This window comes from Mesorhizobium sp. M0768, assembly GCF_040320195.1.
Classification (GTDB): domain Bacteria; phylum Pseudomonadota; class Alphaproteobacteria; order Rhizobiales; family Rhizobiaceae; genus Mesorhizobium.
Genome location: NZ_JAMYPD010000024.1, coordinates 1 through 54,612, shown reverse-complemented (window position 1 = coordinate 54,612; position 54,612 = coordinate 1). Strand labels below are relative to the sequence as shown.

The 54,612-nt window shown below is 62.6% G+C and carries 59 protein-coding genes and 3 pseudogenes (1 of these 62 only partly in view); 50 read left to right on the top strand and 12 right to left on the bottom strand.

From position 1 onward, the window contains the following. The 16 genes and pseudogenes from NKI08_RS25425 to NKI08_RS25355 form a co-directional block, all read left to right on the top strand. Nucleotides 1-741 carry the 3' portion of a hypothetical protein gene (locus NKI08_RS25425; protein ID WP_352472070.1) on the top strand. Its footprint begins 168 nt before the window's first position, so only the last 741 of its 909 coding nucleotides appear in the window; its start codon lies off the left edge, out of view; it ends in the stop codon at nt 739-741. Nucleotides 742-764: 23 nt separating this feature from the next. After that, nucleotides 765-1,754, top strand: a complete 990-nt coding sequence (locus tag NKI08_RS25420) for a Coat protein (protein ID WP_352472068.1) — start codon at nt 765-767, stop codon at nt 1,752-1,754. A gap of 209 nt (nt 1,755-1,963) precedes the next feature. Beyond that, nucleotides 1,964-2,209 (top strand): hypothetical protein, encoded by a 246-nt coding sequence (locus tag NKI08_RS25415; RefSeq protein WP_352472067.1) that lies wholly within the window; start codon nt 1,964-1,966, stop codon nt 2,207-2,209. A gap of 288 nt (nt 2,210-2,497) precedes the next feature. Continuing rightward, nucleotides 2,498-3,100: a phage connector family protein gene (locus NKI08_RS25410; RefSeq protein WP_352773055.1), complete on the top strand. Its 603-nt coding sequence runs from the start codon at nt 2,498-2,500 to the stop codon at nt 3,098-3,100. 157 nt (nt 3,101-3,257) lie between these two features. Then, nucleotides 3,258-5,540, top strand: coding sequence for a phage tail protein (locus tag NKI08_RS25405; protein ID WP_352773053.1), 2,283 nt, complete (start codon nt 3,258-3,260; stop codon nt 5,538-5,540). Between the two features lie 284 nt (nt 5,541-5,824). Next, nucleotides 5,825-6,421 (top strand): hypothetical protein, encoded by a 597-nt coding sequence (locus NKI08_RS25400; protein WP_352773051.1) that lies wholly within the window; start codon nt 5,825-5,827, stop codon nt 6,419-6,421. Nucleotides 6,422-6,423: 2 nt separating this feature from the next. Further along, a complete protein-coding gene (locus tag NKI08_RS25395) occupies nt 6,424-6,915 on the top strand; it encodes a hypothetical protein (RefSeq protein WP_352773049.1) in 492 nt (163 codons plus the stop codon). Next, nucleotides 6,915-9,137, top strand: a complete 2,223-nt coding sequence (locus NKI08_RS25390) for a hypothetical protein (RefSeq protein WP_352773046.1) — start codon at nt 6,915-6,917, stop codon at nt 9,135-9,137. Before NKI08_RS25395 ends, NKI08_RS25390 begins: the two co-directional genes overlap by 1 nt. Further along, nucleotides 9,124-9,534 (top strand): hypothetical protein, encoded by a 411-nt coding sequence (locus tag NKI08_RS25385; protein WP_352773043.1) that lies wholly within the window; start codon nt 9,124-9,126, stop codon nt 9,532-9,534. The genes NKI08_RS25390 and NKI08_RS25385 overlap by 14 nt, the downstream gene beginning before the upstream one ends. Before the next feature lie 7 nt (nt 9,535-9,541). Next, entirely contained in the window at nt 9,542-9,838 is a 297-nt protein-coding gene (locus tag NKI08_RS25380; RefSeq protein WP_352472061.1) for a hypothetical protein, read from the top strand. A gap of 299 nt (nt 9,839-10,137) precedes the next feature. After that, complete coding sequence (locus tag NKI08_RS25375) at nt 10,138-10,365, top strand: hypothetical protein (protein ID WP_352708486.1); 228 nt, start codon at nt 10,138-10,140, stop codon at nt 10,363-10,365. 1,090 nt (nt 10,366-11,455) lie between these two features. Next, a complete protein-coding gene (locus NKI08_RS25370) occupies nt 11,456-11,830 on the top strand; it encodes a hypothetical protein (protein WP_352638321.1) in 375 nt (124 codons plus the stop codon). Between the two features lie 142 nt (nt 11,831-11,972). Beyond that, nucleotides 11,973-13,367: pseudogene (locus tag NKI08_RS25365) on the top strand (phage head spike fiber domain-containing protein); the annotation flags it as partial. Nucleotides 13,368-13,582: 215 nt separating this feature from the next. Continuing rightward, nucleotides 13,583-13,855 (top strand): annotated as a pseudogene (locus NKI08_RS34740) (phage head spike fiber domain-containing protein); the annotation flags it as partial. 39 nt (nt 13,856-13,894) lie between these two features. Continuing rightward, nucleotides 13,895-14,728: an SGNH/GDSL hydrolase family protein gene (locus tag NKI08_RS25360; RefSeq protein ID WP_352773037.1), complete on the top strand. Its 834-nt coding sequence runs from the start codon at nt 13,895-13,897 to the stop codon at nt 14,726-14,728. A gap of 33 nt (nt 14,729-14,761) precedes the next feature. Then, nucleotides 14,762-15,346: an acyltransferase gene (locus NKI08_RS25355; RefSeq protein WP_352773034.1), complete on the top strand. Its 585-nt coding sequence runs from the start codon at nt 14,762-14,764 to the stop codon at nt 15,344-15,346. A gap of 28 nt (nt 15,347-15,374) precedes the next feature. On the opposite strand, the gene NKI08_RS25350 is transcribed toward NKI08_RS25355, so the two are convergent. From NKI08_RS25350 to NKI08_RS25330, 5 genes are all read right to left on the bottom strand, one after another. After that, nucleotides 15,375-16,223: a hypothetical protein gene (locus NKI08_RS25350; protein ID WP_352773031.1), complete on the bottom strand. Its 849-nt coding sequence runs from the start codon at nt 16,221-16,223 to the stop codon at nt 15,375-15,377. Between the two features lie 167 nt (nt 16,224-16,390). Next, on the bottom strand, nt 16,391-16,564 hold the full coding sequence (locus tag NKI08_RS25345) for a hypothetical protein (RefSeq protein WP_352452704.1): 174 nt from the start codon (nt 16,562-16,564) through the stop codon (nt 16,391-16,393). A gap of 167 nt (nt 16,565-16,731) precedes the next feature. Further along, nucleotides 16,732-16,899: a hypothetical protein gene (locus NKI08_RS25340; RefSeq protein ID WP_352458144.1), complete on the bottom strand. Its 168-nt coding sequence runs from the start codon at nt 16,897-16,899 to the stop codon at nt 16,732-16,734. Nucleotides 16,900-17,071: 172 nt separating this feature from the next. Next, nucleotides 17,072-17,254 (bottom strand): hypothetical protein, encoded by a 183-nt coding sequence (locus NKI08_RS25335; protein WP_352491000.1) that lies wholly within the window; start codon nt 17,252-17,254, stop codon nt 17,072-17,074. A 133-nt stretch (nt 17,255-17,387) separates the two neighbouring features. Beyond that, nucleotides 17,388-17,573, bottom strand: coding sequence for a hypothetical protein (locus NKI08_RS25330; RefSeq protein WP_352474196.1), 186 nt, complete (start codon nt 17,571-17,573; stop codon nt 17,388-17,390). Nucleotides 17,574-17,725: 152 nt separating this feature from the next. Between NKI08_RS25330 and NKI08_RS25325 the strand changes: the two genes are divergently transcribed. The 6 genes from NKI08_RS25325 (at nt 17,726) to NKI08_RS25300 (ending at nt 19,988) form a co-directional block, all read left to right on the top strand. Continuing rightward, the gene (locus NKI08_RS25325) at nt 17,726-18,523 is read left to right on the top strand and encodes an N-acetylmuramidase family protein (protein ID WP_352773026.1); all 798 of its coding nucleotides are present in this window, start codon (nt 17,726-17,728) and stop codon (nt 18,521-18,523) included. Nucleotide 18,524: 1 nt separating this feature from the next. After that, nucleotides 18,525-18,737, top strand: a complete 213-nt coding sequence (locus tag NKI08_RS25320; protein ID WP_352474200.1) for a hypothetical protein — start codon at nt 18,525-18,527, stop codon at nt 18,735-18,737. Beyond that, the gene (locus NKI08_RS25315) at nt 18,737-19,006 is read left to right on the top strand and encodes a hypothetical protein (RefSeq protein WP_352773023.1); all 270 of its coding nucleotides are present in this window, start codon (nt 18,737-18,739) and stop codon (nt 19,004-19,006) included. Before NKI08_RS25320 ends, NKI08_RS25315 begins: the two co-directional genes overlap by 1 nt. Next, complete coding sequence (locus tag NKI08_RS25310) at nt 18,991-19,194, top strand: hypothetical protein (RefSeq protein WP_352491004.1); 204 nt, start codon at nt 18,991-18,993, stop codon at nt 19,192-19,194. The genes NKI08_RS25315 and NKI08_RS25310 overlap by 16 nt, the downstream gene beginning before the upstream one ends. Beyond that, a complete protein-coding gene (locus NKI08_RS25305; protein ID WP_036245970.1) occupies nt 19,194-19,517 on the top strand; it encodes a hypothetical protein in 324 nt (107 codons plus the stop codon). Before NKI08_RS25310 ends, NKI08_RS25305 begins: the two co-directional genes overlap by 1 nt. A 171-nt stretch (nt 19,518-19,688) precedes the next feature. Further along, complete coding sequence (locus tag NKI08_RS25300) at nt 19,689-19,988, top strand: hypothetical protein (protein ID WP_352474206.1); 300 nt, start codon at nt 19,689-19,691, stop codon at nt 19,986-19,988. A 14-nt stretch (nt 19,989-20,002) separates the two neighbouring features. On the opposite strand, the gene NKI08_RS25295 is transcribed toward NKI08_RS25300, so the two are convergent. Then, complete coding sequence (locus NKI08_RS25295) at nt 20,003-20,278, bottom strand: hypothetical protein (RefSeq protein WP_352773019.1); 276 nt, start codon at nt 20,276-20,278, stop codon at nt 20,003-20,005. Nucleotides 20,279-20,447: 169 nt separating this feature from the next. Here NKI08_RS25295 and NKI08_RS25290 point away from each other — a divergent pair, with 169 nt between their 5' ends. The 4 genes from NKI08_RS25290 to NKI08_RS25275 all read left to right on the top strand — a co-directional run bounded on the left by NKI08_RS25290 (nt 20,448) and on the right by NKI08_RS25275 (nt 22,046). Next, nucleotides 20,448-20,744 (top strand): hypothetical protein, encoded by a 297-nt coding sequence (locus NKI08_RS25290; RefSeq protein ID WP_352474209.1) that lies wholly within the window; start codon nt 20,448-20,450, stop codon nt 20,742-20,744. Nucleotides 20,745-21,088: 344 nt separating this feature from the next. Continuing rightward, on the top strand, nt 21,089-21,394 hold the full coding sequence (locus NKI08_RS25285; protein ID WP_352474210.1) for a DUF1236 domain-containing protein: 306 nt from the start codon (nt 21,089-21,091) through the stop codon (nt 21,392-21,394). A 124-nt stretch (nt 21,395-21,518) separates the two neighbouring features. Then, on the top strand, nt 21,519-21,731 hold the full coding sequence (locus tag NKI08_RS25280) for a hypothetical protein (RefSeq protein ID WP_352452715.1): 213 nt from the start codon (nt 21,519-21,521) through the stop codon (nt 21,729-21,731). Between the two features lie 87 nt (nt 21,732-21,818). Then, complete coding sequence (locus tag NKI08_RS25275) at nt 21,819-22,046, top strand: DUF2934 domain-containing protein (RefSeq protein ID WP_352474214.1); 228 nt, start codon at nt 21,819-21,821, stop codon at nt 22,044-22,046. A 137-nt stretch (nt 22,047-22,183) separates the two neighbouring features. Here the strand turns inward: NKI08_RS25275 and NKI08_RS25270 are convergent, their stop codons facing one another. Beyond that, nucleotides 22,184-22,498, bottom strand: coding sequence for a hypothetical protein (locus NKI08_RS25270; RefSeq protein WP_352773014.1), 315 nt, complete (start codon nt 22,496-22,498; stop codon nt 22,184-22,186). Between the two features lie 434 nt (nt 22,499-22,932). Between NKI08_RS25270 and NKI08_RS25265 the strand changes: the two genes are divergently transcribed. Further along, nucleotides 22,933-23,583 (top strand): hypothetical protein, encoded by a 651-nt coding sequence (locus NKI08_RS25265; RefSeq protein WP_352773011.1) that lies wholly within the window; start codon nt 22,933-22,935, stop codon nt 23,581-23,583. Between the two features lie 135 nt (nt 23,584-23,718). On the opposite strand, the gene NKI08_RS25260 is transcribed toward NKI08_RS25265, so the two are convergent. After that, nucleotides 23,719-24,051, bottom strand: a complete 333-nt coding sequence (locus tag NKI08_RS25260; RefSeq protein WP_352491006.1) for a hypothetical protein — start codon at nt 24,049-24,051, stop codon at nt 23,719-23,721. Between the two features lie 275 nt (nt 24,052-24,326). On the opposite strand from NKI08_RS25260, the gene NKI08_RS25255 reads away from it, so the two are divergent. From NKI08_RS25255 to NKI08_RS25245, 3 genes are all read left to right on the top strand, one after another. Continuing rightward, the gene (locus NKI08_RS25255; RefSeq protein WP_352474222.1) at nt 24,327-24,581 is read left to right on the top strand and encodes a hypothetical protein; all 255 of its coding nucleotides are present in this window, start codon (nt 24,327-24,329) and stop codon (nt 24,579-24,581) included. A gap of 200 nt (nt 24,582-24,781) precedes the next feature. Then, nucleotides 24,782-26,032: an aconitase X gene (locus NKI08_RS25250; protein WP_352773007.1), complete on the top strand. Its 1,251-nt coding sequence runs from the start codon at nt 24,782-24,784 to the stop codon at nt 26,030-26,032. Continuing rightward, the gene (locus NKI08_RS25245) at nt 26,029-26,451 is read left to right on the top strand and encodes an aconitase X swivel domain-containing protein (RefSeq protein ID WP_352773004.1); all 423 of its coding nucleotides are present in this window, start codon (nt 26,029-26,031) and stop codon (nt 26,449-26,451) included. The genes NKI08_RS25250 and NKI08_RS25245 overlap by 4 nt, the downstream gene beginning before the upstream one ends. On the opposite strand, the gene NKI08_RS25240 is transcribed toward NKI08_RS25245, so the two are convergent. From NKI08_RS25240 to NKI08_RS25225, 4 genes and pseudogenes are all read right to left on the bottom strand, one after another. After that, entirely contained in the window at nt 26,448-27,530 is a 1,083-nt protein-coding gene (locus tag NKI08_RS25240) for an SIP domain-containing protein (protein ID WP_352541118.1), read from the bottom strand. The two genes, NKI08_RS25245 and NKI08_RS25240, sit on opposite strands and share 4 nt — an antisense overlap. A 2-nt stretch (nt 27,531-27,532) precedes the next feature. Continuing rightward, on the bottom strand, nt 27,533-28,684 hold the full coding sequence (locus NKI08_RS25235) for a TonB-dependent receptor domain-containing protein (RefSeq protein ID WP_352773001.1): 1,152 nt from the start codon (nt 28,682-28,684) through the stop codon (nt 27,533-27,535). A gap of 496 nt (nt 28,685-29,180) precedes the next feature. Continuing rightward, nucleotides 29,181-29,432 (bottom strand): annotated as a pseudogene (locus tag NKI08_RS25230) (TonB-dependent receptor plug domain-containing protein); the annotation flags it as partial. Between the two features lie 473 nt (nt 29,433-29,905). Further along, a complete protein-coding gene (locus tag NKI08_RS25225; protein ID WP_352772999.1) occupies nt 29,906-30,937 on the bottom strand; it encodes a LacI family DNA-binding transcriptional regulator in 1,032 nt (343 codons plus the stop codon). A 373-nt stretch (nt 30,938-31,310) separates the two neighbouring features. On the opposite strand from NKI08_RS25225, the gene NKI08_RS25220 reads away from it, so the two are divergent. From NKI08_RS25220 to NKI08_RS25125, 20 genes are all read left to right on the top strand, one after another. Further along, complete coding sequence (locus NKI08_RS25220; protein ID WP_352772996.1) at nt 31,311-32,924, top strand: extracellular solute-binding protein; 1,614 nt, start codon at nt 31,311-31,313, stop codon at nt 32,922-32,924. A 78-nt stretch (nt 32,925-33,002) separates the two neighbouring features. Next, nucleotides 33,003-33,863 (top strand): carbohydrate ABC transporter permease, encoded by an 861-nt coding sequence (locus NKI08_RS25215; RefSeq protein ID WP_352772994.1) that lies wholly within the window; start codon nt 33,003-33,005, stop codon nt 33,861-33,863. Further along, on the top strand, nt 33,860-34,819 hold the full coding sequence (locus tag NKI08_RS25210) for a carbohydrate ABC transporter permease (protein ID WP_352616465.1): 960 nt from the start codon (nt 33,860-33,862) through the stop codon (nt 34,817-34,819). The genes NKI08_RS25215 and NKI08_RS25210 overlap by 4 nt, the downstream gene beginning before the upstream one ends. Next, entirely contained in the window at nt 34,816-35,907 is a 1,092-nt protein-coding gene (locus NKI08_RS25205) for an ABC transporter ATP-binding protein (RefSeq protein WP_352503651.1), read from the top strand. The genes NKI08_RS25210 and NKI08_RS25205 overlap by 4 nt, the downstream gene beginning before the upstream one ends. Before the next feature lie 4 nt (nt 35,908-35,911). Further along, nucleotides 35,912-36,973, top strand: a complete 1,062-nt coding sequence (locus tag NKI08_RS25200) for an ABC transporter ATP-binding protein (RefSeq protein WP_352772990.1) — start codon at nt 35,912-35,914, stop codon at nt 36,971-36,973. 50 nt (nt 36,974-37,023) lie between these two features. Continuing rightward, nucleotides 37,024-38,112, top strand: a complete 1,089-nt coding sequence (locus NKI08_RS25195; RefSeq protein WP_352773126.1) for a Gfo/Idh/MocA family protein — start codon at nt 37,024-37,026, stop codon at nt 38,110-38,112. Between the two features lie 26 nt (nt 38,113-38,138). After that, the gene (locus tag NKI08_RS25190) at nt 38,139-39,053 is read left to right on the top strand and encodes a sugar phosphate isomerase/epimerase family protein (protein ID WP_352772987.1); all 915 of its coding nucleotides are present in this window, start codon (nt 38,139-38,141) and stop codon (nt 39,051-39,053) included. Nucleotides 39,054-39,090: 37 nt separating this feature from the next. Next, nucleotides 39,091-40,032 carry a sugar ABC transporter substrate-binding protein gene (locus NKI08_RS25185; RefSeq protein WP_352772984.1) on the top strand — a complete coding sequence of 314 codons (942 nt, stop codon included), beginning with the start codon at nt 39,091-39,093 and terminating at the stop codon, nt 40,030-40,032. Nucleotides 40,033-40,093: 61 nt separating this feature from the next. After that, complete coding sequence (locus tag NKI08_RS25180) at nt 40,094-41,098, top strand: ABC transporter permease (protein ID WP_352772981.1); 1,005 nt, start codon at nt 40,094-40,096, stop codon at nt 41,096-41,098. After that, the gene (locus NKI08_RS25175) at nt 41,095-41,877 is read left to right on the top strand and encodes an ATP-binding cassette domain-containing protein (protein WP_352579121.1); all 783 of its coding nucleotides are present in this window, start codon (nt 41,095-41,097) and stop codon (nt 41,875-41,877) included. The genes NKI08_RS25180 and NKI08_RS25175 overlap by 4 nt, the downstream gene beginning before the upstream one ends. 34 nt (nt 41,878-41,911) lie before the next feature. Continuing rightward, the gene (locus NKI08_RS25170; RefSeq protein ID WP_352772979.1) at nt 41,912-43,093 is read left to right on the top strand and encodes an aldose 1-epimerase family protein; all 1,182 of its coding nucleotides are present in this window, start codon (nt 41,912-41,914) and stop codon (nt 43,091-43,093) included. Nucleotides 43,094-43,184: 91 nt separating this feature from the next. After that, a complete protein-coding gene (locus NKI08_RS25165; RefSeq protein WP_352772976.1) occupies nt 43,185-44,273 on the top strand; it encodes a fatty acid desaturase family protein in 1,089 nt (362 codons plus the stop codon). Nucleotides 44,274-44,317: 44 nt separating this feature from the next. Further along, the gene (locus NKI08_RS25160) at nt 44,318-44,632 is read left to right on the top strand and encodes a MocE family 2Fe-2S type ferredoxin (RefSeq protein ID WP_023675786.1); all 315 of its coding nucleotides are present in this window, start codon (nt 44,318-44,320) and stop codon (nt 44,630-44,632) included. 37 nt (nt 44,633-44,669) lie between these two features. Continuing rightward, nucleotides 44,670-45,470, top strand: coding sequence for a 3-methyl-2-oxobutanoate hydroxymethyltransferase (locus tag NKI08_RS25155; protein ID WP_023675787.1), 801 nt, complete (start codon nt 44,670-44,672; stop codon nt 45,468-45,470). A 226-nt stretch (nt 45,471-45,696) separates the two neighbouring features. Then, nucleotides 45,697-47,139: a DHA2 family efflux MFS transporter permease subunit gene (locus NKI08_RS25150; protein ID WP_352772973.1), complete on the top strand. Its 1,443-nt coding sequence runs from the start codon at nt 45,697-45,699 to the stop codon at nt 47,137-47,139. 280 nt (nt 47,140-47,419) lie between these two features. Next, a complete protein-coding gene (locus tag NKI08_RS25145) occupies nt 47,420-48,406 on the top strand; it encodes an ABC transporter permease (RefSeq protein WP_352452739.1) in 987 nt (328 codons plus the stop codon). A gap of 57 nt (nt 48,407-48,463) precedes the next feature. Continuing rightward, on the top strand, nt 48,464-49,489 hold the full coding sequence (locus tag NKI08_RS25140; protein WP_352452740.1) for a sugar ABC transporter substrate-binding protein: 1,026 nt from the start codon (nt 48,464-48,466) through the stop codon (nt 49,487-49,489). 217 nt (nt 49,490-49,706) lie between these two features. Continuing rightward, entirely contained in the window at nt 49,707-51,830 is a 2,124-nt protein-coding gene (locus NKI08_RS25135) for an ABC transporter permease (RefSeq protein ID WP_352772969.1), read from the top strand. After that, on the top strand, nt 51,827-52,885 hold the full coding sequence (locus NKI08_RS25130) for an SMP-30/gluconolactonase/LRE family protein (protein WP_352772966.1): 1,059 nt from the start codon (nt 51,827-51,829) through the stop codon (nt 52,883-52,885). The genes NKI08_RS25135 and NKI08_RS25130 overlap by 4 nt, the downstream gene beginning before the upstream one ends. After that, nucleotides 52,885-54,381 carry a sugar ABC transporter ATP-binding protein gene (locus NKI08_RS25125; protein ID WP_352772963.1) on the top strand — a complete coding sequence of 499 codons (1,497 nt, stop codon included), beginning with the start codon at nt 52,885-52,887 and terminating at the stop codon, nt 54,379-54,381. The genes NKI08_RS25130 and NKI08_RS25125 overlap by 1 nt, the downstream gene beginning before the upstream one ends. The last annotated feature ends 231 nt before the right edge of the window (nt 54,382-54,612 follow it).

Here is a 54,612-nt window from a genome sequence, read left to right as displayed (position 1 = left end):
AAGCCTGAAAGCCTCGATCGGGTCTTCGCCTCCTATGCGGAGCTGGAGCGGCAGCAGGGCGAGAGCCTGCGCGTTCCGGCAGCCGATGCAGCCGCGGAAGACTGGGACAGGTTCCACGCCCGGCTGCCCGAGGCGATGCGTCCGCTGACCTCACCCGAGAAGGTCGAGTACCGGCGCCCCGACGGGCTCCCCGAAAACTTCGCCTATTCGGACGAGCTCGCCAATGCGTCCAAGGCCTGGGCGGTCGAGGCAGGTGCTACCCCGAAGGTCGCACAGGCCTATCACGACCGCTTCGTCGGCTACATGGCCGAGCAGGCCAAGGCACAGCAGATCGCCCTTGCCCGTTCGGTCGAGACGACCCACGACGACCTCGTCAGGGATTGGGGACCGACCGGCAGCGATGGCTTTCGCCAGAAGCTCGAGGTCGCCAACCGGGCGATGAAAAAGCTCGGACTGGTCAATGCCTACAAGGCGAAGGGCATCCTTCTGCCGGACGGCGCCTTGACCGACCCGCAGATCGCCAAGGCGTTCCACGCTATCGGCGAGGCGATGTTCCGCGAAGACACGATCGACGGCAATGCTGCCTTGAGCGGAGGCAATCCCTTCAAGCGCAATGCCGCCGGCGAGCGCAACCTGACTGGCATCTCAGCCCTGGTCAAAAGCGACCCCGCCCGCGCCCGGCGGCTGGCACGCGAGGCCGGCGAAAATCCCGACCTGTGGATGCCCAACAATCCTCTTTAACCCGAACCTGAAGGAAGACAAAAATGGCAGACGCCTATACCCGTATCGCGGACGCGATCGTTCCGTCCGTCTATGCGCAATACTCGTTCGAGGAGCACGTCCAGTCGCTGGAGATTTACCAGGCCGGGATCCTGTTTTCCGACCCGTCGATCGCCTCGAAGCTCAGCCTGGGCGGACGTTCCGTCGACATGCCCGGCTGGAAGGACCTCGGCAACGATCCGTCCGAGCCGGTCAATGACGACCCGGCCGACTCGATCGAGATGAAGAAGATCGGTGCGCGCCGCGAAGTCGCGGCCCGCAATGTGCGTGCGCAGGCCTGGGGCATCCCGGATCTGACCTCGATCCTTGCCGGCGACGATCCGCAGAAGCTTATCGTGCGCCGCCAGACCGACTACTGGCAGCGCGCCAACAAGCTGACGCTGCTGGGCATACTGAAAGGCGTGCTGGCCGACAACATCGCCAATGACGGCAGTGACCTGGTGCGCGTCACCGGCGCCTCCATCGTCGACACCGACATCATCGAGGCCGCCTATCTGATGGGCGACCGCGCCGACAAGTTCAAGACGATCTGGATGCATTCGAAACAGATGAAGGCGCTGAAGCTCGCCGACCTCATCGACTATGTGCCGTCGTCCGAGCAGGGCGGGCCGCTGATCCCCTATTACATGGGGCTCAGGGCCGTCGTCGACGACGACATTCCGGTTGCCGGCGGCGTCTACACGGCGTTCATGTTCAAGGACCAGGCGATCCTTTGGAACGAGCTGCCGGTCAACACCGAAGGCGGGCCGCTCGAGTTCGACCGCAAGCCGCGGCAGGGCCATGGCGGTGGTGTCACCGAAATGGTCGGCCGCCGGCATTTCGTGCCGCATGTGCCGGGCACCCGCTTTCTCGACGCGTCCTCGGCCGGCGAATTCGCCACCGACGCCGAGCTGGCACTCGCGGCAAACTGGGACCGCACGGCGTCGAGCGTCAAGCACATGACGTTCATCGCGCTGAAGACGACCGAGGCCTGATCGGGCGAAGGGGCGGGCATCAGACGTCCCGCCCCTTCTGGACGCCAGGTCGGCCACCGTGGCGAACCGCAAGTTCAACCGCTGCGCTGCGTCGGAGTGATCTGAATTTGGCGTTCGCTACAACATTCATGTTGCCTTTCGCTCAATCGACGGCACCAAACAGTTACAAGAAAGGGCGATGCTGCCTTGTCTTGGTAAGGGAGGTCACCATGAACATGAAGTACAAAACAGTTCAGGAAGTGCTCCGAAAAGCGGGCATTGTCATGAGTAAGAAGGGGGAAGTTCATCGCATAAACTTCTTCAGCGGCCTGGAAGACACCGCCTACTACACGCCAAGTCTTCAGGATGCCCTGGACAGGGGCTTGGCTTTGGCGGGAGGTGCCGGAAGGGTGAAAGCAAGCGTCTTTGCCACGTCAGCTGAAACAGGGATCTCGACCGGCGCACGCATCGGCTGACACAATTCATGCAAGACATCGCCGCGTTGCGCGGCGGTGTCGTGAAACTGCAATAGCCGAAGCATTGCCGCCTTCCTTGCTCGAATGGGAAAAAGACGGCTGACGAAGCGTCTGCCACGCCGTTTCATGACGGGCGGGTGGCGTCGTGACGGCCCCGTGCACGAGACGTGCAACGTTCCGCCCAAGCCAAAATCACAAATAATCCCCAGCCGCTTCGAAGCGGCTTTTTGCCGTGGAGGCACCATGCCCCGTTTTCTCCGACCAACCATACAGACAGAGGCCTGAGCCATGGCCATCACCCCGCTCGACATCGCCAACATGGCGCTCGCCGTGCTCGACGAGGCGCCGATCGACAGCCTCGACCAGGACGCCAAGGCGGCGCGCCTGCTCAATCTGCATTTTGACCTGACCCGCGAGGCCGAATTGACCAAGCACGCCTTTGTCTTCGCCATCCTGGCGGCCTCGGTCGCCGGCTTCGACACCGGCAGCGGCGCTGGCACGCTGAACTTCGCCTATGAGCTTCCCGCCGATTGCCTGCGGCCCTTGCCGCTGACCCATAGCGGCGAGCCGGACGGCGTGCCGCTCTCATGGCGGCAGGAGGCCGGGCTGATCTATTCCGATCAGGCCGGGCCGCGCATCATCCGCTATGTCGCCAACCTGACCGACCTCAACGACTGGGACGCGCTGTTCACCGAAGTGCTGGTGGCGGCGCTCGCCATCAAGATCGCGCATCCGTTGACCCACAAGGCCAGCATGATCGACGTCGCACGCAGCGCCTATGACAGGGCGCTGGACGCCGCCTACTCGGCCAATGCCATCCAGCGCGGCGGCAGATTTTCGACGACGTCCTGGGCTTTCCAGCGCGGCGACAGCCGGGGCGTCGACCGATGACCACGCTCTATCCGATCCAGGATGCCTTCATCCGCGGCGAGATTTCTCCCCGCTTGCATGCTCGCGCCTCGCTCGAGCTTTACCGAAATGCACGAACTTCGTCACGCTGCCGCATGGCGGCATCAGGAAGCGCGGCGGCACGTATTTTTGCGCGCAGGTGAAGGCTCCGTCAAAGGCGACACGGCTGATCCCGTTCATCTTCTCGGCCGATCAGGCCTATGCGCTCGAATTCGGCGATCTCTACATCCGCGTCTATGCCTATGGCGCGCGTGTCGGCACGGTCGAAGTCGTTTCGCCTTATCCCGAGGCCGATCTGTTCGACCTGCAATTCGTCCAGTCGGCAGACCAGATGTGGATCACCCACAAGGATCATCCGGTCAAAGTGCTGACGCGCACTGCGCACACGACCTGGACGCTCGCCGATTTCGTCTTTCTCGACGGCCCATACGACAAGATCAACACCACGGCCACGACGCTAACGCCGGCCGCAACCGGCAACGCCATGCCGGTCATGGTCGCGAATACGCTGCCAAGCGGCACGGTCAGCAACAGCAACGGCTCATCCGACGTGTGGCAGGTGTTCGATGGCGACAAGCAGAAGGGGGAGAACATAGCGGGCTTTCCGAGCGGGTATCTGCGCTACCAGTTCGGCGGCGGCGGGGCCAAGACGGTCGACGCCTACTGGATTACCGCCACGAATGATCACTCAGACACTGCATCGCCGACCCAGTGGCAATTCCAGGCCTCGCACAACGGCACCGACTGGACGACGCTCGACAGCCGGGACGGAGAGACCGGCTGGTCCAAGTCGGAAACCCGTTTCTTCGACGGCTTCAACAACACGGTTGCCTACGAATATTATCAGCTACTGTTTTCAGGTGGCGGCAGCGATGGAACCGCTATCGCCGAACTGGCCCTGCACGAATACGCGCCGTCGCAAACGCCGTTCGATCTCTCGGCCTCCTCGATCGTCGGCATCAACGACGGCATCGGCTTCCAGACCAGCGATATCGGCCGCGCCATTCGTCTGCTTGGCGCGGATGGCTTCTGGCGCTGGGCCAAGGTCGTTGCCCGGACCAGCACGACGGTGGTCACGGTCCAGTTGTACGGGCATGCTCTGCCCGATCTCAGCCCGATCATTCGCTGGCGTCTCGGCACGTTCGTGCCCGGCAAGTATGTCCAGAGCGGTTCGCTTTACGAGGAGCGTCTGGCGTTCAGCCGAAAATTCTCGGTCTATGCCTCGCAAACCGGCGATTTCGACAACTTTGCCACCGGTGAGAAAGACACCGACGCGCTGGAATTCGTGCAGGCAGGTGGCGGCCAGGCCAATGACATTACGTGGGTGGCGGAATCGGACGGTGCGCTGATCATCGGAACGCTTGGCGGGGTGAGGGCGCTGTCGGGTTCCGGCATCGACGAGGCGCTGACGCCGTCCTCGTTCAAGAACCGCCGGTCCCGGACTTTCGGTTGTGCCCCGCTGCGTCCCGTCGATGCGGGGCAGTCGTTCTTCTATGTCACCCGCTCCCGCAAATCGATCGCCGAGCTGACGCAAAACGCCACCGGCCGCTTCACCTCCGACGATGTCGGTCAGATATCGGAGCACATTCCCAAGAAAGGCGTCGTCGAACTCGCCTTCCAGACCGACCCCGATCCGCTGCTCTGGTTCCCGCTCGGGGATGGCGAACTCGGCGGCTACACGCACCAGCCGTCGCAGGACGTTCGCGGCATGCACATCCACCAGATCGCCGGAAGCTTCGCAGGATCGAACTGGGCCGTTGTCGAAAGCGCCGTGGTGATGCCCGGCCGGGACGGCAACGACGATCTCTGGCTGATCGTCAAGCGCACGATCGGCGGCGTGACCAGGCGCTATATCGAAATCAAGACCGCGCCGTTTGAGTATGGCGGGATCGGTGATGCATTCGAAGTCGACTGCGGCCTGACCTATGGCGGCGTCGCTGTGGGCACGGTCTCAGGGCTTGATCATCTCAACGGCGAAACACTCGACGTCTTGGTCGATGGCAAGGTCTACAAGGGCCTTGCTGTGGCTGCTGGCGCGGTTTCGCTGCCCGGTGGGGCTACGGCAGCCAAATGGCAGGTCGGGCTCGGCTACCAGTCCGAAGCCAACACGCTGGAGCTCGACGTCGGCGGTCGCGACGGATCGATCGTCGGGCGGCGCAAGAAGGTGGCCAAGCTCATTCTTTCGCTGCTGGAAACCGACACAACCGGGCTTCAGGTCCAGTCGTTCATCCGCGGCCGCTGGGAGCCGGTTCGCATCCCGTCCGTGGTTGCACCCGACGGCATGGCGAAATTGTTCACCGGCAATGTCGAGGTGCCGATCGACGATAGCTGGGAAGGGCAGGGGCGGGTGAAGATCCGCCACGTCAATCCAACGCCCTGCACGATCAGGGCGATGACACCGGTGTTCGACGCCGAGCCTTAGAAACTGCTGATCTCCCCCCTCGAGGGGGAGATGTCGCCGAAGGCGACAGAGGGGGTCGGTTCGTCCTGACGCGGCCTCCTATCGCCTCCATCGCGGGGGAAGAACGCCGGCGCTCCACGCGAGACGACCCCCTCTGCCCTACCGGCCATCTCCCCCTCGAGGGGGGAGATCACCCGCTCCGTCCTCCATCGCTTCCCCAACCAAGGAACCCACCAGTGACCCCAACCCATGCCGAGCAACTCGGCAGGGCGCGGACGGCTGCCGATTTCGCTGCCATCCGCGCCTTGCTCGACACCGACCTCAACGATGCGATCGCCCGCAAGGGCGAGCTGGAAGCGGAAAAGTTTGACGCGATCTTCGGCGCCGGCAATTTGACGGCGGCGCGTGCCGCATTGGACGACTGCAACGCTGAAATCGCGCTGATCGAGAAAACCATCGAGGACGCGGACGAGCGCCGCATTGGCGCCCCCCTGGACGAACCCCCCGCCGAAGCCGTCGCCGCCACGCCCGCGCCGGGCGACGAGGTCAGGACAAACGCCGAGGCGCTCGGCGAGCGCTGGCGCACGATCCACTGGCTGATCGAACAGCTGCGCCAGGAGCTGTTCGCGGCCGATGCCTTGAGCCGCGCCATCATCGCCAACGGCATGTTCGATGCCGACGGCGCTGCCGGGGTCAGAGTCAACCTGACCACCATCCGGCGCACTGCCATGGCCGGCCCGCGGGCCGCCGCGCCATCGCGTCTCAGCCGCCCGGCGATCCAGGCCGACCGGCTGCTTTTATCCTTCCTCAGCCCCGGCGGCGTGCTCGACCGGCGGCCTTCGATCGGCGCGCCGGTCGACGGCATCAAAAGCAAATTCATTCCCGCCGGCGAACGAGGCTGACCATGTGCACACTAGCTCTTATCGGTACGGCGCTTTCCGTCGGCGGCGCGCTGGCGGAAGGCCAGCAGTCCAGGCAGATGGCCGAGTACCAGGCCAAGGCCTATGAACAGCAGGCGCGGGCCGACGCCCAAAGCTCGGCCTTCGAGCAGGGCCAGGAGCGCCATAAGCAGGATCTGCTGCAGGCGCAGGCGCGTGCCCAGGCCGGCGCTTCGGGCGTCGCTATTTCTGGTTCGCCGACCGAGGTGATGGCGGCCAATGCGAGGCAGGGCCAGCTCGACCTCAAGGCGATCCAGTACGGCTCGCAGCTGCGCCAGAACGGTCTCGCCACGCAGGCGGCGATTGCGCGCTTTTCCGGCAGGCAGGCGGTCGGCGCCTCGATCTTCAAGGCCGGCGGCAGTCTCGTATCCGGCATCTCCGGCCTCTACGACCCGGCCAAGGCGGTGACGTTCGGCAGAAGCGCCTTCCCGCCGGCGCCGGGTGGAGGCCTCTACTGATGGCCACCATCCCGCTCCAGCTTGCCCAGCGCCGCCTCGATACCGGCACTGTGGCCTCCTATCCCAACGGCTCGCCGGTGGGCGCCGCCATGCAAGGCTTTGGCGACGAGCTGTCGGCGATTGCCGAACGCTTCAAGCAGCAGAAGCAGCAGCAGGATGCGTTCGACGCCGATATTATCGGCCGCGAGCTCAACGCACGCATCGCCCACGCCGAGGCCGTGGCGGTGCAGACCGCGCCGGCCGACGGCAGCGGCCTGCACGACTTCATGTATGGCCAGCTCGATCCGCGCAGCGACGGCGTCGTCAGGCCCGGCCTGTTCGACCAGATCTTCGACGACACCGTAGCGAAAGTGCCGGAGGGCGAACGCGCCAATTTCCTCGCCCAAAAGCAGGCGCTGCGGCTCGCCGGCTCGGCCCGCATGGCCGCGCAGCAGCACGCGCGGCGCCAGAACTACGAGCAGGCCGAGTGGAGCAAGGTCGAGGACGGCACAAGCGCCATCGCGCAGGGCGACCCGGACGACACAGGAACATTCGAGGCGATCCGGCAGAGCGGGCTCGAGCTGATCGGCAAGATGGGCAACCCGGTGGCCCGCCAGGCCGCCGAGGCCGCCTGGCGCAGCAACACGGCAAAGGCGCTCGCCCAGGCGATGATCGCCAAGGACCCGAAGCGCGCTGCGGAGGTGCTGGGGACTGGGCCGGTCTCAACGGACGGCAGGACTAAGGACGATACCATCGAAGCTGTGGGCGGACCTCGGGCGAGTGGGTCCAGCGTGCTGGCGACGCGCGAAGCGCCCGTAGGTGGCCTTCCGTCCGACGAAACACCTATCCGCACGGGTTCCGTGGGGCCCGTCGGAAATACGGCTTGGGCTGCCGCAGGACCCTGGATTGCCGACTTGTCGCCGGACACGGTTCAGGATCTCGGCCAGAAGGCGCAGGTAGCGACTGTGGCAAGCCTGGTCGATGCGCGCACGAACATCGACATCGCCTTGCAGAACGCGCCGGCTGCCATTGCCAATACCGGCAGCTATTCTGGCAAGACACCGGGTGCCGAAGACTTCACTGCCGTGTACGGCGCCGAAGATGGCGGCAAGCGTCTCCAAGCCTTCGACATAACGGCTGATATCGGCCGCGCGGTTTTCGACATGCGACCCGTCCCGAACCAGGCGATACACGCCCAGATTCGGGATTTTGAACCCGGCCCCTACGGCTCGCCGGAAGAGCGGGAGCAATATGAGATAAGGGCCGGCGCCGCGCAATTGGTGCTGGGTGCCAGGCGCGCCGATCCCGCCGGTTACGTCGGCCAACTGTTCCCGAACCATGCTCCGGACTGGGATAAGATCACAGCTCCTGAGGATTATAAGGCTGCCGTCACCTGGGCCGTCGCTGCTCAGCAGGAGTTGGGCTTCGACCGAATACTGCCAATGCCCTGGGCTGTAGCTGGCCAGCAGGCGGCGAAATACATCGACCAAGGCGTGCCGTTCGAAAAGCGCCTTGCCAAGTTGAGTTCGATCGTCCTGGCGGTTCGCGATCCTGATGCCCGCAAGGCGACAACCCAACAGATTTCTGTGGCGGCGGAAGCCCAGTGGCGAGCCAAGGCCGCCCAAGATCCGAACGTCGCGCCAGAGTCGTTGGAAGCCCAGGTTGCAGTGCTCAAGAACGGGCTGGCGTGGATCGGGGAACATCCGGCCCAAGCCCAGTACAGCACCATGCCGTGGCTACAGCAATTCGGCTTGGCGTTCTCGGATGTCGGCCGCCTCACGGCTAAGGGCGCGGCCGCCGGCGGTGCGGATGCGATCTCCGCCGGGCTGGACTCCGCTTGGTCCGGAGGAAACTACCAGAACCTCCTCGAAGATGAACAGGCCAAGACCGAGGACGCCGAGGACCGGGCCGGTTCGGCCGGTTGGGCGGCGGAAGCCCTCGGCACCGGCTTAAGCGGATATGGCCTGGCGGAGAGTTTGTTCGGTTTGCTGGGCCGGGCAAGCGTTGGCGCGGCGGCAGAGAACGGCTTGATCGGTCTTGCTGCCCGAACTGGCGTCGGGGGTGTGGCGGGTGGCACTTATGGCGGGGCATACGCCTTCAACACAGGACAGAGCGTCCCCCGGGGAATTGCCAACGGCGCGCTTTGGGGGGCGGGCGGCAATGTCCTTGCCGAAGGGCTCAGTGCAGTTGGCAGCCAGGTGTTGGCAAGGCTTGCCGGGCGTTCTGCGAATGCTAAACCTTGATATCGTACTGGATAGTGGGGCTCCCCCGGTTTCTGTCAATGCAGAAGAGATTCCGATCTCGACCGGCAAGGCCCGAGAAATAAGGAGGCCCTATACGCATTTGGAAGATCCTCCCAACGTTGCGTCCGGCAAGGATCCAACAAAGAAGCAGAGGATAGCTATTTTCGAGGAAAATAAAAGGGTGAATGATGGAATTTTGAGATCGGATGAGAGTGGTATAGAAATAATTCCAGCAAAGAAAAGCAAAAGAGGCGTAACTCCTCCAAAAAACGAAGCTCATATCGATCACATAGATCCGGTTAATCCCGCTGGCAAGACAAAATCGTCAGGATCAAATAGCCATAAAAATCTTCGTCTTACGGCTAGGTTTGAGAATATAGAAAAATCGAACAAATAGGTGACATATGACCGAATGGAAGTTCGAAAACCCAAAAAACACAGCCGTTATTTCGACTCGGAAGATATTTAGGGGGGGCGGCTGGATTGCGTATGTGTCACATGATGATGACGGCGACGATAATGAGTCGTGGCAATTCTACGGAAATGAAGCTGAAGTTGATCAAGATGACCTAATTTTAGTGGCCTTGGTCGAGGTGGTCGAGCTTGATGGAACTGTTGCACAGTTGGCGGATTTGCCGTTAGGCTGGCGTGCGTGGCGCGATACAAAGTCTTCGCCATGGAAGCGCGACAAAATCACCTAAACACATTCTGAATGGTAGCGGAGTTTACTCTGCTTTGATCCGGTGAAAGTAAAAAAAGGCGTTACTCCTCCGCCAACGAATCACAGTTTGATCACATCGATCCGCTTATTCCAGTTGATCCGACAAAGACTCCCGGATCGAATAGTTACACCAATGCAAGGATGGTTGCAAGAATTCGAAACAGAGAAAGTGGAACAAATAGGCGCTGTGATGACTAAATGGAAGTTTGAAGACCCCAGAACGTAGCTGTTTTTGTAAACAGGAAAGCTATACGCAATGGTAGGTGGGTTGCTCGCGTCGTGCATGATGATGATGACGGATCATGGCAGTTTCACGCGGATGAATCCGAAGATTTCGATGAAAGCGATATTATGATCATAAGCCTGAAAAATATGGTTGAAAAAGACAAGACTATTATGCAGTTGGCTGATTTACCTTACGGCTGGTATGCTTGGCGCGAGACAAAAACCTCGCCATGGAGGCGAGGCAAAACCCTCGACGAACACCCAGAATCGGAGCGGAGTTAGTTTCGACTTCCAATTGTAACGGTTGACATGGGTGATTGCGACGCTGAGCGGCGGAGCCGACAGCGGTGCAAGAAACCGGGGCGTCACTTCGCACGGAGCGTTCTGGCAAGGACCAATCAGCCCACGGGCCGGAATATGGATGTGTCTCACGAGAAAGCGCTGGCCGACGGGGGGGCAGATCACCTCTCAAACATCACGCATCGTGCGAGAGCAGATCATATTAAACACCATGGCGATGCAGGAGACTATGCTCGCTGGGCAAGAAGAAGATGGCTCAAGCAAGAAATGAAAGGGAACACAAGTGGTCGAGAGAAATTATAGCGACGTCAAACCCGACTTGACCAGCGTCACCCGCTTGCCGTCGACTGACAAAAGCACAGGCGATGAAGAGCTTGATGCTGCACGTCTGGAAGCCCTGAAAATATCTTGATTTCTATGATTGGGTTTCAGACATCAAGGGGGAATACCTTGGATACGGGGCCGACGGCATAACCTATATTTTTCTCTTCGAGATTGTTCCGGGCAGGCCGGAAGTTGACCCATGGATATGGGTAATCGTCGGCGATGTGCCCCCGACATATTTGCCGGCGGTAGACGCCAAGACTCCATACGAGGCGCTGGATGGATATATCGGCGCCATGGAAGAGTGGGTCGAAGCTGCGCGACGGGGGACTCGGTGGCAGATCTAATCCCGGTCAACGTGCCGCCTAGCCCAGCCAACGCCGAAATGTTGGATAGCCGTCTCAAATTTCTCGACGAAAGGGTGTTGCCGGAACTTCGGGAGTGATCGGCTGCCGCTTGTCGGCAAGCGCCGTCAGTTCCTTGACGAGAACGTGCTTTCGTTGCTCCCGAAGTGATGTACTGGCGTGCTCCGTGGCTCGTCGCGGATGCAAGCCCGGCACTCGGTTCGACCGGATCAGCACTGGCGCAATCACTGGTGAGTGCGCACGCCGGAAATGGCGACCAGGCACGCAACGTGCCGGCGGTCTGATTGTGGTCACGATGCTGGCTTATGGCCTGCTAACCGCCGGGCGGTCAGGTTGGCGGTGCCTTCTGGATCGCCTCCTGTTTCAGATGAAGGATTGACCTGTTGCGCACAGACTCTTTTCCGACCATGGCAAGGATCGTTTTTCTGCTCACCTTGGCCGGCGTCCTCCTGCTCGCGCTTTCGCCGGTGCGGTTCCTGCAGGAGTTGGACATGGGCTTCACCTTCCAGCACGACAAGCTCAACCACGCCGCGGCGTTCGCCGTGCTGGCGGCGCTTGGAAGCCTCGGCTGGCCGGAGCACAAGACGAGGCTGGTCGTACTCCTCGCTCTTACCGGCGCGGCGATCGAGCTGCTTCAGGGCGCCCAGCTGATCGCGCGCGATATGGATATCCTCGACTGGGTCGCCGACTGCGCCGGCATGGCCTGTGGGCTGGCGGCCATGGGCGGCACAAGAAGGCTGATTGGCGGATTGCTGTAGCCCTTGACCGCGTTGCCGCTCTCCGTCCGGAAAATGTAAATCGCCGGCTGCGCCGGATAGCGCGGTGTCCGGCCGCGTAGCTTAAGTCTCCCACCGACAGCACCGAACCCCCTTCCAGCCTCGCTTATGCGGGGCTTTTTTTATGGAGCAAGCCCTCATGTCCCGACCTGCAACTGCCGCCGTTCGTCTCCTGACCGGCGAACGCGAACCCGTGCGCCTCGCAACCACGGCCGACATCCTCCTGCACGGCCTGCAGGCCATCGACGGCGTGCCGACCGAAATCGGCGACCGCGTGCTGGTCAAGGACCAGGCCGACCCGACGCAGAACGGCATCTACACGGCGAGCGAAGGCGACTGGTTCCGCGCCGCCGACGCCCGTTCTACGCGCACCCTGCAGAAGGGCACGACCGTTCACACCCAGGTCGGGTCGGTCAACGCCGACCGCGTGTTCGAGTTCACGGCCGACGAGCCGGCCATCGGCGCCGATGCCATCACCATCGCCGCATCCGTTCCGCCCGACATCGCCGATGTGGTCGAAGAGGTCGAAGCGCTGCGCGATGAAACCCAGGCCTTGAAGGATGCTGCCGCTGCCAGCGCCGGCCAGGCAACCGCCAGTGCTGCCGCTTCCGCCGCGAATGCCGGACAAACCACAGCCGACCGGGCTGCCACCAATTCCGATGCCGTCGCGGCCGCGGCCGCCGTCATCAGCGCTCAGGCTGCACGCGACGCTTCGCTCTACGGCAAGGGCATTTTCCCGACGACTGCGGCGGCAATCGGCTTCGGCGTCGCCGGCAACGGTGCGATCACGCCAGGCTCCGGCGGCGCCAACGGCACGTTCGACCTGGCGTTTACCGGCGGGACCGGTTCGGGCGCTGCCGGCCGCTTCGTCGTGGCGGGCGGCGCGCTGACGCAGATACTGATCACGGCGCCGGGCTCCTACACAGTGGCGCCGACGTTCAGTTTTGCGGCGTCGGCAGGGCTCGCCGGCGCCGCCGCAGCGGCGGTGCTGGGCAGGAATGTCGATGTCGGCGAGTATTTCTGGACGGAAGTTTCGACTGGTGTGCTTGGGCTGTACAATGTCACGGCCGGGCCTGTGGCGGCCGATACGGGCGTTCGCGCGGCAACGGCTGCTCTCCTTTCGAGCGTCGATAGCCTTGCAATGATCGAAGGCCTTAGCGTTCCGACCGCCAGGCTAACTGAGGCGGCCGGATCAGTCAGCCCATCTGTATATCGATCCTACTCTTTTGTGTCGGGCGACACGATCGAGCACATTGCCATTGCCAAAGCTGGAGAGCGAAGCATTCTGCAGCTTATTCACGCGGGGGCTGGTGCGGCCTATACAGCCAACTTCAATCTTGAGGAGGGTATCGTCTCAAGCAGTTCTGGCGCGAACCTCGTCAGCGCTGCCATCACGGATATTGGCTCCGGCTGGTACGAGTGCAAGGCTGTCGTCCTGGCTGCGGCAAATATTACGAACAATGTGCAGGCACGCATGTCGGCTGCTGGCGTTTTTCCGTTCACCGGCGATGGAACCAGCGGTATGTACATTCGCAGTATCGTGCTGCGCAAGCAGGGCCTGCCGGCTAACCTGTTCCCGAGCAGCGACCCCGCCAACGCCGCCTTCACGAAGCAGAACGTGACGGTTACCACCACGGTCAGCCCTTATGAACCGGTGCTGATCTCCCTGCCTCCGCTTGTCGATGGCCTCGACGTGACCGTCAGAGGCCGAATGACGGCGTCGAAGCTTGTCGAATGGTCGGCTCTGGCAATCCTTCCGTTTATCAGGGCAGGTCCGTGGTCAATGGCGACAATATCGTCTGGAAAGTCACCGCCAAAAAGGCCGAACGCAATCGTCTCAATCTCTACTCCAACAACGCCGTCATCTTCGACTGCACCTTCAATCTCGACACCGGGACTGCGACCGGCACGGGCGCGAGCATCGTCGCTCTTGGCAACGGCTGGTACGAATGCACGGTCACGAAGACGGCAACGGCCACGGCCGCGACGAACTGGCAACAGCGTATTTTCCCGTCTGCTGGCGGTCACCCGTATGTCGGCGATGGTGTGTCTGGATTCTATGTCCAAAGGTCGGCTCTAAGCATCAATGGTGGGCCGAATGTCTTCTCGTCTTCGGAAAACCTCTCCAACTCGGCCTGGACCAAAAGCGCCGGCGTGACGGCAGTCGCCAATGGCGCTCTGTATCTTGGCCTACTGTCGGATCCGGCCAACATCGGCGGCGATCCATATGACGACGGCTCGGCCGCCCTGGTTGGTAAGAAATTGACGCTGATCGGCTCTAGTATTTCGGCCGGAGCCTACTACGTTCCCGTCCTCGCCGGTCTGACCGGTATGGTCCCTACCAATCTAGCCGTCAGTGGCTCGGCCTTGGGGCTGAGCACCACCGCCTATCCGAGCTACGGAATGTCCAATGCGATCACCAACATTCCGGTCGACGCGGAGTTGGTAATCCTGGAGCCGGGCCCGAACGCCTTTGGCGCGCAGGAGACGCCCCTGGGCGCTCTCGGCGACACGACCTACGCCACTCACTATGGTTCGCTGTGGGCGGCGTGCGCCGCCATCCGAGCGCGTGCGCCGAACGCCAAGATCGTCATGATTGGCACCTACAGCGGCGGCCCTGGACACGCGACGCACCGGATAGGTCGGGTGAATGGCCAGGGCAACACCATGGACCAGTTCTTCAACGCCGAGCGCGAAGTGGCGAAGCTGCTGTCCATACCGTTAATCGACGTAGGTGGTGAGAGTGGCATCGGCTACCTGACCTCGTTGCTTTACATGGGCGATGAGCTCCATCCGAATGCTGCGGGCAGTCTGCGTCACGGAACTTTCGACGCTGAGGAACTCCGTTGTCTGTCGCGCCGGGGCTTCTTCGGAGCCTAGACTGGAATGGTCCTGTGTGGCAGATGTTCGCGAATGCGCGTCTTCTCCACCGTTCTCACTCTTCGCCGCCGCTTTTGGTCGTGGATCGCCACGGGCGCCGCTAGGGAGAATGCCGTCATCGGGCGGCGCACGAAGTTCGGCGCCGGGGCAGAGATCTTTAATATCCACGGCGACCGGTCTCGCGTCTCAATCGGCGCGGACAGCCATTTGGATGGGCATTTGCAGGTCTTTGCCCACGAGGGTCGGATCAAGATTGATGATTGGTTCTATCTTGGCCCAAGCTCGACGATTTGGTCGTCAGACCCGGTGGGGATCAAGATCGGAAAGCGGGTACACGTCTCATGGGGTGTGGCGATCCACGACACCAACTCGCATCCTATGGACCCGAAGAAGCGCTTCGCGCAGATGCAAGCCATCTTCAAGCGGGGCCATCCTAGAGTCGACCCTGGCATCCGCTCCGCTCCGATCGTGATTGGAGACGATGTCTGGATTGGGAACAGTGCCATGATCATGAAGGGTGTCACGATCGGCGATCGGGCGATTATCTCCGCCGGTTCCATAGTGCGAACAGACGTCCCTGCTGACGCCCTGGTGCGGCCTGACCGGGTCGTGAAATGATGCCTTTGGGTTAATGCTCATCACACGGTTAGCTCACTGTCACGAAGGGCATGTGCTTGATCCGCTCCCATTGCTCCTTCGCCGTGGTTCCTGACCAGCCGTTGCGAAGTGCACTCTCGCGGTACGCCTCCACAGGCTCTAGTCCGGGCAAGGCCACAGTCTGCGGCAAGAAGAACAGGTTGCCGCCAGCCGCCGAGACAGCGACGAGTTTGTAGCCGTGACTATTGCAGAGCTGCGTCAGAGCGGTGATCGAGGCGCCGTGATACCAACCGCTTTCGTGCTTTGCGGCCCTATCGAACGACGGATCGTATGGCACGGTGACGGGGTTGAGCCCGAAGCTGGCATTGTACTCCGCGACAATGACGGCCGGGCGCACTGGCAGCAAGGCTTGCAGAAACCAGTAGTCGTTTCCATCGACATCGACGGAAAGCACTCCAAGTTGCGGAAAATGCGTGGCGAGACTTTCGATGTTGTTGAGATCAATGAAGCTCTGGCGCACTTCAATCCGCTTTGGAAGCAGCGAGCGCGCCAACCGCACGGTCGTTGCGTCGCCGTCGACGAGCAGACCCCTGAATTCACTAAGCCCAATGCAGTTGTACTCCGTCGGATGGAAACCAAATTCCAAGAACGTTTTCGGGCTTTGGCCAACGATCTGCGACAGGATTACACTTTCGTCTGATTGCGGAGACCCGGCAAGGCGAGCCTTTGCGAGGTGAAAATAATATCGGAGGGGGCTTGAGCGAAGGAAAGCATGCATGCGCGATTGGACATTCATCAATGGATGAATCCTGATCGCCCGCCCGCGGACAATTATTTGCGACAAGCGGCGGTGGTTTGCAAGCTTGCAAACGCGCGTGTCCGCCAGTCTGGAGGCCATTTGAAAATCGCCGAAAAGTTCGTCAGAAGAATTGCTCTGCGAGGGCCGCTCGGGATGCTGTGCGCACCAACAATGGCACAGCAGGCCGACCAGAAATCCTATAGCTGGGAAGTATTTCGGAATTGTCAGGGTTCATCGCCGACGCGGACCTGCCGCGGGCGGAGCAGCTACCGTCTGCTGTCCTGCGGCTTCTGGTGCGGGTCCTGGCTTTTCGACCACCAGACAAAATACAGCGAGCCCATCTTCATCACAGGCACGCGGCGGTCGCGTTCCCGGGCCCGCAACTCACGATAGGTCTTCATCTTCAGAGTGCCGCCAGGCAACCTGATACGCACTGCCATCGGTCCAACTCCCGTTGTGCAACGCAGCAATTTTCGTGCAATGCGGTAAGTAGAGACCTTCCGTTACGGGAGAGTCAACAGCAGCCTCATCAACTTATTTTGCAAACTGGCCGGCGGAGGTCGGGGCGGGCTTTCCCAGGCGCATGGCAGCCGAAAAAATTCATGCGTCACCCTGGCGACTGATCGTCAACCAGGCGCTGGCGGTTCGACCACCAGGTGAAATAAATCCGGCCAATCTTGACGACGGGTATGCGGCGGGCGCGTTCGCGGTCGCGCAATTCGCGGTACACCTTCACCTTCAGCGTGCCGCCCGGCATTCTGATACGCACTGCCATCGCTTCCGCCGCCCCAAATTGTGCAATGCAGCATCGCCTTCCGCTGCGGAAGAGTCAATGCCTGCCCGCTGACTATTTCTGGGACTAGTCGAGCGGCTTTGAGGTTTTGGCGCGCACGGCGGTTCCTGATCACCGAGGCGGCATGCCCAGTCGGGATCGTCGGGTGCGCGGGCTATTTCCTGGGCGAGGATTTTCTGGGCGAGGATGGGCGATCGGACACGCCGCTCGGCCACCAGATGACGAAGTAATTGCCGACCTGCCAAACCGGCACCTCGCGGTTCTGCTCGCGGCGCCGCAGCTCGCTCCTTTTCTTGATCTTCAAGGTGCCGCCCGGAAGCCTGATTCTTATCGTCACGTGTCCTCCCGCTAAAGCTACGAACGATAGACGGGAACAGTTTCATCCCGGCTAGGCAATTTCATCCAGGCCAAGCAATTTCGGGGCCGAAAACGCAGCGCGCCTGACCGCAGCGATATCGCCGGAACCGGCTTCATTTGAAGAAATCCGCAATGCCGTTGATGGCCAGCACCGCATAGACGATCGGTCCGGCGATAAACGCACAATAGAGACAGAGGATCGCCGCCAGCACCGCGAGCAACGGCTTGTCGCGAGCAACGGCGCGGAGCTCGGACTTCACCGACCAGCGCGCCGCAGCGGTTTGTTCATCATCAGACATGTGCACCATCCCGCGGCCATTTCACACGGCGGGTCGAAAACATCAACCTTCCTTGCCACATCGGCGCGGGCTGCCGCCCAATTCTGCTTTGCCGCCGCGCATCTGCTTTTTCAACCTCAAAACCTTGCCCGCGAGGGCGGAAAGGACTGCCCATGGACATGACGTTCAGGGGCGCCGCCAGGCGCCTCGATGATATAGACTTGCCGAAACTCGGTGCCCGGATCGGCGTCGGCGAGGACGAGATGCACGCGTTCCTCGATGTCGAGACCAGCGGGCATGGCTTCGACGCCGTTGGCCGGCCGGTCATCCTGTTCGAACCGCACGTCTTCTACCGCAACCTGTCGGGTGCCAAGCGGGCACAAGCGGTAGCCGCCGGCCTCGCCTATCCGAAGTGGGGCGCAAAGCCCTATCCCAGGGATAGCTACCCACGGCTCAGGGCAGCTTGTGCGATCGACGAAACCGCGGCGCTCAAATCCGCTTCGTGGGGCTTGGGCCAGGTTCTCGGCGAGAATTTCAAGGCGGCAGGCTTCCTTACCGTGCAGGCGATGGCCGAGGCAATGATGGCGGACGAGGCGCTGCAGCTCGGCGCGGCGATCGATTTCATCGTCGAGAAGCGGCTCGACGACAATCTGCGCAATCATGACTGGTCGGGATTCGCCAAGGGCTACAACGGCGCCGGCTATCGCAAGAACGCCTACGATACCAGGCTTGCCGAGGCCTATCGCAAATGGTCGCGCATCAAGGACACGCCCTGGCCGTCTGCCGGTCCGGTGTCGTCCGCGGTCGTCCCCGCAGTCCCGCCAGAGCCCGCCAAGCCAATTGCCGTTCCACAAGCGACCGCTACGCCCTCTGGGCCTCCCGTGGCTGTCGCCAGGCCCGGCTTCTGGGCAGCGCTGATCGCCGCCATCCTCAAATTATCAGCCATCCTCAAGCTATTCGGAAGGAAATGACATGTGGACCCGGATCAAGAGCTTTTTCCGCGACAGCGAGACAATATTCTGGGCGCGGCTTCAGGCGGCCATCGGCGTCATCGCGACTATCGTCACCTATGTCGACCCGCAGGTTCTTTCGCCGGTCGTTCCGGGGGAATGGTTCCCCTGGTTTCTTGTGATCAACGGCGTTTTGACCGAGTTCCTGCGCCGCCGCCGCGCGGAGGACTTGTGATGGCAGCGCTTCTCAGCATTCTCAGCGCCATCATCGGCAACAGGGTCGTCATGACGGCATTCGCTGCTGTGGCGGGCGGCATCGGCCTTTACGTTGCCGGCGGCATCAACCGGGCGAGGAAGGAGGCGGTCAAACAGGCAGAGGCAAAAGTCGCGGCCGCCGAGGATCGTCTGGAAATGAGGCGCGAGGCCGCCGCCGAAGAGCGCAAGGCCGCCGGCATGGCCGATGCGGCAGCAAGGGCGGAGGCTGAGAAATGGGCAAGGCGCTGATCCTCTGCGTGGTGCTCGCCGGCTGCACGACAACCGCGCCGGCCGGCAATCCGCGCCAGGTCTGGTGCGACCACAACCAGCCGCGCCGGCCATCCTCCCCGGTCGTTGCCGCCATGAGCCGGCCCGAGCTCGACGAGATGAACGCCTTCAACGGGCAGGGCGCCAGATGGTGCGGGTGGACGCCATGATGCACGAATTGCTCGACGTCCTGGGCATCAAGGCGCCGGTGTTGGTCGCCGGCCTGTCCGGCGGCATTTTGCGGGCCTTGTCGCGCCATCGCTACAAGGTCCGCGAAATGGTGGCCTCGCCGATCTGCGGCGCGCTGGCGGCGGCCTATCTGACGCTGCCGGTCGTGCATTATTTCCGCGCCGCCGGCCTGCCCATTCCTTCTCCGGACGACGACACCACGACGCTGGCCGCGGCGTTCCTCATCGGCGTCTCGGCGATGTGGATCTCGGACATCGTCTTCGAGGTTATCGTGCGCCGGTTCGGGCCGGTGAAGGAGGAATAAGCCGCCCAAGCCCGCCGAAATAGTGACGTTCAGTTGGAGCCCGCCGCGCCGAAAGGTGCGGCGGGCTTTTTGCATTTTTGCTCGCATTCTGTACGATCTTTCTTTCGCGACAGGGCGGCTCGATCCGGCGCTGCCCGACCAAGATGCGCGTTAGGCATGGGAGATGGTGTCATGCTTGCCAAGGTCCAGACACAAGCGGCAGTCCTGACAGCCGGGGCGCTTCTGTTTGCCGCAACGGCCGACGCGCGGCCGGACAGCCGCGCGATGACATGCGAACAGACGCAGCTTCTGATCCAGAGGCATCGCTCTGTCGTGCTCACCACCGGCCAGAACACCTACGACCGTTACGTCCGCCAATTCGGCAATGAATGCGACTGGCCGCAGGTGCCGCGCGCCGCGTATATCAAGACGCGTGACGGTCAATGTCTGGTCTATCGCTGCCAGGAGCCGCTCTTCGACCTCCCGAATTGAAAGCAGGCGGCGGCTCATTCCTCGTCGAAAGGGCCACCTTCGCGTGCGAGATCGCGCGAAATGACACGTTCATCCGTATCGTCCGGCAAGGCCTCGTCGCTGTCCTGGTAAGCGTTATCGTCGTCCTCCTCCGGCAGTTCGCTGCTCTTCTCGACGTCATAGCGAATATCGCCGTTTTGCGGCACGCCGTCAGGGAGGATTCTCCCGCTCCGGATGGCATCCCAGTCCTGCTGCTCGATCGTCGGGCTCTCCGTCTCGTCGTCGGTTCGTTCTTTGCTGCGCGGTTCCATCGCCGGTTCTCCATAATGTCAGCGGCCCTGAATTGGCTCAGTGGTTGAACTCATAAGTCTGGCGGCCGGTTCCGGGCCGCCGCGGTCCGCGCGCATTGCCGCACGACGGAACCAATCGCGCCCTGCCCGCCTTCACATTCAGAAGATACTGGCGCGAAAGGAGCTCGACATGAGACCGCTCATTTTCTTGCCGTACATGCTAGGTGCGCTGCTGCTGGCGGTGCCGGCGGCCGCGCAGCCGGGCGAACAGGCGCAATCCGACCGCTGCAAAGTCGAGCCGCCGGACCAGAACAGCCAGCAGCAGAAGCCGGCCGGCAACAATTTGTCCGATACGCTCGAGCCATGCGGTGGGGTCCTGAAGCCCCCGCCAACGGGCGATCAGGGCATGGCGGCGCCACCGCCGGATGAGGGCAAGACCCCGGTGATCAAGCCCGGCGAGGTGCCGCCACAGCCGCCAAAGCAGTAGCAGCGACGAGCGGCAACTTCGCGCCGCTCGCGCCGGCAGGTTTGTTGCACTCGCTGAGGGAACATTAGCTTGTCCTAAATGTTATTTCAGACGCAGTAGATATCACCCCCCTCCGGTATCGCTGCTGATCGGGAAACCGATCGGCCCGCGTCTTGCGACGCGGGCCACCGCAAGCTCATTCGCAGTCCATTCGCCGCATCGCGCGGGCACTTCACCGCTGTTCGATTAGCCGCCACTTACGGAACAACAAGGTGGCGTGGGCGTTTGCCTAGAGGGTTCGCCGCTTCGACCGGAATGCCGCGTCGCAATTGTAAGGGCGAGGCCCGTAACAACAGGAGTAGACGATGAAAATCCACCTTGTTCCTGCTGCGGCGGGATTGGCGTTGCTTGCCGGCGTCGGCGTGGCCACCGCGGACCAGGTGATTGTCACGCCCAAACAGCAGACGGTCATCCGCGAATACGTCCACAAGCACCCGCTGGCGTCGATCAGTCTTCTGGGGGTGGAGCTCAATATCGGTTCCACGTTGCCCGATACGGTCGAGCTGCAACCGATCGATGTTCCAGACGTGCGGTACAGATACGTCGTCGTCGGCAATCGCACCGTGCTCGTCGACCCAGACACCCGCAAGATCGTGCAGGTCATCGAGTGATCGGCGTTGCCAAACCGCGAACCGGATTTGGAAGGTCATGGCCTAAATTATCAAATGAGAGCTCCATCCCGAGGGATCGGGATGGAGCCGCTGTCGTCTCGAAACAAGGAAAGGAGCCATTCCCATGCTGCCGCATGTCGAGCCGGTCAACGTGGCCGCAGCCGTCGACAAACTGCTTGCTGAACGAGGCGATGGCCTGCTGTCGATGAAGGCGGCGATAGCACTGTTGCGCGAACGCACCGGAACCGAGCGCTCGGACGCGGACCTTGAAGGGCTGATCATCAAGAAGGCGGCGCTCCTCGGGGTCGCCGTCCTGTGTGACAGAGAGGTTCAATGACGGTGTCGCCTGCCGCTCAAGACGCCGGTCGAAATTTCAGCTAGAACAAGGTTGCTTTACGCATGAACCGAGCCGACGGAGGCAACAATGACGGACAGGCAGGAACGGATTCGCCAGCGGGCACACGCGATCTGGGAACAGGCAGGCAGGCCCGACGGAGCGCATCAGCAGCATTGGGATCAGGCTACCGCCGAAATCGACGCAGAAACCGCCGCGCCGGAGACCGCCAGCCGACCGAAGCCGAAAGCACGCCAGCCTAAGCCGGCCGCCAGCAAGGACGGAAGCAAATCCAAGGCGCGACCACGTAAAGCGTGAACGCAAGCGGATTTGATTCCAACGCTGGATCTCGCGGGTGGTCGGCCCATACATCGTTCCATGATCGGCAGCAAAACCAGTCCTGACCGGTCCTGCTGCCGCAAGCCCGCGATGGCAAGCCCGATTGGCGCGGCTAACTACTTACCGCAACTGTTGTCGTTGACAGTCGGTGAAACCGTCCCGGCAGGCTTGTTGGATGCATCGGGTTGAGCTCCTTGCGGGGTTGCAGGGCAGTTTTCATCCGCATTGGAGTTCATGGTACCCGTCGTGCCCATCGTGCTGCGGGTCGTGCCAGGGTCAATACCGTTCGGCTTGGGCTGGACGACGATGCTCTTCTCGCTGCCAGGCGCATTGTTGTCCGACCCGGCGTTCTGGGCCATCGCCGCGGTCGCCAGACCGGCTGCAAGTATGGAAGCTGTCACGATTTTCGTAAGCATGTTGATCTCCATCATTGGGTTATCATCATGTGGCGACTACAGAAAAAACAACCCGGGTGATGGAAAGGTTCCGGCAAAAATGACGCAGCACAGTGAAGCAAACCCGCGCAGCGCGGATCTTCTCGGCCCCCCTTGTTCTATTACCGTAGGTAGGTTTGATGTTGTGGTTTGCTGATTAGGAATTCGCCTTCTTTGGCCGCCGACCGTCGCAACGTTCGTCTGTTGCGGCGCCATCAGCTGAGTCTCGCATCGCTTCAATCGGTAGAGGCCATCCCAAAGTAAAACTTTCGGAAAATTTCACTACAAATTTCACGCGGCTGTTATTTGAAAATATACTATGGGGCCAGCGAGCTGACCGGCAACGAAACCGATCATCTTCTTGCAAATTAGTAGGTATGCAACCGGCGACGTCGCGGGCTGTTCAGCGCAACTACAGCAAGGAGAGTGTTATGACCACCTTAATCAAAACAATCACCGATGCGGTGGCAGGCAGCGCAGTTATTTTCATGCTCTCGATGCCCGTGAATGCCGCGGACGGAATTGCCGTTGGTGTTGGAACATCCATCGGCGGCAACGGTGGCATCAAAGCCGGCCTCGGCGCGACGGTTGGCGGCAGCGGCGGCATCAAGGCAGGCCTCGGTGCGTCGTTGGGCGGCAGTAGCGGCATCAACGCCGGTGCCGGCGCGACGGTTGGCGGTTCCAGCGGAATCGCGGCGGGCGCCGGCGCATCGGTCGGGGGCAGAAGCGGCATCAACGCCGGTGCCGGCGCGACGATCGGCGGTTCCGGTGGCATTGCTGCCGGCGCGGGGGTAGGTATCGGCAGCGGCGTTAGGGCTGGCGCGGGGGTCGGGATCGGCAGCGGCATCAATGTCGGCGCCGGTGTCGGGATCGGCGGTGGTACCAATCCGAGCAATCCGTCCAACCCGGGCAGCCCTTCCAATCCCAGCAACCCCAGCAATCCCAGCTTGCCTCAGGTCGTTGCCGACATGTCGGGCGACAAGTTGGCCAGGATGAAGAAGCGCTGCGTTGACGTGCTCAGCAGCGGAGGCACTTACGACAGCGATCTGCGCCAATTGTGCCTGCTGATCGCCCGCCGCTAAGGCGAATACATCGGATGAATGTCGGACCAGGCCGAGAGGCCTTCGTCCACCAAAGCTCCAGCAGTCCAAAGCCCGCCATTGCGGCGGGCTTTTTTCCGAGCACGTGGCGGCAGCATGGCGGGGGCTCACACGCGCTCAGTGTGTTTGACGGCCAGGATCCGGCGAAGCGGACGCTTCGTCTTCCAAGGCGTCCCAGCCCGGCGCGGGACTGCTTTGCATCAGTTCGGGGCACGCAAACTCCGTCAGATCGGTTTCCGCGAAGCCGTCGAACTCGATGGCCGCCCCGTAGAGCTGGGCTGCTTGCATGACGAGCCATTCGATGTCTTCGCGCGCAACATTCTCGGCGAGGTTCTGCAGTCGCGCGGCTTCGGCGACAGCAGTCAGATTGATGGCAATCCCGGACCGCAATACAGCCCGAACTCGGGAACTGACGTCTTCGTGCAGGCGAACCGAAAATCCGTAGCGCATGGAAAACCTTCCCCTCAGGAGCGGTTTGTCCCTCATGTTCCACGATGCGCCCAGGATTCGCGATTGGCAAGCGAAATTCCTTAAAAACTCGTTTTATGTCAAATAGTTAGCGTATTTTGTTGATTGCCTATCTGATGCTTGATCCGCTTCATCTGACTTCTGCATGACTCGCTGATCCGAAGGCCTTGACGCATTCTGCTCACGTACCTAACTCTACAGAAAATTAGGAACACACTAACTCAGCTGCATTTAGGCTGGTGTGACAGGAGGCCGAGATGTCCGAACTGGAACGCCCGGAACGATTGCAGATCATGCTGACCGTCGATGAACTGGCGGCGTTGGAGAACTGGCGCTTCGACAAGCACATGCCGAGCCGGTCGGCCGCGGTACGTGAGCTTTTGAGACGAGGTCTCACAGCCGATGGTTTCCTGACGGCGGCGCATGGGACCAAGTCGCGCGATTTCGGCATTCTGCCGCATTCTGCAGATGGTGACCGCAGCGCGGCCGACGGACCGTCCCAGAAGGAATAGCGCCGAAGGAATAGCGCCGTTTCCGCCGCGGATCGCCCGCTCTGCGACCGTGCTTCGCGTCTCTCTTGCTTCGCGATGAGCTGTGAACGTCTGGTCTGCTGACGGCTGCGAAGTAGAAGAGATCCAAAGCTCTGTCTTGCCAGACGGTCCGTAATCAGGGAGTGCTTGATCGGCATAGTGCGGGCTCGGGAATATTGCCGATGACGCTGGAATTGACGGCCGGCGACCAGTCGATGCTGCATGGCGAGCAAGGCTCGGCAGCGGCTGCCGCCATGACGATCCTGGTTGCCTTTTCCAAGGCGGTCGGCGCGCGCAAGTTGCTGGACATTGCCGGTGCCCATATCGACGGCTGCCTCTATCACGGCCAGGCCAGCCTCGATTTCGTCGAAAGGCTGATCGAGGGCGGCGGCCGCGTTCGGGTGCCGACGACGCTGAATGTCGGTTCGTTCGACCTCATCCATCCCGGATTGGTGAAGATGCCGGTGTCGCAAGAAACGCCGGCGCGACGCCTGATGAAGGCGCATCTGGAACTCGGCTGCCAGCCGACCTTCACCTGCGCACCCTATCTGACCCGGTTCCGGCCAAGGTTCGGCGAGCAGATCGCCTGGGGTGAATCCAACGCCATCGTCTTTGCCAATTCGGTGATCGGGGCGCGGACCAACCGCTATGGCGATTTTATCGATTTGTGCTGCGCAATGACCGGGCGCGCGCCGGCATGGGGGCTGCATCTGAGTGAAAATCGACGAGGCCAGGTCCTGTTCGAGCTGACTGACGCTGCTTTCGAGCCAAGTGACGCTCTGTTTGTCGGCGTCGGGCTGATCATCGGGCAAAGGGCTGGCGACCGCATCCCTGTCATATCGGGCCTGCCGCAGCCGCGCGACGAGGACCAATTGAAGGCGCTGGGGGCGGCGGCGGCAACGACGGGTGCCGTGGCGCTGTTTCATGCCGTCGGCATCACGCCGGAGGCGGAGACGCCGGATGAGGCGTTGCACGGCCTGGCGCCGGAGGAAAAAATCCGGATCTCTCGCGCTGACATCCACCATGCGCTGGCCAGGCTGTCGAGCGTTCCCGACGGCGTGCAGCTCGCAGCCGTGTCGTTAGGCACGCCGCATTTCTCCCATGAAGAGTGGATGCGCCTGTTGCCGCTGCTGCGCGAAGTCGGTCCAGGCAAAGGTGTCCCGATCTATGTCAACACAGGGCGCGCGACGCTGACGCGGCTGCAGGACGAAGGCGCACTGGCCGGCATGGAAGCCTTCGGCCTCGTTCCGGTCACCGACACCTGCACCTATGTTACGTCGATCCTCGAGCGTCTCGATGGCGTGGTGATGACCAATTCGGGCAAATGGGCGCATTACGCACCTGGCAATATCGGTGTCTCGGTGGCCTTCGGTGACATGGAAGACTGCGTCCGCTCGGCTGCGGCCGGCCGCGTCGTGCGAGGCGCGCCATGAAGACGCCGGCCAGAACCGGTACATTCCACCTTTCCGGCTCGGCCCAAGGCCCAGCGCTGGTGCTTTCGCAGGCGCTCAGCTTCTGGGGCGGGATCGACGTCGAAACGGGCGACATCATCGACCATTCGCATCCGGACCTGGGCGGCAATATCGCCGGCAAGATCCTGGTGATGCCGAGCGGGCGAGGGTCGTCGTCCTCGTCTTCGGTTCTGGCCGAAGCGATCCGCAGAGGCACGGCGCCGGCCGGCATTATCCTGGAGCGGCCGGACCCGATCCTTGCCGTCGGCGCCATCGTTGCCGAATTCCTCTACAAAATCAGCATGCCGCTGGTTGTCTGCGACATGTCAGGCATTGTCTCCGGCGACCGGATCGCAATCGGTCTGGGCGAAGATGCGCAAGCGATGGTGAGCAAGCTCTAGCCGGCCATCAGTCCCGCCGCGCCCCGCCGCCAGTAGGCTGCCGCCAGTGTTTCGTTGCGGCCGAGCGCCAGCGTGCCGCGCCAGTGTTCGCGCACCGTCGTGGCGGCTGCCGCTTCGGCCGCAAACCAGCCGAATGCCGAACCGGTCGGCCATGCGACTGACCGGATGGCGCGCGCCAGCCTGTCGTCGAGCCCGGCTGGCACCCCATTTCTCGGCAGCCAGTGCACCTCTATTCCGGTTGCGTTGTCGACGACCTGCCGTTCGCCATCGTCGGCGATCTCTATGAAGGCCACGCCTTTGGTCTCGGCGGGCAGAGTCTCCAGCATGCGAGCCAGCGCCGGCAGGCCGGTTTCGTCGGCGCCCATGAGATACCAGGACGCCGGTCGCACCCGACGGCCGACCGGCCCCATCATGCCGATCTTCATGCCGGGCGCCGCCTGCATGGCCCAGCGGGCGCCGACGCTGTCGCCGGGGTGGATGAGGAAGTCGACCTCGATGATGCCCATTTCGACGTCGAGGGCCCGGATGGTGTAGACGCGCGCTGCTGGGCGCCTGTCGTCCGAGGGCCATGCCGGGAGGCCATTGCTGCCGAGCACGGGCCAGAGCGGATCGGGGACGTCCCTGGTCGGAAACAGCATGCGGATATGCATGCCGCCGAATTTCGCAAAACGAGAGAGATCCTCGCCGGCGAAGCGGATGCGGCGCATATGCCGCGTCAGGTCGCCGACTTGGGTGACGACCATCTCACGGAACTGCGCGAGGCGGGTTTCTTCGGCGAGATCGCCGGTCCAGACGATCTCGGGACTTTCTTCCTTGGCATATACCTCTACGGCGGTGGCCAGCAGGTCCTTGATGCGGGCCAGCCCATCGCGGTCGGCGGCGTTGGCCCGCATCACCAGCCGCTCCATGTCAAGGGACGCGTCGCCGAAGGCGAAGCGGAAGTCGAGCCGCTGCCCCTCCCGCGAGGCATCGGCATCGAAGCTCTGCAGCCTGTCGCTGATGCGGTCGATGTAATGCGGCAGGTTGCGCAGGTTCAAGCGCGCTTCGCAGGCCAGTCCGCTCACTGAAGCTTCCCTCATTCTCAACCTCCGATCCTGCCTGTGAGCGCCACCTTGAAGGTGCGGCCCTTGCCCTGTTCCGTCGCCGCCGTCGTCGACCAGGCGCTTTGCGGGTCGGTGTAGGCGGTGTTGAAGACGTTATCGACGCTGAAATCGAGCTTGGCGTAGTCGTTAATGCGCCAGTTGGCAAAGACGTTGACCAGGTCGAAGCCGTCATCGACAACGACCGGCGCGTCGGGATTGGTGCGGCTTGTCCGGGTGATCTTGCCGACGCTGAGATATTGCGCACCGATGGTGAGCTGGTCTTCCAGCATGCGGAAGCCGACGGTCGCCGAGAAGCGGTCGAGCGGCGTGTTGTTCAGCGTCTGGCCGGAATAGACGCCGCTGACGACCTTGGCGTCGATCAGGGCGCCGGCGAGGTTCGCGAACCCCCAGCCATAGTCGTAGACGGCTTCGGCCTCGACGCCCTTCAGCCGCGCGTCGCCGATGTTGATCGCCATACGCGGCAAAACGGTGAGGTCGACGTCGATATAGTCTTCGACGGCGGTGTGGAAGACGTTGACCTTGGCACGAAACAGGTCGCCTGCGGCCAGCACATCGTCATATCTCAGATTGATCCCGGCTTCCCAGTTCTTCGCCGTTTCGGGCTGCAGAAGCAGGTTAGGCTGGTAGCTGTCGCCGCCGCCATGCGCGCCGCCGCCGCGATAGACGTCCTGCAGGCCTGGTGCCCGGTAGCCTTCCGAATAGGTGCCGTAGAGCTGGAAGCCATCCAACGGCGTCACGCCGACGGTGAGGCGAGGCGACCAGCGATCGCCCGAAATCGAGGCTTCCGCCGGCGGCACGGTCTTCGTTTTGCCGTTGAGCTGGTAGCCGTCATAGCGCATGGCGGCGATGAGCTGCAGCCAGTCGCTGTAGTCGCCCTGCCATTGCAGGAAGCCGCCATAACCCTGCTGCTCGCCCGAACCGAAATGCGCGGCCTCCGACGTGGCCTCCAGATAGTAGTAGTCGAGGCCGTAGGTGAGGGTATGTGCCAACTCCCAGGCGTCGAAACGCGAGGAGTTCTTCAGGTTGAAGCCCGGTCGTGGCGACGTCGTAATAGCGGAAGTTGCCGATCGCCGTTGCCGGCCAGACCTGCGTCTGCTCGGCGCGCGTGCGGTTGTGGTATGCGTTGACACTGAGGTCGATCAGTTCGTTGTCGTCCGGCCTCCACATATAAGCAGCCGTGTAGGTCTGGTTGGTCGTGTCGGTGTCGTAGCGGCTCAGCGTTGGCGAGGTCGAGCCGCTCGATCCGGTGATCTGGTCATTGTAGCGCTGCAGGATCGCGCCGAGCTTGAGCTCGTGGCCGTCGGTCGGCCGCAGGGTCGCCTTCATATAGCCGCTGGTGATGCTCTCGCCGGTCCATGGCACGGCGTCGCCATTGCCATTGGTGTAGCTGTCGCGGTCGTGATAAATGAGGTTGCCGATGATGTCGGCGTCGTCGCTGAAACGGTAGGCGCCGGTGGTGCTGGTGGTGAAGCCGTCGCCATTATCCTCATAGCCCAGCTTCTCGCTCAGCGCCCAGCGCTCGTCCTGCTTGAGGAAATCGCCGGCATCCCTGGTTTCGAAGGAGACAACGCCGCCGATGCCGCCCGAGCCATAGGCGTTCGAGACCGGGCCGCGAATGACGGTCGCTTGCTTGATTAGTTCCGGCTCGACATAGAACGAGCCCGAGCCGTGGCCGACGCGCCAGTAATCCTGGCGGGCGCCGTCGAGCGTCACCACCACGCGGCCATATTGTTCGAGGCCGCGAATGTTGATGGCGGTTGCCGGATCGTCGCCGTTCATCGAAGCGGCAACGCCGGGCGTGGTGCGGAACATGTCGGCGGCGGTGTCAGGCTGGATGCGTTCGAGCTCTTCCTGATCGACGGCGCTGATGGCGGCCATCGATTCGATAATCGCCGTCTTGATCATCGTCGCCGAGATGGTGATCAGGTCGAGCACGGTCGGCTCGTTCTGCCCAGTTCTAGCCTGCTGGGCGACCTTGACCGGCCGGTTGGCCTTGGCGGCGGCGCCGTTCTTCTCCGGCTTCTGCGCGGCGGCCAGCGGCGCGGCACACAGGCCGAGCGCGAAGGCGAGCGCGGTGCTCGCCATCAAGGTCTTGTTGCTTGTCTGTTTCATGCGTGCAGCCCCGGGAAAAGCAAAGATTGCTGGCGGCGGCCGTTGGCCCTGGCTGGCATGATGGAGAAGCCTCGACACACGGGCCGGGCAGGGATACTTATTAAAACATGATGATAATAGTCAATTTAATTTTGCAGGTCTGAGCCTGATCGAAGATTCTCGGTCGGACCCTTGATCTGGCCGCCAAAATCTCGCCCGAGCGATTATGAATTTGTGACGCATCCCGTGCTTCACCTGGTTCAGATCTCCGGGATGCTTTCCCTGAAGATCACTTGCAGCCGTGGCTGGTGCAGTTCGTAAGGCAAGCCCCTGACCGCATGGGTCAAGGTGTTGAGCGCCTCGCGGGCCTCTACGCGCGGGTTCTGGTCGATGACCGCGTCGAGCGTGCCGTCGAGCAGAAGCTCCTTGGTGCCTTCCGTCACCTCATGGCCGAGAAAGACCGTCGACAGCGCACGCCCGCGCTCCTTGAGGGCGCGGGCGATGCCGGTGTTGCCGGCGCCGACATTGTAGATGGCGGCCAGGTCCGGGTGCCGGTCGAGCAGGGCGGAGGCCTCCGAATAGGCTTTTTCCCGGTCGTCGAGCATTTCGCGCATCTCGACGATCTGCAGATTGGGCGATTCTTCCGTCAGTATGTGGCGGAAGCCCATCTCGCGCTCCTCGTGGCCGCGATAGGAGAGCGAACCTGCGAACAGCGCGACCTTGCCCGGACGCCCGGCACCCATGAAGCGGTTGAGCAGATAACCGGCGAGCCGGCCGGCGGCGCGGTTGTCGATGCCGATATAGGCAACCCTCGGCACATGCAGGATGTCGGAAGCGATGGTGACGACCTTGACGCCGCTGGCCGAAAGCGAGCGGATCGCCTCGCGGACCGTCGGATGGTCGAGCGCGATCACACCGACGCCCTGCGTCTGCCCGTGCAGTTCCTGCAGCAGACGCGCAAGCCGGTCCGGATTGAAGCCTTCGATAGTAGCGACACGGACGTCGAGGTCGGGCCGCGCCTGCGCCTGCGCCTCGATCTGGCGGTGCAGCATCTTGATGAAGGAATTGGTGCCGGCGGGCAGGGCGAAATCCAGCCGTATGACCTCGCCAGTAACCGCGTTGAGCGAGCTCGGATTATTCGAATTTTCAGCGATATAGCCAAGCCGCTGTGCCGTTTCGAGCACGACCTCTCGGGTGCGCGCCCTGACCCCGGCGCGGTTGTTGAGCACACGGTCGACCGTGGCGGCCGAAACGCCGGCCTCCCGGGCTATGTCTGTCAGGGTGGACCGCACTGTCGATCACCTCATTCCAAAACGCGCCAGGGGCGCATCGAGATCACGCATTTCATGGGTCCACCGTCGGAGAGCGGCTTCATCGCCGTCCGCGATTCTGATGGGAAATGATGTAACCGGCCTTGGCCGATGCGCAAGCCGTTGCGCTACACCAGAGTGCCCAAGCAGACCAAAGCGGGGAGGTGGGCAGCCGGGCTCCCTCAAATTCAAGCACCGGCTTCAGTATGAGAGCCCTTACAAACGCCATTCTTCCCCTCCCGTGAGATGTTATGATGTATTTTGATTATTTATGATGTTGACAGGCTTCGTATAGTGCCGTCAATATCCATCATAAGGGCCGTGGAGGAAACAAGGCCCTGAGGGAGGAGTTCCAATGTCGAATTTGGTCCGCGTGTCGCGGCGCCGTTTGCTGGCGTCCGGTGGAAAGGCGGCAGTCCTTGTTGCCGCCGCAGGTATTGCACCGAAATTCATTCGCCCGAGCCGTGCCTATGCGGCCGATGCCCTGGCGCCCGGCATGATCGGTGGCCCGACGGGTTTCGACGGTTCGGAGCGCTATCAATATGGTGCCGATACGCCGGAGGGCCGCGCTATCGAGGCGGCCAAGGCGATGAAGGGCGCCGGCAAGGCGCCGGCCAAGATCGTACTTGGCCTGTCCGACGGCTCGATCGGCCAGTTGACCCAGCCGTTTCCGGCCGGCGCGCCGTCGATCAAGGATCTCTGGGAGAAGGAAACCGGCATTCCGTTGGAAATCGTCGGTGTACCAAACGGCCAGGAATTCACCAAGACGATGCAGGACATCTCCACCAAGGGTGGGGCGTATGACATCTACGCGGTCGAATGGAACCGCCTTGGCGACCTCGCCGAAACCGGCGGCATCCTCAAGCTCGACGACTTCGTCGCGCAATACAAGCCGGAATGGGACGATCCCGAGCGCGGCTATGTCGACGGCGCCAAGGGCGTCTCGCTGCTCAATCAGTATCGCGGCTCGACCTATGGCGTGTCACTGGATGGCGACTTCCAGACCTGGGTCTACCGTACCGATCTGTTCGGCGACGCAAACGAGAAGAAGGCCTTCTCCGACAAATACGGTTATGAACTGGCGGCGCCGAAGACGTGGAAGCAGCATGACGAGATCGCGGCCTTCTTCCAGCGCCCGGACAAGGGCCTGTTCGGCTCGACCGATCTGCGCAACCAGGGCTGGGGCTACACCAACTGGTATCAGCGTTATGTCTCAATGGCTTCGCCCAATCAGTTCTTGTTCGACGACACCGGCAAGCCGCTGATCAATTCGGAGCAAGGTATCGCGGCGACCAGCGAGTACATCGCGTCGCTTTCGCACCATTCGCCGGATGCGATCTCCTGGGGCTGGCCGGAGCAGTACGGCAATTTCGCCAAGGGCGGCGCGGCCATGACCTGTGCCTTCTCCAATCTGCCGAAATTCCTCGACAATGCCGGCAACAAGGATTCAGCTGTCACCGGCAAGATCGGCTCGATGCTGCCGCCCGGCCGCGAAATCGACGGCAAGCTGGTCAGCCGGTCGGTGCTGTGGCTCAATCTGTCGGCGTCGGTGTCCTCGCAAGCCAAGAATCCGGAGGCCTGCTACCTGTTCCTGCAGTGGCTGGGCTCAAGCCGCATCTACGCCTGGATGACTGCCAATCCGGGCGGCTACTTCGATCCGTTCCGGCTATCGGATTTCTCGGATCCGCTGGTTCGCCAGACCTACCACGCCTACCACATGGACGTGGTGCGCGAGACGGTCGCCCGCACCGTGCCCACCATCAACTATCCCGGCGCCACCGCCTTCCACAACGCGCTGGACGAGAACCTCGTCGCCGCGCTGACCAAGGCCAAGACAGCCGAGCAGGCGATGGCCGACACCGAGGCCGAGTGGAAGAAGATTGCCCGCCGCACCGGCGAGGAGAAGCTTCTCGAAGCGATCAAGACCAACAAGGAGGCCTGGCCGACCGTCCTCGATCCGATCGCCTGATCCTTCCAGGATCCTACCAAGAAGGGGAGGAGCGGTCGCTCTTCCCCTCGGCAACGAAGGACCCAGCAAAGCCGCAAGATGAAGCGTTCAGTTCCTTTCGAGATATTCCGCTATGCCGCGATCCTTGCGGCGATGGCGGTGACGCTGGTGCCGATCCTGTGGATGGTGTCGATGGCGTTCAAGCCGATCGCCGAATGGTCGGCGACCGGCGCCGACCTGACATGGTGGCCGGAGAACCCGACACTCAGCAATTTCCGCTTCGTCTTCGGTGAGTCGACCAACAATCTGATCGTCGCCCTCGACCGCACAGCTTTGAAGCCGATCCTGTCGTCGCTGCTGTCGGCCACATTCGGTACGGCAATCGCCATGTCGGCGGGCACCGCGGCGGCCTACGGTCTGTCGCGCTTCGGCTCGGGCCAGAACCTGCCGCTGGCGCTGATCCAGCTTCGCCTGTTTCCGCCGATGGCGGTCATGACCCCGGTGATGATCATGTGGGCCTTCCTCAATTTCACCGACAGCTGGTGGGGGCTGTCGTTGATCTACGGCATCGTCACGCTGCCTTTCGCCTTCTGGCTGATGAAGACCTTCTTCGACGACATGCCGCGCGAGATCGAGGAGGCGGCACTGGTCGAGGGCTGTTCGCGGTGGCGCGTCTTCACGCGCATCACGCTGCCGATGATGCGCGCGCCGCTGGCCAGTGCCGCGCTGTTCGTCTTCATCCTCAACTGGTCGGACTATCTGATTGCGCTGCTTCTGACGACGCGCGAATGGGTGACGGTCCCTGTCTACATGGCCTCGCTGTCCTCCTCGATGACCGGCCAACTCTACGGCGCCAAGGCGGCGCTCGGCCTGATAGCCGCAGTGCCGCCTGTCATCATGGGCATCGCCATCCAGCGCCATCTGGTGCGCGGGCTGACCTTCGGGGCGCTCAAGCAATGAGCACGGTGAATGCGACGATTTCGGAGGGCGACATGCAAGCCTCCAAAGCGGCGTCGGTGCTGCCGGACGAGGGCGCAAAGCTCGGATTCCGGCTGACGCTGCCGGCGCAGATCCTGGTGCTGTTCATCGCCGTCTTCCCGCTCCTGATGCAGCTCTACATCAGCCTGACCGACTGGTCGCCGCTGTCGGGCACCGGCTGGTGGAACGCCTGGTCGATGTGGAACAGTTTCGCCAACTACACCGACCTTGCCGCCGATGCGCGCTTCTGGAGTGCGCTGAAGCGCACGGCCATCGTCATGATCGTCTGCGTGCCGGCGGAGTTCCTGCTCGGCTTGGCGCTCGCGACACTGTTTGCGGACGAGTTCCCCGGCAAGCGGATCTTCTACTCGATCCTCTTGATGCCGATGATGGTGGTGCCGGCGGTGGCCGGCTACATGTTCTTCATGCTGTTTCAGTCGGGCGGCCCGGTCAACGACATCCTGTCGGCGATCTCAGGCTTTCCCGTCACCATCGCCTGGCTGTCGGACCCGACGCTGGCGCTCATCGCCGTCATGGTCGCCGATATCTGGCAGTGGACGCCGCTGATGTTCCTGATCCTGCTTGCCGGCCTGGTCGGCGTGCCTGAGGACCAGATCAAGGCGGCGACGCTGCTCGGTGCCAACCCTTGGCAGCGATTCATCACCATCGTGCTGCCGAAGATGAAGACGATCATCATCATCGCGCTGGCGATCAGGGTGATCGAGAACTTCAAGATCTTCGACACGCTTTACATCATGACCGGCGGCGGTCCTGGCGTCGCTACCGAAACCATCTCCGTTTACATATACAAGCTCACCACCCAGGACCTGATCTGGGGCTATGTGGCGGCAATCGCGCTGGCCATATTGATCGTGCTGTCCATCGCCGCGGTGTTTGCCATGAAACGCATGGCTCGGGTACGCGAGGTGGCGGCATGAGCACCATCCATCTGCAGAACCTGGTCAAGAAATTTGGCGATTTCATCGCGCTGAAGACGATGGACCTGGCCATTGCCGACGGCGAGTTCATGGCGCTGCTGGGGCCGTCCGGCTGCGGCAAGTCGACGACGATGAACATGATCGCCGGCATGGAAGAGCCTACCAGCGGCAAGATCCTGTTCGGCGAGCGCGACATGGCCGGCGTGCCGATGGGGCGGCGCGGCGTCGGGTTCGTCTTCCAGAACTATGCGATCTTCACTCATATGAGCGTGCGGCAGAACCTCGCCTACGGGCCGAAAATGCGCGGCGCACCAAAGGCCGAGATCGACCGCCGTGTCGGTGCCATTGCCGAGATGCTGCAACTGACGCCGCTGCTCGACCGCAAGGCCGACAGGCTGTCGGTAAACATATTGCAGCGGGTGGCGATCGGCCGTTCGGCGATCATGGAGCCGGCGATCTTCCTGCTCGACGAGCCGCTTTCCAATGTCGATGCCGCATTCCGGGCGGTGATGCGGACCGAACTGAAGCAGTTGCAGCGGCAGTTCCGGCAGACCATGGTCTACGTCACCCACGACCAGCTCGAAGCGATGACCATGGCCGACCGCATCGCGGTGATGGACCATGGCGTGCTGCAGCAAGTCGGCACGCCGCTGGAAGTCTACAACGATCCGGCCAATGTCTTCGTCGCCCGCTTCATCGGCGCGCCGGGCATGAACCTGCTCAAGGGCTGGCCGGCGGAAAGCGACCGTGGCCTGGTCGTCGATCTCGGCCCACTCGGCGTGACACCGCCGCTGCCGGTCGAGATCGCCAATGCCGTACGCAGGATGCGCGGCGAGGTGTTTTATGGCTTTCGACCGGAGCAGGTGACGCTGGCTGAAGACGGCCGTGGCCTGTCCATGCCGGTGAGTTTCGTCGAGCGGATCGGCGCGCGCACCATCATCCACCTTGGCGACGGCGAGACTGCGGTGAAGGCGGTGTTCGACAATGATGTCGGGCTGGCGATCGGGCAGACAGCCGTCGTCGCACCTGCGGTGGAGGCGGTGCGCGTCTTCGACGCCGTCACCGGCCTTGCCTTGAGAGCGGGCTGAGACCATGGCCAATATCGCCTTCCGCAATGTGACCAAACGCTACGGCAACACGCTCGCCGTCGACGACGCCTCGTTCACTGTCAACGACAATGAGTTCTTCTGCTTCTTCGGGCCGCCGCTGTCGGGCAAGTCGACGATACTGCGTCTGGTGCTCGGGCTGGAAACCCCGGACGCGGGCGAGATCCTGATCGGCGGAAAGCCGGTCAACACGGTGTCGCCGGCCGAGCGCAACGTCGCCATGGTGTTCCAGAATTTGGCGCTGTTTCCACATATGAGCGCGCGCGACAACATCCGCTTTCCGCTGGTCGAACGCCGGGTCGCCGAAGCCGAGATCGAAAAGCGCGTCGCCGATGTCGCGGCCAAGCTGCATATCGGCCATATCCTGCACAAGCCGCCGGCGCAGCTTTCCGGAGGTGAGCGGCAGCGCGTGGCGATTGCCCGCGCGCTGGTACGGGATCCCGCCGCCTATCTGATGGACGACCCGATTTCGGCGCTCGACGCCCGGCTGCGCGAGGAGACGCGGGTCGAGCTTAAGCGCATCCAGCGCGAGCTCGGCAAGACGCTGATCTATGTCACGCACGACCAGGAAGAAGCGATGTCGGTCGCCGACCGAATGGCCATTCTGGAGAACGGCAAGATCAGGCAGATCGGCGCGCCGGCCGAGATCTATGACCGGCCGGCCAGCACCTATGTGGCGCGGCTGCTCGGGTCGCCGATGATGAACATATTGAAGTCGGTGCACGGCGCTGAAGGCGTGGAGGCGGCGGAAGGCACAGTCCGCATCGCGGATGCCGGCGCCCCGGCCGATGCCGTGGAAATTGGACTCAGGCCGGAAGACATCAAAGTCAAGGCCTGGTCGGAGGGGGGCGCGGGCCGCCCGGCGCGAGTGTTCGAGATCGAGCCGCTCGGCGGCTACACCGTTGTGACGCTCGCCGCCGGGCCGGCGCGTCTGCGGGCGCTGTTGCGCGGCCAGCCGGACATCAGGCCGGACGCGATGGTGGCGATATCCTGCGAGCCGGGCAGGGTGCATTATTTCGGGCAAGGCGGCGGAGCGCTGGCACGATGACGGCGGCGGCAAGGAACGAGCTTCGGGAGGAACATATGGCAAGCCAAGAAATGGTGGGCAACGGCTTCGAGGCGGACGTCGAAGTCCGTACCAGGGAATACAGGATCGGCTGCGTCGGCGCCGGCATGATCATGGCCGAATGTCACCTTGCCGCCTACAAGGAAGCCGGTTTCCCCGTGGTGGCGATTGCCTCGCGGACCAAGGCCAGCGCCGAGAAGGTCGCCAAACGCTGGGATATCCCAACCGTCCATGACACGCCGGAACAGCTCATCGAGGACAAGAACGTCGAGATCATCGACCTTGCCTTTCCGCCCGACCAGCAGCCGGCGCTGATCCGCCATGCTCTGAAGCAGGCACATATCAAGGCGATCCTGGCGCAGAAGCCATTGGCGCTGTCCCTTGAAGAGGCCGTCAAACTCCGCGACGAGGCGGCCAAGGCAGGCAAGATCCTCTCGGTCAACCAGAACATGCGTTACGACCAGTCGATGCGCGTCTTGAAGCAGATCATCGATAGCGGCGCGCTCGGCGACATCGTTTTCGCCCAGATCGACATGCATGCGATCCCGCACTGGCAGAGCTTCCTCGAGGACTATGACCGGCTGACGCTCGCCAATATGAGCGTCCACCATCTCGACGTATTGCGCTTCCTGTTCGGCGATCCCCTGGAGATCACCACCCTGACCCGCAAGGACCCGCGCACCCGCTTCGACCATTCGGACGGCATCACCGTGTCGACGATCAAGTTCCCGTCCGGCGTGCTCGCCGTATCGCTGGAGGATGTCTGGTCCGGGCCGCGCCAGGAGGGCTACAAGGACGACCAGCACATCAATTGGCGCGTCGACGGCACCAAGGGCGTCGCCAAGGGCACCATCGGCTGGCCGACTGGCGCTGCCTCGACGCTGACCTATGCCTCGACCGAGACTACCGGTGGTGAATGGGTGACACCCAGCTGGGACACGATGTGGTTCCCGCATGCTTTTATCGGCGTCATGGAGCAGCTCCAGCACGCGGTCAAGACGGGCGAGCCGCCGGCGCTGTCGGTCGCCGACAACGTCAAGACTATGGCGCTGGTCGAAGCCGGCTATCGTTCGATCGACAAGGGCCGGACAGTCAAACTTTCCGAAATATCAACTGACTGAATCACTTACAGGGAGGACTTCACACCATGATGCAGGCAGGTATTTTCACGGGTTATTTCCCGTATGGCCTCAAGGAGACCGCGCAGAAGATCCGTGCGCTCGATTTCAACACCGTGCAGCTCGACCTGCATTTCAGGGATATCGACCTTTCCGCCGGACAGATCACCAAGGACAAGGCCAAGACTGTCCGCGATACGTTCCGCGACCACAATCTGCCGATCTGCTGCGTATCGGGCTACACCAACATCATCCATCCGGATATGGGCGAGCGCGAGAGGCGCGTCGGCTATTTGAAGGAGATCATCCGCAACGCACGCCATTTCGGCACCCCTTACGTGATCTCGGAAACCGGTACCTACAACACCGAGTCCGACTGGGTGCATCACCCGAAGAACAAGACCGAGGAAGGTTTTGAGGAATGCCGCAAGGTCATCGCCGACCTTGCCCAGACCGCCTATGACCACGGCGCGGTCTTCCTGCTCGAGACCTATGTCAACAATGTCGTCGGCTCGGTCGAGGAGACGGTGAGGATGTTCGCGCAGGTCGACCACCCAGGCCTCGGCCTGCTGATGGACCCGACCAACTATTTCGAAACGCACAACATCGACAGGATGGACCAGATCCTGAACCAGGTGTTCGACACGCTGACCGACAAGATCAAGATAGCCCACGCCAAGGACGTCAAACGCTCCGGCGGCGACAAGTCGGAGAAGCACGCCGACATCGGCGACGAGGACGCGCTGGAGAGCCACACTTTCCGCGGCGTCGGCGAGATCGAGCTGCCGGCGCCCGGTCTCGGTTCGCTGAACTACGACCTCTATCTCAAGCGGCTGGCCGAAAAGCACCCGAACATCCCGGTCATCATCGAGCATCTTTCGGAAGACGACGTGCCGCGCGCCAAGAAATTCCTCGACGGGAAATTCCGCGCCAACGGACTGTGATGGCGCGGTTCGGCTACGAAACAAGGGAGGAAGAGAAATGTTGAAATTCGCGTTGAAAATCGCTGCCGCGGCGACCGTTCTCGCCGGTGTGGCGCTGGGTACGCCGGCGCTGGCGCAGGACGCTCAGAAGACGTTTTACCTGTTGTCGCATGGCGGCCCGTCGGATGCCTTCTGGATCGACTGGAATGCCGGCGCGACCAAGGCCTGCGACCAGCTCAAGGTGACCTGCAAGATCTCGTTCAGCGGTGGCGACATGGCGGCGCAGAAGGAGGCCTTCAACTCGGCACTTGCCGCCAAGCCGGACGGCATCGCCACCACCTCGGCGCAGCCCGGCCTGTGGACCGAGGAGGTCAAGGCAGCCAAGGCGGCCGGCATCCCGATCGTGTTCTTCAATACCGACGATCCGGCAACCGGCCGGCAGGCCTATGTCGGCGCCGACCTTAAGGAAGCCGGTGTCATCTGGGCGAAGTATCTGGTCGACCACAAGATGGTGAAGCAGGGCGACAAAGTGTTCTTGCCGGTCGAAGTGCCGGGCGCCAGCTACCAGCAGCTCGAGACCGAAGGCATCGCCAGCGTCTTCGATCCGCTCGGCATCAAATATGACGTGGTCGATTGCGGCACCGATCCGGCCGGCATCATCGCCAAGATGACCGACTACATGGTCGCCAACAACCCGCCGGCGATCATCGCGCTCGGCGATTCCGTCGCGGCCAGCGTCAAGCGGGTGTTCGACGGCGCCGGCGTGCCGGCCGGCAAAATCCCGGTCGTCGGCTGGGGCAATTCGAAGGAAACGGCCGAGTCCGTCAAGGCCGGGTTCATCAACGCGGCTGCCTGGCAGTTCCCGTCGGCGCAAGGCTTCATGCCGGTGGCGCTGCTCGGGTTGGCCGCCGCTGGCGAACCGATCGGCTACGACATCCACACGTTCAGTCTCTACGACGCCTCGAGCGTCGAACCGATCCTGAAACTCTACAACAAGTGATTGGAACTGACGCTCGCCGCGCAGGCGGCGGGCGTCACCTTGAGATATGGTCGAAACAGTCATGACAATTGCCGCAGAAGAGGAAATGCCGCGTGCCAAACGCAGGTCGAGCCTGATGCGCTCGCCGCAGTTCTCTTCGCTCGTCATTCTGATTGTCCTGCTGGCGGTGTTCGCGATCGCCGAGGCCAATTTCCTGTCGCCGCTCAACATCTCCAACATGATGGCGTTCCTGCCCGAGCTCGGCATCATCGCCCTCGGCATGACGCTGCTTCTGACGGCGGGCGAGTTCGACCTTTCGGTCGGTGCCGTATTCGGGCTGGCGCCGGTCGTGGTCATGCTGCTGGTGCAGAACGGCGGGTTTGATATTGGCGTCGCGCTGTTGGCCGGCCTGTCGCTCTGCATAGCGATCGGTGCGATCAACGGCCTGATCGTCACCAAGATCGGCATCTCCTCCTTCCTGGTGACACTGTCGATGTTGCTCGTCGTGCGTGGGGCAGCGCTTTACATCACGCAAGGCTTTCCGCTGAAATCCTGGAACCAGCCAGGCTTCTTCGTGACGCTGCTGGCCGGCAGCTTCAATATCGGAACGTTCCGTTTCTATACCTCGCTGTGGTGGTTCATCGGCCTGTCGCTACTGGCGATCTATGTGCTGCACTACGCCAAGCTCGGCAACTGGATCAGCGCTATCGGCTCGAACCGTAACGCCGCCGTAGCGCGCGGCGTGCCGGCCGATGCGGTCAAGATCTGGCTGTTCATCCTCACCTCGGTGCTGGCCGGTCTCGCCGGCATGATCAGCGCCTTTCGCATCTCTGCCGCCTCGCCGGTGGCAGGCACCGGCTACGAGCTCGAAGTGATCGCCATGGTGGTGGTCGGCGGCACTGCGCTGACCGGTGGGCGCGGCACCATCCTAGGCACCATCGTCGGCGCGCTGATGCTGCGCAGCATCCGCAACGGCATCGTGCTGATCGGCGTGCCCGGGCTCGCCTACAACATCTTCGTCGGCATCATCATCCTTGCCATGCTCATCCTGCACGCTTTGCTGCAGAAGAACGCCGCCAGGAGCTGACCATGGAAGTGCTTCGGCTGCAGAATTTGCAAAAGTCCTTCGGCAGCGTCCGCGCCCTGAAGAACGCGTCCTTCGCGCTCAACGAGGGCGAAGTGGTGGCCTTGCTCGGTGACAACGGCGCCGGCAAATCGACGCTGATCAAGGCGATCTCGGGCGTGTTTCCGGTCGATCGCGGCGAGATCTATGTGCGCGGCCAGAAGGTCTCGATCCGCTCGACACGCGATGCGATGGATCTCGGCATCGAGACCATCCACCAGGACACCTCGCTGGCGCCCGATCTCAGCATCGCGCGCAATCTTTTCCTCGGCCGCGAGCCGGTCAATCTCAAATGGCTCGGCGTGTTCGCGCCGCTCGATCTCGCTCGATTGCGCGATGCTGCGTCGGCTCTATTGAAGCGCGTCGGCATCTCGAAAAAACTCGACGCCGATGCGCTGGTCAGCACATTGTCGGGCGGCGAGCGCCAATCGATCGCCATTTCGCGTGCCATGCAATTTGCCGCCAAGGTCATCATCCTCGACGAGCCGACCAACAATCTCGGCGTCGAGGAAACGCACGGCGTGCTGCGCTTCGTCAAGGAAGTGCGCGACGCCGGTCACTCGGTGCTTTTGATCACCCACAACATCCATCACGTCTTCCAGGTCGCCGATCGCATCATCGTCATGCGCCGCGGCGAGATCGTCGCCGAGCAGACGGTCGCCGATACCGATCTGCTGACCGTGGAAAGCATCATCACCGGTGCCGACATGTCGGCCCTGCTCAAGGAGACGAGAGCGAAGTGAAGGACGGGAGCAAAGTGAAAGAACTGGCCGTCACATGGTAGAGCTTTACGGCAAGACGCTGTCGCGCCGGCAGGTCTCGGAACGATCCGGCATGCTGTCGCAGTTCGCCGGCGTGCGGCTGATGACGCTTGGCGACGGCGTCGAGCGCGGCATCCGCATGCTCGAATTCCGCACCGGCTCCGGCCTGCGCTTCACCGCGCTGATCGACCGGGCGCTCGATATCGCCGACTGCGACTTCAAAGGCCAGGCGATCGGCTGGCATTCGCCGAGCGGCTTTCGCTATCCCGGCCTGCACGAATATGAAGGCGAGGAGGGGCTGGCGTGGGCGCGGTCGTTTTCCGGCCTTCTGCTGACCTGCGGCCTCGACCATATATTGTTCATGAACGAGGTACCCGCCGACACCTACAACTACCCGCCGAAGACGACGGTACGCCATTCGCTGCACGGCCGCGTCAGCACCATTCCGGCGCGGCTGACCGGCTATGGCGAGACCTGGGACGGCGACCGCTGCGTGTTGTGGGCCGAAGGCATCGTCCAGCAATCGACTGTATTCGGCGAGGATCTGCACCTGCTGCGGCGGATCGAGGCCGATGTCGGCGGCAACGAGATCCGGCTTTCGGACCGTGTCGTCAATCACGGTTTCAACCTTACGCCGCATATGTATTTCTACCACATCAATGTCAGTCATCCGGTGCTCGACGAGGGATCGCGCTACCTGGCGCCGATCCGCGACGTCGTCTGGGCCGGGCATGCCGGCGAGCGCTATGAAGCGCAGAAGGTCGGCTACCGCACGGTGCCGGCGCCGCAACCGGGATTCAAGGAACAGGTCTGGCAGCATGAACTCGGCGCCGACAGCACCGGCGAAGTCCCGGTGGCGGTGGTCAACGACAGGCTCGGCCTTGGCTTCGAGGTGGTCACGCGCAAGGACCAGTTGCCCTGCGCCTATCAATGGCAGAATTTCCAGGCCGGGCAGTACGCGCTTGGGATCGAGCCGTCGACGCATCATGTGCTGGGCAATCTGGCGGCGCGCGAACGCGGCGAGATGATCTGGCTGGAGCATGGCGAGAGCCGCTCCTACGATGCGGCGTTCCGGGTCCTCGACGGCGCCGGCGAGATCGCCGCCGCCGAAAGCCGGATCGCTGCAATCGCCAGGCAGCCGCAGCAGGATTATCCGCAGCCGTCGGGCCGTTTTCCTGTTCTTGGAGGCAGGTCGTGATAGTGGCGAAGACGATACGGGACACCAGTTGGGAGGCTGGTTCCGGCCGGAGCGGGGAGGGTTCGCGGCCGATCGGGAATTGGAGGTCACAATGGCTGGCACGGTAAAGCGCGATTACAGCCTGGTCGGCGAAAGCACGCGCAGGGCGATCGAGACGGGACTGGCCTCGGCGGAGTGGTACCACACTGATGTCCCCCGCAAGGCGATCAAGGAGTTGATGCAGCGCTCAGACGGTCCGGCGATCCGCGACACGATCATCTGGATCGTCGCCATCCTCGGCTTCGCCGCCGGCGCCATCTATTTCTGGGGTACCTGGTGGTGCGTGCCGTTCTTCTTCGTCTACGGCGTGCTCTATGGCTCGTCCAGCGACTCGCGCTGGCACGAATGCGGCCATGGCACTGCCTTCCGCACGCGCTGGATGAACGATGTCGTCTACCAGATCGCCAGCTTCATGCTGATGCGCAACCCAGTGACCTGGCGCTGGAGCCATGCCCGCCACCACACCGATACCATCATCGTCGGCCGCGACGCCGAGATCGCCGTGATGCGCCCGCCGGACCTTTTGCGTGCGGCGCTGGCTTTCACCGGCATCCTCGATTTTCGCTATTCGCTTCCGGCACTGGTACGCCAGGCGTTCGGCAAGCTGACGCCCGACGAGAAAAGCTACGTTCCCGAGATGGAACAGCACAAGGCCGTCATCGCGGCGCGCTGGCATATTGCCATCTACATCGCCACAATAGCACTCGCCCTTTTCATGCACTCGTGGGTGCCGGTGGTGCTTATCGGCGTGCCGCGCCTTTACGGCACCTGGCACATGGTGATGACCGGCCTGCTGCAGCACATCGGTCTGGCCGACAACGTCGTCGATCACCGGCTCAACACCCGTACCGTGTACATGAACCCGATCAGCCGGTTCATCTACTGGAACATGAACTACCACGTCGAGCACCACATGTTTCCGATGGTGCCCTATCACGCGCTGCCCAGGCTGCATGAATTGATCAAGCACGATCTGCCGGAGCCGAACCCGTCGATATGGCATGCCTATCGCGAGGTCTGGCCTGTCCTGCTCAGGCAGCTCAAATACGAGGATTATTTCCTCAAGCGCGAACTGCCGCCAACCGCACGGCCCTATCGTGGCGAATTCCACGAAGTGAACATGTCGGCAGCGGCTGAGTAGGTACTGCGCACAAGCGCAACGCAGAAATTTCAGGAGAGATAGAGATGGCCGATTGGGTCGAAGCATGCGCCGTGGACGATGTCGAAGAGGAAGATGTCATCCGCTTCGACCATGGCGGCCGCACCTTCGCGATCTACCGTTCGCCGGACGATGAATTCTTCGCCACCGATGGGTTTTGTACGCATGAGAAGGCGCATCTGGCCGATGGGCTTGTGATGGACGACATCATCGAATGCCCCAAGCACAATGGCCGCTTCAATTATAAGACCGGGCAGGCGAAGGGCGCTCCCGTTTGCGTCAATCTCGCGACCTATCCAGTCAAGGTCGAAGCTGGCAAGGTGATGATCCAGATCGCCTGACCGGCCTTCTGTCACGTAGCAAAGGGGACCAAAATCCATGAGCCGGAAAAGACCGACCGTCGCAGACCTGCGCGCCATGAAGGGCAAGCGGCAGCTGACGATGCTGCGCGTGCTGACGATGGACGAGGCCGAGGCCGCCGAACGCGCCGGCGTCGATATCGTCTCGGTGCCGCCGGAGCTGGTGCTCAATCCGCAATACCGCGATGCGGCACCTAGCCTGTTCACCATGCCGGGCGAGAATTTCTTCGAAATCGGCACCGCCGATGATTTCGTCCGCTGGGCGTTCCGGCTCTACAAGGCCAGCGCCGATGCGGTCTATTGCAGCGCCGGCTACGCCACCATCAAGCGGATGGCCGACGATGCCATTCCGGTAATCGGCCATGTCGGCCTCATCCCGTCACGCGCCACCTGGACCGGCGGCTTCAAGGCTGTCGGCAAGACCGCCGACACCGCCATGCAGGTGTTCGAAGCGGTGAAGCAACTGGAGGCCGCCGGCGCGATCGGCGCCGAGATCGAGGTGGTGCCGGTCGAGGTGGCCAAGGCGATTTCGGAACGCACGTCGCTGATCATGCTGTCGATGGGAGCGGGCACCGGCTGTGACGCGCAGTATCTGTTCGCCGACGACATCCTCGGCCAGAACCGTGGCCACATGCCGCGCCATTCCAAGGTCTATCGCAATTTCGCCGCCGAATACGATCGCCTGCAGGCCGAACGTATCGCCGCCTTTTCCGAATATGTCGCCGATGTGAACAGCCTGGCCTATCCCGAAGACAGGCACGTCGTGCACATGGACCCGGACCAGCTCAGCCTGTTCCTGGAGAAGATCGAAGCCGCATGAGACACGCCGGCCGCGGCACGAAGCATCATCGCGGATCGTGAAAGGCCGGTTCGGCGCCAGGGCCGGGTCATCGCATGGCCGGCTGCGATGCCACACGAAAGTTTGTTGGACCAGGTCTGGACGGCACCGGCCGGATGCTGTTGAAGCCGGTGCGTCATCGGTTTGCCGGACAATTGTGCGGTTGCCGATGGAGCGGGTGAAAATTCCCCTTCGGACAGTTCTGTGCATGACCGCCATTCCCGAAAACAAAGCCTTGCCCGAAACCGCGCCGGCGGCGCGGCAAGCCCGGCGGGTGGCGCTGATCGTCGCCGTCGCCTTCTTCATGCAGCTTCTGGATTCGACCATCATCTCGACATCGCTGCCGCAGATGGGAGAATCCTTCGGCGTGCCGGCGGTGGCGATGAGCATCGGCATCACCGTTTATATGCTGACCATGGCGGTATTCGTGCCGCTGTCCGGCTGGCTCGCCGACCGTTTTGGCGCGCGCAACATCTTCCTCGTGGCGATCGCCCTGTTCACATTGGCCTCGCTCGTTTGCGGCATCTCACAGAATCTGGCCGAGTTCGTCGCCGCACGCGCGGTTCAGGGCCTGGGCAGCGCGCTGATGACGCCGGTCGGCCGCATCCTGGTGCTGCGCAACGCGCCGAAATCCGAGCTTCTCAACGCCACGGCGCTGATCACCTGGCCGGCGCTGTTTGCGCCGGTGGTCGGGCCGGTACTTGGCGGCTTCATCACCACTTATCTCTCCTGGCACTGGAATTTCTTCATCAACATCCCGCTTGGCGTTGCCGGTTTGGCACTGGTCGCCCGCTTCATTCCCGGCGACCGCGAAGCCGGAGCCAAGCCGCTCGACTGGCCGGGCTTCCTGCTGACCTCGGTGGGGCTCGCCGCGATGCTCTATGGCCTCGAGCGCATCGCGCATCCGGAAGAGGGTGTGTTGCCGACCGTGGCACTGCTCGGCACGGGCATTTTGGTCGGCTGGCTGGCGGTGCGGCATCTGGAACGCGCCAACCATCCGCTGCTCGACCTCACAGCTTTCAAGGTGCAGACCTTTGCCATCTCGACGCTTTCGGCCGGCACGATCTTCCGCATCGCCATCAACGCCACGCCATTCCTGCTGCCGCTTTTGTTCCAGGTCGGCTTCGGCCTGAGCCCGGTCGATGCGGGCATGATGATCCTGGCCTATTTCCTCGGCAATCTCGGCATGAAGGCGGTGACGACGCCGATGCTGAGGCGCTTCGGCTTCCGTTCGGTGCTGATCGTCAACGGGGTGATCGCCTCTTTATCGATCATGGCCTGCGCGGCGCTTTCGCCGCAGACGCCGCAAGCGTTGGTGGTGGTGCTGATGCTGATCGCCGGCCTTTCGCGCTCGATGCAGTTCACCGCGCTCAACACACTGGCCTTCGCCGATGTGGCCTCACCGCAGCGCAGCTCGGCGGCGACGTTGTCCAGCATGCTGCAGCAGATGGCGATGCTGTTCGGCGTAGCGGTCGCCGCGGCACTGCTCAACCTGTCGCAGATCGCCAGGGGCGCTGCGGCGCTCGATCTCGTCGACTTCCGACTTGCTTTCGTGGCGATCGGCGCAATCGGGCTCGTCGCCTCGTGTCGCTTCCTGGCGTTGCCGAAGGCTGCCGGCGCCGAGGTCTCGGGCCATGTTTTGCGGATTTGACGCAGGAATCCAGCGGCAATCGCGGACATAAATTATGCCTGCTTCGCTCGTTCCGGAGCAAACCTTTGCCGGCGCTTCGATCGGCGCGATCAATTGCAAAACAGCTTGAGTTCCCGGCATTGCGCCAGCCTCGCCAATCGGTGCATCCAAGCGCGGAATTTCCTCGCAAGCCGGCCTGCAATGCGCGGATTCATTTGACGAATTGGTCTTGAGCCGATTAGCTTTCGTTCCGATGGCCGCAGAGGGAGCAGGGCGTAGCCATCGCGGGTGAAAGCGGGCAATGAACGCGACCGGCTGGCTAAACTGGAGAAGCCTGAACCAGGAGGGCATTGTCTTTGCCATCGCGGTTGTGCTGTTCATTGCCGCCGCCATCGGACTGCCTGGGTTTATCAATTCGAACAATCTCGTTGCCATCGTGCGCTCGGTCTCGGTGCTGGGCATATTGGCGCTCGGCATGGCGGTCGTCATCATCGGCAGGGGCATCGATCTCTCGGCGGTGGCGATCATGGCGATGTCGGTCGCGTGGTATCTGCAACTGCTGAATTCGGGGATGCCCGACGGGCTGGCCTTCGCCTATGTGCTCGCCGGTGTTCTCGCCATCGGGCTGTTGAACGGAATCCTGGTCGCCTACGCCGAGGTCCCGGCGATCTTCGTGACGCTGGCGACCGCGTCCTTCGTCTTCGGCTATGTGCGTTCACAATTGATCACGCAGGACGCCGTGCCGGTGCCGCCCGGCCATTGGGTCGAGCTTCTGGGCGGGCTGCGTTTCCTCGACATCCCGGTCGAGGTGTTTGTCTTCGCCGGGCTGGCTTTCGCCTTCTTCCTGTTCCTGCGCTACACCAAATGGGGCCGCTACGTCTATTTCGCCGGCGACAACCCGGTCGCGGCGCGCAATATCGGCATTCCAGTGCGCCCGATGCTGGTGCTGCGCTACGTGCTGTCGGCCCTGGTCTCGCTGGTGGCTGGCCTGCTCACCGCCGCCAGCCTGCATTCAATCAACACCCGCATCGTCAATTCCACGTTGCTCTACGACATCGTGCTGGTGGCGGTGATCGGCGGCATCGGTCTGTCGGGCGGGCGGGGCGGGGTGCGCAACGTGCTGGTGGGTGCCGCGCTGATCGGCATCCTGCTCAACGCCATGACCATCATCGACATTCCGCTGCTCTATCAGAACCTGATCAAGGCCGCGATCCTGCTGGCGGCGATCATCGTCGATGGGTTCATCAATCCGCGCGACGAGCAGACCGCGCAGCAAGGCGACATTTAGACTGACGCGAACGGTTGGGGCCGGCCGCGAACGACATACCAAACCAGAGGATGTGACATGAAAATCATCAGGACATTTATGGCTGCCGCGGCAGCGCTTGCCATCTCCGCCTTCGTGGCGCCGGGCTTCGCTGCAGAAGATCCAGGTCCGGCCGCCTATTCGCAAGCGCTCAAGGGCAAGCGTGTGATGCTGGTGCCGATGGCGATGGGCTTCGACCTGGCACAGGGCTGGGCGCATTACCTGAAGACGGAGGTCGAGGCCTGGGGTGGCGTGTTCGAGACGCGTGACCCGAACTGGGTGGTCGATGCCGGTGCGCAGGCGATAACCGACGCAATCTCGTCGGACGCCAGGCCGGACGTGCTGATCATCCATTCGCCGGACCTCAATTCCTATGCCAAGCTGATGAAGAAGGCGCAGGCGGCCGGCACCTATGTGCTTTTGGTCGACAATCCGGCGAACTTCCCGGCCGATGCCTTTGTCGGCAGCGACTGGGATCGGCTCGGCCAGCTGGAAGCCGAAGCGGCGATCAAGGGTTGTGGGCCGAACTCCTCCAAGAAGATCGGGCTGGTGCAGGGCGACCAGGCCAACTCATCGAGCCTCTACCAGTATGCCGGCATCATGAAGGTGCTGGACAAGAACCCCGACTTCAAGGTCGTGGCCAAGCCGGACTCCAACTGGGATGCGACGACCTCGCGCAACGTGACGACGACAATGCTGCAGCAGAACCCCGACATCTGCGCCATCATCGATTTCTGGGATGGTGACGCGACCGGCGCATCGGCTGCGATCCGCGATGCCAAGCTCGAGGGCAAGGTGTTCCTGGTCACCACCGGTGGCGGCGAGAAAACCGCCGACTGCGACAAGCTGCAGGACGGCACCTATGGCGCGGTGGTGATGACCGACCTTGCCCGCCAGTCGGGTGACATGAACGCCGTCATAAAATTCCTGTTGCAGAGCGGCCAGCCGGCCGGCACCTCGCACACCTACATCTACACGCTGGAGAAGGCGACGACCAAGGCCGACCTCAAGCCGGACAGCTGCTGGGATTTGAAAGCACTGCAAGCCGAAGCTGCGGCCAAGTAGGCCGGCTTTCCTGAGCTTCGCGCTGCCCCTCATCCGCCTGCCGGCACCTTCTCCCCGTATAGTGACGGAGAGAAGGGATACGCTCCAACGCTGACGACCCCCTCTCCCCGTCTCTATACGGGGAGAGGGTAAGGGTGAGGGGCAGCGCAAACCTGAGGCGATTGTTCTGCGGATAGCCCGGCCCCTTTTTCCCTTTTCTCTCGAATAGCAGCAACCGATGTCCTTTCGCGAACGCCTCCAGTCCTGGCGCTACAATCTCGTGCCCGACCATCTCGTCGGCGAGATATTGAGCAAACGCTGGACCGACAACGCCATTCCGTTCCTGGCGCTGGTGGCGACGCTCGGTGTGTTCGGTTCGATCATCCCCGGCTTCTTCAAGCCGATGTCGCTGCAGGAATCGACCCGCCAGCTCGGCGAGTTCTCGCTGGTCGTCACCGGCATGACCGTGGTCATGCTGGGCGGCGGCATCGACCTTTCGGTCGGCTCGATCTTCGCGCTGTCCTGCTTTTCCGCCGTGTTCGTCTTCTTCATCCTCGAACAGTCGGTGTGGCTGGCGCTGGCCGCCTCGATCGTCACCGGCCTGCTGTTCGGCGCGATCAATGGCTATCTGATCGGCTATTTCCGCCTGCGCGCTTTCCTGACGACACTGGTCACCTTCATCTTCGGGCGGGCGCTGTTCGACATACTGGTCACCACCTATGCGGCCGACGTCCAGCTTTCCGATGCCACATCGGATGTGCTGGACTTCATCGGCGACGATACCTTCTGGGGCCTGTCGGTCGCGGTGTGGGCGGCGATTATCCTGGCGATTATTACGCATGTCGCGCTGACGCGCTCGCGGCCCGGCTGGCATGTGCAGGCGGTGGGCGGGTCGCGGCGCTCGGCTCACAATGCCGGCATCCGCGTACGCCGCACCGTGTTCATGACCTATGTGTTCTCCGGCTTCTGCGCCTCGCTAGGCGGCTTCCTCATCGCCTGCCGGCTGAGCGGGGCAGGGCCGGGCACAGGCCTCAACCTCGAGGTCATGGCACTGACAGCGGCGGTCGTCGGCGGCGTCAGCCTGGGCGGCGGCCGCGGTTCGGTGATCAAGGGGCTGATGGGCGCAATCATCGTGCTGACGATGACCAACGGGCTGATCCGGCTGGGCTATGGCACCGGCACCAACCAGATGGTGCTGGGCATCATGCTGGCCGTCGCCGTCACCATCGACATTCGCTGGCTGAAGAACCGACACAAGGTGCTGGACGAGGTCTACGTCGCACCGGTCTATCTGAAAATGGGCGCAACGCAGTCGGCCGCACCGGGCTCGGGCACCCCCTACGAGCTCGACAACCGGCTGTCTGGGGCTGACCATATCGGGCTCGGCGAGCTGGAAGGGCCGGAAGACGTCATCCTCGACCGCGACGACCATCTCTATTGCGGCACCAGGCATGGCGAGATCGTCCGCTTCTTCGCGCCGGACTACAAACGCTCGGAGGTCTTTGCGCATATTGGCGGCTTTCCACTCGGCCTGGCCTTCGACAAGACAGGCAATCTGATCAGCTGCGTCGGCGCGATGGGGCTTTATTCGGTTTCGCCGCAGCGCGAGGTGAAGCGGCTTTCGGCGGAAACGTCGCGCTCCTGGACCTCGATCGTCGACGATGCGCGGCTGCGCGACCCAAATGATTGCGACATCGCGCCGGACGGCCGCATCTACTTCACCGATTCCACCAAGCGCTATGACGCGCACGACTGGGCGCTGGACTCGATCGAGAACCGCGCCACCGGGCGGCTGCTTGTCTATGACCCGAGGGACGGCTCGACGAGAACGCTGCTCGACGGCTACCGTTACACCAATGGCGTGTGCATGGCGCATGACGGGAAGTCGCTGTTCTTCGCCGAAAGCTGGGCCTGCCGCGTGCACCGCTACTGGCTGGAAGGGCCGAAGGCGGGCGTTGCCGAATGCGTCATCCGCGACATGCCGGGCTACCCCGACAACATCAACCGTGCCTCCGACGGCAATTACTGGATGGCCTGGCTCGGCATGCGCACGCCGAGCTTCGACCTGTCGCTGCGCCATCCCGACATGCGCAAGCGCATGACGCGCCGGCTGCCGCAGGACGAATGGCTGTTCCCCAACATCAACACCGGTGGCGTGGTGAAATTCAACGAGAAGGGCGGCATCGTCGAGGCGATGGGCGACCTGTCGGGCGCCGCGCATCCGATGGTGACTTCGATGCGCGAGCACAAGGGTTTTCTGTTCGTCGGCGGCATCCTCAACAACCGCATCGGCCGCTACCGGATTGCCGACGCCGACCCGAACTGGACCAGCCCCGCTTCCTACTGGGGTGCCAAGCCATGATGCTGGACCCGATCCTCGACATCTTCCGCGGCAAGGCAGTGACCATCCCGCCGCTCGACGGTGCCTTCAGGCCGAACACGCTGCTGGACGATGTTGCGGCCTTCGCCGAACTGCTAGAGCCCGATAATCTGCTGGTCGCCTACGGCCGGCTGCTGGTTTCCAGCGGCAATGCCATCTACACGGTCGCCGCCGGTGGCGCGCCTGTTCTGGTCGAGACATTTCCGGCCGCCGTCACCGCGCTCGCGCGCTCGCCCGCCGGCGAACTGACGGTCGGGCTCGAAAGCGGCAGGCTGCTGATTGCAGGCAAGGAGGCCGCCCTGCCGGCCGAGATCCGCTGCATAACAGCACTCGCCTACGCAGAAGACGGCACGCTTTGGCTGGCCAATGGCTCGGCCGAACACGCGCCGTCGGAATGGGCCGCCGATCTGATGAAGAAGGGTGCGTCGGGTTCGCTGTGGAAGCGCGATCCGGCAGGCAGCGAATTCCGCAAGCTCGCCGGTGACATCGCCTTTCCCTATGGGCTGCATCCAACCGGCAACGACGTGTTGGTCGGCGAGAGCTGGCGGCACCAACTCGTCCGCTTCGACGGCGCGACAGGCAGCCGCTCGACGGTGCTGGCGCATCTGCCCGGCTATCCCGCGCGGCTGTCGCCCGCCGCCGATGGCGGTGCCTGGCTGGCGCTGTTTGCGCCCCGCAACCGTCTGATCGAATTCGTGCTGCAGGAAACGCACTATCGGAACGACATGCTGGCGCAAGTGTCGCCGCAACACTGGATCGCGCCGGCGCTCGCCTCCAACCGCAGCTTCCTCGAGCCGCTGCAATGCGGCGGCATTCGTACCATGGGCATCCACAAGCCGTGGTCGCCGAGCCGCTCTTACGGGCTGGTGGTCAGGCTCGATCGGGAGATGCGGCCGCAATTCAGCCTGCACAGCCGCGCCAACGGCACGCGCCACGGCATCTGCAGCGTGGCGGAGACAGACGGTCGCCTGTTCATTGCCTCGAAAGGCGGCGATTGCCTGCTGGCCATCGATCTGACTTCAGGAGGGCATCGCTGATGGAACCGATCGTCCGCCTGGAGAACGTGACCAAGACCTATCGCGGTGTTCCCGCAGTGAAGAATGTCAGCTTCGAGCTGCGCAAGGGCGAGATCCACGCGCTGCTCGGCGAGAATGGTGCTGGAAAATCGACGCTGACCAAGATCATCGCCGGCGTTGTCGACGCGACATCGGGAACGATGTTCCACAAGGGTCAGGAGATCGCCTACGCCTCGCCGCATGCGGCACTTGAAGCCGGCATCGCCATGGTGTTCCAGGAAACCAGCCTGGTGCCGTCGATGACGGTGGCGCAGAACCTCTACCTCGGCACGGAGCGCTTTCTCAACCGGCTGCGCGGCACCTATATCTCGGCGCAGCAGTTCCTGCAGTCGCTGAATTTTCCCGTCGACCCCAATGCCATGGTAGCGACGCTGGGCGCGGCCAAGCGGCAGATGGTCGAGATCGCGCGCGCAGTCCACCACAATGCCGAGATCATCATCTTCGACGAGCCGACGGCGACGCTGACGCCAGAGGAAAAGCGGCACTTCTTCGCGCTGATCCGCCGGCTTAAGGCAAGGGGCGTGTCGATCGTCTTCATCAGCCATGCGCTCGAGGAGGCGCTTGATATCGCCGACCGCATCACCATCCTGCGCGACGGCGAGCTGGTGATCACCGACGATACCGCCGCTTTCGATCGCGACAGGATCGTCGCGGCGATGGTCGGGCGCACGCTTTCGGGGCAGCTCTACAGCCAGCGCGACGAGACCAGGCTGCGCAAGGCCGGCAAGAAGGTGCTGTCGGTGCAGGACATCTCGATGAGCAATGTCGTGCGCAACAATTCCTTCTCGATCTTCGAGGGCCAGATCACCGGCGTCTTCGGGCTGATCGGCTCAGGCCGCACCGAGACATTCAAGATCGTCTCCGGCATCTACAAGCGCGATTTCCTGCGCGGCGGCACCATCGAGCTGGACGACCGGCCGGTGCGCTATCTCGTGCCGAGCGAGGCGGTGGCGGACGGCATCGTCTATGTCACCGAAGATCGCAAGAGCGAGGGGATTTTCGAGACGATGGACGTCGCCGAGAACCTGTTCGGCGGCTTTTTGGCGGCGGGGCGGGAAAAGAGCTGGGTCATCAACGCGCAGGAGATGCGGGCGCTGTCTGCCGAATGGACCAGGACGCTGAACGTCAAGGCGATCAACGATAATGCGCGCGTGATCGAGCTTTCCGGAGGCAACCAGCAGAAGGTGGTGATCGGCCAGGGGCTGGTGCAGAAGCCGCGCATCGTCATCTTCGACGAGCCGACGCGCGGCGTCGATGTCGGCGCCATCGCCGAAATCCACCAGATCATCAACCGCCTGGCCGACGAGGGCCTCGCCGTCGTCGTCATCTCGTCCTACCTGCCGGAGATCATGAACCTGTCCGACCGCATCCTGGTCTGCCGGCAAGGCCGCATCGTCGAGGAGTTCTCGCCGGTGGAAGCGACGGAGGAGAAGATCATGTACGCGGCGGTGCATTAGGTTCCCGGGCGCGGAAGGTCGACATTTGGACGGTTTTGCGCCGGCGGATCGTACACTTTGGAGATTGGCCGAGGCGCCCGTCGTTTCGTCATCCTGGAAGCAAGGAGCGAAGCGACGCGGCGCAGACTCCAGGATCCATATGTGGACGGCGCCCTGCCTGCAACGGTTGTTTTGCGTCGTTTTCGATCGCTTGCGTCCATATGTCCGGCCTTTGAGCACGGTCCTTGCGGC

Excerpts from the sequence above, each read along its gene's own strand:
- NKI08_RS25420 (WP_352472068.1), top strand. The coding sequence starts at position 765 with ATGGCAGACGCCTATACCCGTATCGCGGACGCGATCGTTCCGTCCGTC.
- NKI08_RS25415 (WP_352472067.1), top strand. The coding sequence starts at position 1,964 with ATGAACATGAAGTACAAAACAGTTCAGGAAGTGCTCCGAAAAGCGGGC.
- NKI08_RS25410 (WP_352773055.1), top strand. The coding sequence starts at position 2,498 with ATGGCCATCACCCCGCTCGACATCGCCAACATGGCGCTCGCCGTGCTC.
- NKI08_RS25395 (WP_352773049.1), top strand. The coding sequence starts at position 6,424 with ATGTGCACACTAGCTCTTATCGGTACGGCGCTTTCCGTCGGCGGCGCG.
- NKI08_RS25390 (WP_352773046.1), top strand. The coding sequence starts at position 6,915 with ATGGCCACCATCCCGCTCCAGCTTGCCCAGCGCCGCCTCGATACCGGC.
- NKI08_RS25385 (WP_352773043.1), top strand. The coding sequence starts at position 9,124 with ATGCTAAACCTTGATATCGTACTGGATAGTGGGGCTCCCCCGGTTTCT.
- NKI08_RS25380 (WP_352472061.1), top strand. The coding sequence starts at position 9,542 with ATGACCGAATGGAAGTTCGAAAACCCAAAAAACACAGCCGTTATTTCG.
- NKI08_RS25355 (WP_352773034.1), top strand. The coding sequence starts at position 14,762 with ATGCGCGTCTTCTCCACCGTTCTCACTCTTCGCCGCCGCTTTTGGTCG.
- NKI08_RS25350 (WP_352773031.1), bottom strand. The coding sequence starts at position 16,223 with ATGGCCTCCAGACTGGCGGACACGCGCGTTTGCAAGCTTGCAAACCAC.
- NKI08_RS25345 (WP_352452704.1), bottom strand. The coding sequence starts at position 16,564 with ATGGCAGTGCGTATCAGGTTGCCTGGCGGCACTCTGAAGATGAAGACC.
- NKI08_RS25340 (WP_352458144.1), bottom strand. The coding sequence starts at position 16,899 with ATGGCAGTGCGTATCAGAATGCCGGGCGGCACGCTGAAGGTGAAGGTG.
- NKI08_RS25330 (WP_352474196.1), bottom strand. The coding sequence starts at position 17,573 with ATGTCTGATGATGAACAAACCGCTGCGGCGCGCTGGTCGGTGAAGTCC.
- NKI08_RS25325 (WP_352773026.1), top strand. The coding sequence starts at position 17,726 with ATGGACATGACGTTCAGGGGCGCCGCCAGGCGCCTCGATGATATAGAC.
- NKI08_RS25320 (WP_352474200.1), top strand. The coding sequence starts at position 18,525 with ATGTGGACCCGGATCAAGAGCTTTTTCCGCGACAGCGAGACAATATTC.
- NKI08_RS25315 (WP_352773023.1), top strand. The coding sequence starts at position 18,737 with ATGGCAGCGCTTCTCAGCATTCTCAGCGCCATCATCGGCAACAGGGTC.
- NKI08_RS25310 (WP_352491004.1), top strand. The coding sequence starts at position 18,991 with ATGGGCAAGGCGCTGATCCTCTGCGTGGTGCTCGCCGGCTGCACGACA.
- NKI08_RS25305 (WP_036245970.1), top strand. The coding sequence starts at position 19,194 with ATGCACGAATTGCTCGACGTCCTGGGCATCAAGGCGCCGGTGTTGGTC.
- NKI08_RS25300 (WP_352474206.1), top strand. The coding sequence starts at position 19,689 with ATGCTTGCCAAGGTCCAGACACAAGCGGCAGTCCTGACAGCCGGGGCG.
- NKI08_RS25295 (WP_352773019.1), bottom strand. The coding sequence starts at position 20,278 with ATGGAACCGCGCAGCAAAGAACGAACCGACGACGAGACGGAGAGCCCG.
- NKI08_RS25290 (WP_352474209.1), top strand. The coding sequence starts at position 20,448 with ATGAGACCGCTCATTTTCTTGCCGTACATGCTAGGTGCGCTGCTGCTG.
- NKI08_RS25285 (WP_352474210.1), top strand. The coding sequence starts at position 21,089 with ATGAAAATCCACCTTGTTCCTGCTGCGGCGGGATTGGCGTTGCTTGCC.
- NKI08_RS25280 (WP_352452715.1), top strand. The coding sequence starts at position 21,519 with ATGCTGCCGCATGTCGAGCCGGTCAACGTGGCCGCAGCCGTCGACAAA.
- NKI08_RS25275 (WP_352474214.1), top strand. The coding sequence starts at position 21,819 with ATGACGGACAGGCAGGAACGGATTCGCCAGCGGGCACACGCGATCTGG.
- NKI08_RS25270 (WP_352773014.1), bottom strand. The coding sequence starts at position 22,498 with ATGATGGAGATCAACATGCTTACGAAAATCGTGACAGCTTCCATACTT.
- NKI08_RS25265 (WP_352773011.1), top strand. The coding sequence starts at position 22,933 with ATGACCACCTTAATCAAAACAATCACCGATGCGGTGGCAGGCAGCGCA.
- NKI08_RS25260 (WP_352491006.1), bottom strand. The coding sequence starts at position 24,051 with ATGCGCTACGGATTTTCGGTTCGCCTGCACGAAGACGTCAGTTCCCGA.
- NKI08_RS25255 (WP_352474222.1), top strand. The coding sequence starts at position 24,327 with ATGTCCGAACTGGAACGCCCGGAACGATTGCAGATCATGCTGACCGTC.
- NKI08_RS25250 (WP_352773007.1), top strand. The coding sequence starts at position 24,782 with ATGACGCTGGAATTGACGGCCGGCGACCAGTCGATGCTGCATGGCGAG.
- NKI08_RS25245 (WP_352773004.1), top strand. The coding sequence starts at position 26,029 with ATGAAGACGCCGGCCAGAACCGGTACATTCCACCTTTCCGGCTCGGCC.
- NKI08_RS25240 (WP_352541118.1), bottom strand. The coding sequence starts at position 27,530 with ATGAGGGAAGCTTCAGTGAGCGGACTGGCCTGCGAAGCGCGCTTGAAC.
- NKI08_RS25220 (WP_352772996.1), top strand. The coding sequence starts at position 31,311 with ATGTCGAATTTGGTCCGCGTGTCGCGGCGCCGTTTGCTGGCGTCCGGT.
- NKI08_RS25215 (WP_352772994.1), top strand. The coding sequence starts at position 33,003 with ATGAAGCGTTCAGTTCCTTTCGAGATATTCCGCTATGCCGCGATCCTT.
- NKI08_RS25210 (WP_352616465.1), top strand. The coding sequence starts at position 33,860 with ATGAGCACGGTGAATGCGACGATTTCGGAGGGCGACATGCAAGCCTCC.
- NKI08_RS25205 (WP_352503651.1), top strand. The coding sequence starts at position 34,816 with ATGAGCACCATCCATCTGCAGAACCTGGTCAAGAAATTTGGCGATTTC.
- NKI08_RS25200 (WP_352772990.1), top strand. The coding sequence starts at position 35,912 with ATGGCCAATATCGCCTTCCGCAATGTGACCAAACGCTACGGCAACACG.
- NKI08_RS25195 (WP_352773126.1), top strand. The coding sequence starts at position 37,024 with ATGGTGGGCAACGGCTTCGAGGCGGACGTCGAAGTCCGTACCAGGGAA.
- NKI08_RS25190 (WP_352772987.1), top strand. The coding sequence starts at position 38,139 with ATGATGCAGGCAGGTATTTTCACGGGTTATTTCCCGTATGGCCTCAAG.
- NKI08_RS25185 (WP_352772984.1), top strand. The coding sequence starts at position 39,091 with ATGTTGAAATTCGCGTTGAAAATCGCTGCCGCGGCGACCGTTCTCGCC.
- NKI08_RS25180 (WP_352772981.1), top strand. The coding sequence starts at position 40,094 with ATGACAATTGCCGCAGAAGAGGAAATGCCGCGTGCCAAACGCAGGTCG.
- NKI08_RS25170 (WP_352772979.1), top strand. The coding sequence starts at position 41,912 with ATGGTAGAGCTTTACGGCAAGACGCTGTCGCGCCGGCAGGTCTCGGAA.
- NKI08_RS25165 (WP_352772976.1), top strand. The coding sequence starts at position 43,185 with ATGGCTGGCACGGTAAAGCGCGATTACAGCCTGGTCGGCGAAAGCACG.
- NKI08_RS25160 (WP_023675786.1), top strand. The coding sequence starts at position 44,318 with ATGGCCGATTGGGTCGAAGCATGCGCCGTGGACGATGTCGAAGAGGAA.
- NKI08_RS25155 (WP_023675787.1), top strand. The coding sequence starts at position 44,670 with ATGAGCCGGAAAAGACCGACCGTCGCAGACCTGCGCGCCATGAAGGGC.
- NKI08_RS25150 (WP_352772973.1), top strand. The coding sequence starts at position 45,697 with ATGACCGCCATTCCCGAAAACAAAGCCTTGCCCGAAACCGCGCCGGCG.
- NKI08_RS25145 (WP_352452739.1), top strand. The coding sequence starts at position 47,420 with ATGAACGCGACCGGCTGGCTAAACTGGAGAAGCCTGAACCAGGAGGGC.
- NKI08_RS25140 (WP_352452740.1), top strand. The coding sequence starts at position 48,464 with ATGAAAATCATCAGGACATTTATGGCTGCCGCGGCAGCGCTTGCCATC.
- NKI08_RS25135 (WP_352772969.1), top strand. The coding sequence starts at position 49,707 with ATGTCCTTTCGCGAACGCCTCCAGTCCTGGCGCTACAATCTCGTGCCC.
- NKI08_RS25130 (WP_352772966.1), top strand. The coding sequence starts at position 51,827 with ATGATGCTGGACCCGATCCTCGACATCTTCCGCGGCAAGGCAGTGACC.
- NKI08_RS25125 (WP_352772963.1), top strand. The coding sequence starts at position 52,885 with ATGGAACCGATCGTCCGCCTGGAGAACGTGACCAAGACCTATCGCGGT.